The sequence below is a fragment of the Venenivibrio stagnispumantis genome, from assembly GCF_900182795.1.
In the GTDB taxonomy this organism is placed as follows: domain Bacteria; phylum Aquificota; class Aquificia; order Aquificales; family Hydrogenothermaceae; genus Venenivibrio; species Venenivibrio stagnispumantis.
The window spans coordinates 1-57,671 of sequence record NZ_FXTX01000006.1; the positions used below are offsets into that span (position 1 = coordinate 1).

55 protein-coding genes and 1 tRNA gene (1 of these 56 running past the window's edge) are annotated in these 57,671 nt (G+C 29.7%); 28 read left to right on the forward strand and 28 right to left on the reverse strand.

The annotated features are described in order from the left end of the window. The first annotated feature begins 412 nt into the window (after positions 1-412). Positions 413-943, forward strand: coding sequence for a deoxyribose-phosphate aldolase (gene deoC, locus QOR43_RS03230; protein ID WP_265134158.1), 531 nt, complete (start codon positions 413-415; stop codon positions 941-943). Between the two features lies 1 nt (position 944). Here the strand turns inward: deoC and QOR43_RS03235 are convergent, their stop codons facing one another. Together QOR43_RS03235 and QOR43_RS03240 are read right to left on the reverse strand one after the other, a co-directional pair. Continuing rightward, entirely contained in the window at positions 945-1,829 is an 885-nt protein-coding gene (locus QOR43_RS03235) for a DnaJ C-terminal domain-containing protein (protein WP_265134153.1), read from the reverse strand. A gap of 1 nt (position 1,830) precedes the next feature. Next, entirely contained in the window at positions 1,831-2,445 is a 615-nt protein-coding gene (locus QOR43_RS03240; protein WP_265134152.1) for a nucleotide exchange factor GrpE, read from the reverse strand. Positions 2,446-2,955: 510 nt separating this feature from the next. Here QOR43_RS03240 and thiC point away from each other — a divergent pair. The 6 genes from thiC to QOR43_RS03270 all read left to right on the forward strand — a co-directional run bounded on the left by thiC (position 2,956) and on the right by QOR43_RS03270 (position 9,984). After that, positions 2,956-4,317 (forward strand): phosphomethylpyrimidine synthase ThiC, encoded by a 1,362-nt coding sequence (gene thiC / locus QOR43_RS03245; protein ID WP_265134151.1) that lies wholly within the window; start codon positions 2,956-2,958, stop codon positions 4,315-4,317. Between the two features lie 51 nt (positions 4,318-4,368). Continuing rightward, positions 4,369-5,322: a two-component system sensor histidine kinase NtrB gene (locus tag QOR43_RS03250; protein WP_265134150.1), complete on the forward strand. Its 954-nt coding sequence runs from the start codon at positions 4,369-4,371 to the stop codon at positions 5,320-5,322. 8 nt (positions 5,323-5,330) lie between these two features. After that, positions 5,331-6,692, forward strand: coding sequence for a sigma-54-dependent transcriptional regulator (locus tag QOR43_RS03255; RefSeq protein WP_265134149.1), 1,362 nt, complete (start codon positions 5,331-5,333; stop codon positions 6,690-6,692). Positions 6,693-6,938: 246 nt separating this feature from the next. Beyond that, positions 6,939-8,180 carry a tetratricopeptide repeat protein gene (locus tag QOR43_RS03260; RefSeq protein WP_265134148.1) on the forward strand — a complete coding sequence of 414 codons (1,242 nt, stop codon included), beginning with the start codon at positions 6,939-6,941 and terminating at the stop codon, positions 8,178-8,180. 1 nt (position 8,181) lies between these two features. Continuing rightward, entirely contained in the window at positions 8,182-9,126 is a 945-nt protein-coding gene (locus tag QOR43_RS03265) for a glycosyltransferase family 2 protein (protein ID WP_265134147.1), read from the forward strand. After that, the gene (locus QOR43_RS03270; protein WP_265134146.1) at positions 9,127-9,984 is read left to right on the forward strand and encodes a lysylphosphatidylglycerol synthase transmembrane domain-containing protein; all 858 of its coding nucleotides are present in this window, start codon (positions 9,127-9,129) and stop codon (positions 9,982-9,984) included. Here QOR43_RS03270 and QOR43_RS03275 read toward each other — a convergent pair. Continuing rightward, complete coding sequence (locus QOR43_RS03275; RefSeq protein ID WP_265134145.1) at positions 9,970-11,040, reverse strand: hypothetical protein; 1,071 nt, start codon at positions 11,038-11,040, stop codon at positions 9,970-9,972. The genes QOR43_RS03270 and QOR43_RS03275 overlap by 15 nt on opposite strands. Positions 11,041-11,118: 78 nt before the next feature. Next, complete coding sequence (gene leuC / locus QOR43_RS03280; protein WP_265134144.1) at positions 11,119-12,414, reverse strand: 3-isopropylmalate dehydratase large subunit; 1,296 nt, start codon at positions 12,412-12,414, stop codon at positions 11,119-11,121. Positions 12,415-12,547: 133 nt separating this feature from the next. On the opposite strand from leuC, the gene tyrS reads away from it, so the two are divergent. Together tyrS and QOR43_RS03290 are read left to right on the forward strand one after the other, a co-directional pair. Next, positions 12,548-13,771, forward strand: coding sequence for a tyrosine--tRNA ligase (tyrS, locus tag QOR43_RS03285; protein ID WP_265134143.1), 1,224 nt, complete (start codon positions 12,548-12,550; stop codon positions 13,769-13,771). 85 nt (positions 13,772-13,856) lie between these two features. Beyond that, positions 13,857-14,804 (forward strand): glycosyltransferase family 9 protein, encoded by a 948-nt coding sequence (locus tag QOR43_RS03290; RefSeq protein WP_265134142.1) that lies wholly within the window; start codon positions 13,857-13,859, stop codon positions 14,802-14,804. Here QOR43_RS03290 and QOR43_RS03295 read toward each other — a convergent pair. The 7 genes from QOR43_RS03295 to QOR43_RS03325 form a co-directional block, all read right to left on the reverse strand. Then, a complete protein-coding gene (locus QOR43_RS03295) occupies positions 14,796-15,383 on the reverse strand; it encodes a class II aldolase/adducin family protein (RefSeq protein WP_265134141.1) in 588 nt (195 codons plus the stop codon). The genes QOR43_RS03290 and QOR43_RS03295 overlap by 9 nt on opposite strands. Then, the gene (locus tag QOR43_RS03300) at positions 15,376-16,176 is read right to left on the reverse strand and encodes an LpxI family protein (RefSeq protein WP_265134140.1); all 801 of its coding nucleotides are present in this window, start codon (positions 16,174-16,176) and stop codon (positions 15,376-15,378) included. Before QOR43_RS03300 ends, QOR43_RS03295 begins: the two co-directional genes overlap by 8 nt. A 5-nt stretch (positions 16,177-16,181) precedes the next feature. Further along, entirely contained in the window at positions 16,182-17,003 is an 822-nt protein-coding gene (gene lpxA / locus QOR43_RS03305) for an acyl-ACP--UDP-N-acetylglucosamine O-acyltransferase (protein ID WP_265134139.1), read from the reverse strand. Between the two features lie 7 nt (positions 17,004-17,010). After that, positions 17,011-17,328: a thioredoxin gene (gene trxA, locus QOR43_RS03310; protein WP_265134138.1), complete on the reverse strand. Its 318-nt coding sequence runs from the start codon at positions 17,326-17,328 to the stop codon at positions 17,011-17,013. A 3-nt stretch (positions 17,329-17,331) separates the two neighbouring features. Then, positions 17,332-17,637: an ArsR/SmtB family transcription factor gene (locus tag QOR43_RS03315; RefSeq protein WP_265134137.1), complete on the reverse strand. Its 306-nt coding sequence runs from the start codon at positions 17,635-17,637 to the stop codon at positions 17,332-17,334. 132 nt (positions 17,638-17,769) lie between these two features. After that, positions 17,770-18,645, reverse strand: a complete 876-nt coding sequence (locus QOR43_RS03320; protein WP_265134136.1) for a CoB--CoM heterodisulfide reductase iron-sulfur subunit B family protein — start codon at positions 18,643-18,645, stop codon at positions 17,770-17,772. Beyond that, positions 18,642-19,691 (reverse strand): succinate dehydrogenase/fumarate reductase iron-sulfur subunit, encoded by a 1,050-nt coding sequence (locus tag QOR43_RS03325; protein WP_265134135.1) that lies wholly within the window; start codon positions 19,689-19,691, stop codon positions 18,642-18,644. Before QOR43_RS03325 ends, QOR43_RS03320 begins: the two co-directional genes overlap by 4 nt. A gap of 144 nt (positions 19,692-19,835) precedes the next feature. Between QOR43_RS03325 and QOR43_RS03330 the strand changes: the two genes are divergently transcribed. The 9 genes from QOR43_RS03330 to mutS all read left to right on the forward strand — a co-directional run bounded on the left by QOR43_RS03330 (position 19,836) and on the right by mutS (position 30,440). Further along, entirely contained in the window at positions 19,836-21,176 is a 1,341-nt protein-coding gene (locus QOR43_RS03330; protein ID WP_265134134.1) for a glutamate-5-semialdehyde dehydrogenase, read from the forward strand. Next, positions 21,173-21,964: a 3-methyl-2-oxobutanoate hydroxymethyltransferase gene (panB, locus tag QOR43_RS03335; protein WP_265134133.1), complete on the forward strand. Its 792-nt coding sequence runs from the start codon at positions 21,173-21,175 to the stop codon at positions 21,962-21,964. Before QOR43_RS03330 ends, panB begins: the two co-directional genes overlap by 4 nt. Then, positions 21,961-22,566, forward strand: a complete 606-nt coding sequence (locus QOR43_RS03340; RefSeq protein ID WP_265134132.1) for an L-threonylcarbamoyladenylate synthase — start codon at positions 21,961-21,963, stop codon at positions 22,564-22,566. Before panB ends, QOR43_RS03340 begins: the two co-directional genes overlap by 4 nt. Further along, entirely contained in the window at positions 22,544-23,911 is a 1,368-nt protein-coding gene (locus tag QOR43_RS03345) for a TrkH family potassium uptake protein (protein WP_265134131.1), read from the forward strand. The genes QOR43_RS03340 and QOR43_RS03345 overlap by 23 nt, the downstream gene beginning before the upstream one ends. Next, positions 23,908-24,558 carry a potassium channel family protein gene (locus tag QOR43_RS03350; RefSeq protein ID WP_265134130.1) on the forward strand — a complete coding sequence of 217 codons (651 nt, stop codon included), beginning with the start codon at positions 23,908-23,910 and terminating at the stop codon, positions 24,556-24,558. The genes QOR43_RS03345 and QOR43_RS03350 overlap by 4 nt, the downstream gene beginning before the upstream one ends. 2 nt (positions 24,559-24,560) lie before the next feature. Further along, positions 24,561-26,354 (forward strand): KUP/HAK/KT family potassium transporter, encoded by a 1,794-nt coding sequence (locus QOR43_RS03355; RefSeq protein ID WP_265134129.1) that lies wholly within the window; start codon positions 24,561-24,563, stop codon positions 26,352-26,354. Positions 26,355-26,414: 60 nt separating this feature from the next. After that, on the forward strand, positions 26,415-27,527 hold the full coding sequence (gene ychF, locus QOR43_RS03360) for a redox-regulated ATPase YchF (RefSeq protein WP_265134128.1): 1,113 nt from the start codon (positions 26,415-26,417) through the stop codon (positions 27,525-27,527). A gap of 64 nt (positions 27,528-27,591) precedes the next feature. Beyond that, positions 27,592-27,861, forward strand: a complete 270-nt coding sequence (locus QOR43_RS03365; protein WP_265134127.1) for a hypothetical protein — start codon at positions 27,592-27,594, stop codon at positions 27,859-27,861. Between the two features lie 5 nt (positions 27,862-27,866). Continuing rightward, positions 27,867-30,440 carry a DNA mismatch repair protein MutS gene (mutS, locus tag QOR43_RS03370; protein WP_425609130.1) on the forward strand — a complete coding sequence of 858 codons (2,574 nt, stop codon included), beginning with the start codon at positions 27,867-27,869 and terminating at the stop codon, positions 30,438-30,440. Positions 30,441-30,454: 14 nt separating this feature from the next. Here mutS and QOR43_RS08600 read toward each other — a convergent pair whose 3' ends face one another. The 10 genes from QOR43_RS08600 to QOR43_RS03415 are packed head-to-tail and all read right to left on the reverse strand — an operon-like array spanning position 30,455 to position 38,057. Beyond that, the gene (locus QOR43_RS08600) at positions 30,455-30,697 is read right to left on the reverse strand and encodes an N-ATPase subunit AtpR (protein ID WP_425609131.1); all 243 of its coding nucleotides are present in this window, start codon (positions 30,695-30,697) and stop codon (positions 30,455-30,457) included. Beyond that, a complete protein-coding gene (locus QOR43_RS03375) occupies positions 30,694-31,923 on the reverse strand; it encodes a cation:proton antiporter domain-containing protein (protein WP_265134126.1) in 1,230 nt (409 codons plus the stop codon). The genes QOR43_RS08600 and QOR43_RS03375 overlap by 4 nt, the downstream gene beginning before the upstream one ends. A gap of 11 nt (positions 31,924-31,934) precedes the next feature. After that, positions 31,935-32,201: an AtpZ/AtpI family protein gene (locus QOR43_RS03380; RefSeq protein WP_265134125.1), complete on the reverse strand. Its 267-nt coding sequence runs from the start codon at positions 32,199-32,201 to the stop codon at positions 31,935-31,937. A gap of 1 nt (position 32,202) precedes the next feature. Next, complete coding sequence (locus QOR43_RS03385) at positions 32,203-32,595, reverse strand: F0F1 ATP synthase subunit delta/epsilon (protein WP_265134124.1); 393 nt, start codon at positions 32,593-32,595, stop codon at positions 32,203-32,205. Continuing rightward, positions 32,592-33,959: a F0F1 ATP synthase subunit beta gene (gene atpD / locus QOR43_RS03390; protein ID WP_265134123.1), complete on the reverse strand. Its 1,368-nt coding sequence runs from the start codon at positions 33,957-33,959 to the stop codon at positions 32,592-32,594. The genes QOR43_RS03385 and atpD overlap by 4 nt, the downstream gene beginning before the upstream one ends. After that, the gene (locus QOR43_RS03395) at positions 33,956-34,786 is read right to left on the reverse strand and encodes a F0F1 ATP synthase subunit gamma (RefSeq protein WP_265134122.1); all 831 of its coding nucleotides are present in this window, start codon (positions 34,784-34,786) and stop codon (positions 33,956-33,958) included. Before QOR43_RS03395 ends, atpD begins: the two co-directional genes overlap by 4 nt. Next, the gene (locus QOR43_RS03400) at positions 34,783-36,267 is read right to left on the reverse strand and encodes a F0F1 ATP synthase subunit alpha (RefSeq protein ID WP_265134121.1); all 1,485 of its coding nucleotides are present in this window, start codon (positions 36,265-36,267) and stop codon (positions 34,783-34,785) included. The genes QOR43_RS03395 and QOR43_RS03400 overlap by 4 nt, the downstream gene beginning before the upstream one ends. Next, complete coding sequence (locus QOR43_RS03405; RefSeq protein ID WP_265134120.1) at positions 36,264-37,016, reverse strand: F0F1 ATP synthase subunit delta; 753 nt, start codon at positions 37,014-37,016, stop codon at positions 36,264-36,266. Before QOR43_RS03405 ends, QOR43_RS03400 begins: the two co-directional genes overlap by 4 nt. A gap of 7 nt (positions 37,017-37,023) precedes the next feature. After that, positions 37,024-37,290, reverse strand: a complete 267-nt coding sequence (atpE, locus tag QOR43_RS03410; RefSeq protein WP_265134119.1) for an ATP synthase F0 subunit C — start codon at positions 37,288-37,290, stop codon at positions 37,024-37,026. Positions 37,291-37,304: 14 nt separating this feature from the next. Further along, the gene (locus tag QOR43_RS03415; RefSeq protein ID WP_283571422.1) at positions 37,305-38,057 is read right to left on the reverse strand and encodes a F0F1 ATP synthase subunit A; all 753 of its coding nucleotides are present in this window, start codon (positions 38,055-38,057) and stop codon (positions 37,305-37,307) included. Positions 38,058-38,329: 272 nt separating this feature from the next. On the opposite strand from QOR43_RS03415, the gene pyk reads away from it, so the two are divergent. Further along, positions 38,330-39,757, forward strand: a complete 1,428-nt coding sequence (gene pyk / locus QOR43_RS03420) for a pyruvate kinase (RefSeq protein ID WP_265134117.1) — start codon at positions 38,330-38,332, stop codon at positions 39,755-39,757. Positions 39,758-40,032: 275 nt separating this feature from the next. On the opposite strand, the gene QOR43_RS03425 is transcribed toward pyk, so the two are convergent. From QOR43_RS03425 to QOR43_RS03445, 5 genes are read right to left on the reverse strand one after another with little or no spacing between them, the layout of a single operon-like run. Further along, positions 40,033-41,610 carry an ABC1 kinase family protein gene (locus QOR43_RS03425; RefSeq protein WP_265134116.1) on the reverse strand — a complete coding sequence of 526 codons (1,578 nt, stop codon included), beginning with the start codon at positions 41,608-41,610 and terminating at the stop codon, positions 40,033-40,035. After that, positions 41,610-43,412 carry a translation elongation factor 4 gene (gene lepA / locus QOR43_RS03430; RefSeq protein ID WP_265134115.1) on the reverse strand — a complete coding sequence of 601 codons (1,803 nt, stop codon included), beginning with the start codon at positions 43,410-43,412 and terminating at the stop codon, positions 41,610-41,612. Before lepA ends, QOR43_RS03425 begins: the two co-directional genes overlap by 1 nt. Beyond that, positions 43,396-45,831, reverse strand: a complete 2,436-nt coding sequence (gene ppsA / locus QOR43_RS03435; protein WP_265134114.1) for a phosphoenolpyruvate synthase — start codon at positions 45,829-45,831, stop codon at positions 43,396-43,398. The genes lepA and ppsA overlap by 17 nt, the downstream gene beginning before the upstream one ends. Before the next feature lie 13 nt (positions 45,832-45,844). Next, entirely contained in the window at positions 45,845-47,890 is a 2,046-nt protein-coding gene (glyS, locus tag QOR43_RS03440) for a glycine--tRNA ligase subunit beta (protein ID WP_265134113.1), read from the reverse strand. Continuing rightward, positions 47,890-48,765, reverse strand: a complete 876-nt coding sequence (locus QOR43_RS03445; protein ID WP_265134156.1) for a glycine--tRNA ligase subunit alpha — start codon at positions 48,763-48,765, stop codon at positions 47,890-47,892. Before QOR43_RS03445 ends, glyS begins: the two co-directional genes overlap by 1 nt. A 90-nt stretch (positions 48,766-48,855) precedes the next feature. On the opposite strand from QOR43_RS03445, the gene thrC reads away from it, so the two are divergent. Genes thrC through folK form a run of 4 tightly spaced genes read left to right on the forward strand, consistent with a single transcriptional unit; the run spans position 48,856 to position 51,122 of the window. After that, positions 48,856-50,085 (forward strand): threonine synthase, encoded by a 1,230-nt coding sequence (gene thrC, locus QOR43_RS03450; RefSeq protein ID WP_265134112.1) that lies wholly within the window; start codon positions 48,856-48,858, stop codon positions 50,083-50,085. A gap of 2 nt (positions 50,086-50,087) precedes the next feature. Then, complete coding sequence (locus tag QOR43_RS03455; protein ID WP_265134111.1) at positions 50,088-50,366, forward strand: MoaD/ThiS family protein; 279 nt, start codon at positions 50,088-50,090, stop codon at positions 50,364-50,366. After that, complete coding sequence (locus QOR43_RS03460; protein ID WP_265134110.1) at positions 50,366-50,608, forward strand: NIL domain-containing protein; 243 nt, start codon at positions 50,366-50,368, stop codon at positions 50,606-50,608. The genes QOR43_RS03455 and QOR43_RS03460 overlap by 1 nt, the downstream gene beginning before the upstream one ends. Positions 50,609-50,639: 31 nt before the next feature. Beyond that, on the forward strand, positions 50,640-51,122 hold the full coding sequence (folK, locus tag QOR43_RS03465; RefSeq protein ID WP_265134109.1) for a 2-amino-4-hydroxy-6-hydroxymethyldihydropteridine diphosphokinase: 483 nt from the start codon (positions 50,640-50,642) through the stop codon (positions 51,120-51,122). Between the two features lie 2 nt (positions 51,123-51,124). On the opposite strand, the gene QOR43_RS03470 is transcribed toward folK, so the two are convergent. Then, a tRNA-Phe gene (locus QOR43_RS03470) sits at positions 51,125-51,197 on the reverse strand. A 98-nt stretch (positions 51,198-51,295) separates the two neighbouring features. Between QOR43_RS03470 and QOR43_RS03475 the strand changes: the two genes are divergently transcribed. From QOR43_RS03475 to QOR43_RS03495, 5 genes are read left to right on the forward strand one after another with little or no spacing between them, the layout of a single operon-like run. Beyond that, positions 51,296-52,663: a SurA N-terminal domain-containing protein gene (locus QOR43_RS03475; protein WP_265134108.1), complete on the forward strand. Its 1,368-nt coding sequence runs from the start codon at positions 51,296-51,298 to the stop codon at positions 52,661-52,663. Continuing rightward, complete coding sequence (locus QOR43_RS03480) at positions 52,660-53,112, forward strand: hypothetical protein (RefSeq protein ID WP_265134107.1); 453 nt, start codon at positions 52,660-52,662, stop codon at positions 53,110-53,112. The genes QOR43_RS03475 and QOR43_RS03480 overlap by 4 nt, the downstream gene beginning before the upstream one ends. Next, positions 53,109-53,990 carry a 16S rRNA (cytosine(1402)-N(4))-methyltransferase RsmH gene (rsmH, locus tag QOR43_RS03485; protein WP_265134106.1) on the forward strand — a complete coding sequence of 294 codons (882 nt, stop codon included), beginning with the start codon at positions 53,109-53,111 and terminating at the stop codon, positions 53,988-53,990. Before QOR43_RS03480 ends, rsmH begins: the two co-directional genes overlap by 4 nt. Continuing rightward, positions 53,990-54,289, forward strand: a complete 300-nt coding sequence (gene ftsL, locus QOR43_RS03490) for a cell division protein FtsL (protein ID WP_265134105.1) — start codon at positions 53,990-53,992, stop codon at positions 54,287-54,289. The genes rsmH and ftsL overlap by 1 nt, the downstream gene beginning before the upstream one ends. Then, complete coding sequence (locus QOR43_RS03495; RefSeq protein ID WP_265134104.1) at positions 54,286-56,007, forward strand: peptidoglycan D,D-transpeptidase FtsI family protein; 1,722 nt, start codon at positions 54,286-54,288, stop codon at positions 56,005-56,007. Before ftsL ends, QOR43_RS03495 begins: the two co-directional genes overlap by 4 nt. Here the strand turns inward: QOR43_RS03495 and uvrC are convergent. After that, positions 55,967-57,671, reverse strand: partial view of an excinuclease ABC subunit UvrC gene (uvrC, locus tag QOR43_RS03500; RefSeq protein ID WP_265134103.1) — the 3' portion only. The gene runs 17 nt beyond the window's last position; only the last 1,705 of its 1,722 coding nucleotides appear in the window; its start codon lies off the right edge, out of view — the gene reads right to left on this strand; its stop codon occupies positions 55,967-55,969. The two genes, QOR43_RS03495 and uvrC, sit on opposite strands and share 41 nt — an antisense overlap.

Consider the following 57,671-nt stretch of genomic DNA (forward strand, 5'->3'; position numbering starts at 1 on the left):
GTTTCTTTAACAGCTCTTTTAATTCTTCCGTATTCTCTTTTATTAACTCTCTTTTTACTCTCTTCATATTAATTATTATACATCAGTTTTGGTATAATAATTGAAATTATAGTTAAATAAAGTTGTTAATAGATATATCTTGATAAATAGTCTAAAATATATTATATTTATGATGGACAAATTGAATAAGAAAAATCTCTAAGAGAAGTTCTCTTAGAGAGATAACAACACGCACATCAAAAAAGCAAATCCTTCAAATATCTGTGAAAGGGTATTTGGAGAGATATAAAGGGTGTAATAGTGCTCCCTGTGAATTACTGAGAAAAAATCCTTATTATAGGGATTATCTTGGTAATTCCAAACCCCTGATGTGTGTGGAATAAATGTCTATAAAAGGGGGAACTATGCATAAATCCTTTTTTTTGTTAAAAGAGTTTATCAAAATCTAAAAGATAGCAATCTCAAAGTTTGCTCAGTTATAAGTTTTCCACTTGGGTCTGATAGATTGGATATAAAAGTTTTACAATCTATAAAAGCAATAGAAGATGGAGCAACTGAGCTTGATATAGTTTGGAATATATCAGCTTTTAAATCTAAGGATTATAAATATATCCAAACAGAATTATCCGAGGTAAAGAAAAATACTGAAGGTGTAATCCATAAAGTAATAATAGAAACTGCTTATTTATCGCAGGAAGAAAAGATATTAGCTATTAATCTTTTAAAAGATTTAGGTATAGAATTTTTAAAAACAAGTTCAGGATATGCACCGGAAGGAGCAAAAGTAGAGGATATTAAACTTTTTAAATCTTTGGCTGACAATAAGATAAAAATAAAAGCTTCCGGTGGCATCAAAGATTATGAAACAGCCTTAAAAATGATACAAGCCGGAGCAGATAGGCTTGGCACAAGTGCAGGAATACAGATTGTAACCGGTAAATAAATCATACAACATTCAGTCGTATTAAAATATCCCCTTTATTTCCGCTACTATCTATATATCCTTCTCCTTTTACCCTTAAAATCGTATTTTTTTCTATATTTTCCGGTATCTTAACAAAGATAGTTTCATCTTTTAAATTTTTTATTGATAAATGAGATATACTTTTTAAATCTTGATTTTTAATCTTAATATCTAAATATAAATCATTTCCAACTTTTTGGTAAATATCTTCTTTAAATTTTATTTTTAGATATAAATCCCCATCTTTTCCACCATATAATCCTTGATTTCCGGCTCCTTTCATTAAAATTGTTGTGTTTTCATCTATACCTTTATCTATTTTAATTAATTTTTCAGTTTTTTCATATTTATATCCTAAGCCTTTACAATCTTTACAAGGATTTTTAATTATAAATCCTCTTCCAAAACAACTTAAACAAGGTAGAATATTCCTTTTCCCAGTTCCACCACATTTTTCACATTTTTCTATTTTGCTATCTTTTGTTATACCTGTGCCATTACATATATGGCATATAACTTTTGTTTTATATTCTATTTTTCTAATTGTTCCGTTGTATCCTTCTTTTAAAGAGATGTATAAAATCTTTTTTATATCTGTTCCGTTTTGAGGTTTAGCGGTAAAGCCGAGAAATTCTGCTAATTTTTCTTGGAATATTGAAAATAAACCTTTTTTTATCTCTTTATCATAAATTGCTCTTTTTTGAGGGTCTATAAGGGTTGTGTATGCTTGATTTAAAAGTTTAAAAATTTCTTCATTTTCTTTATTTAAATCAGGATGGTATTTTTTTACTTTTTCCCTGAATGCTTTTTTTATTTGCTCAGGAGTAGCATCTTTTGCTACCCCGAGTAATTTATAAAAATCCATTTTAAGTTATTTCTTCTTCTGCTACCGATATTGATACAGATACCCTTGCCGGTCTTATTACTTTTCCTTTGTATTTATAGCCTGATTGTAAAACTTTTACTATCTGATTTGGTTCATAATCTTTTGTAGCTATTGTTTCAAGAGCTTCATGTTCCTGAGGATTAAACTCTCCTGATGCTTCTATCTTTTCTATTCCATACTCTTTTAGATATGATATTAATTGATAATGTATCATCTGAATACCTTTTATTATATTATCAACATCCTGAGTATTCTTGAAGCTTTCTAATGCTCTTTCAAAATTATCAATCAAATCAAGAAGTCCTTTTGCAAACTTTTCTATGGTTTCCTCTTTTATTGCTTCTTTTTCTTTAATTGTTTTTAGTTTAAAATCTTCAAAATCTTTTTGAAGCATCTGATATAATGAGCTTAATCTTTTTGCTGCTTCTTCCGTTTTTTCAAGTTTCTTTTTAATTTCTTCATTTTCTTTTTTCAAAGCTTCAATCTCTTCCAATGATATAGGCTCCCCTGTTTGTTCTGCTTTTTGCTCTTCTACTTTTTCTTCTTGGTTTTGTTCTTTAATTTCTAACTCTTGATTGTTTTTATTTTCTTCCAATTTTTTAAACCTCCTTACTTATTTTTATTAATAAGATATGGTTAAAATATCAAATTTCAATATTATATGATAAAAATCTCATTGCATTTTTAATGTATTAGGTATATATTTTTGTTTAAATTTTGAATATGATTTTTAAACTGCAGGTGGCAATTCCTTCTGAAAATAGCAATAGTATCTTGATTTTTTTATTAAAACTGCTTATATTTGATAAAACAGGAAAAATATGAGGAATAGGTATAGCATTATGAAAGAAAGGCTGGCAAGTCAAAATCCGGAGAGTAAAGCTCAAAGGATATCCCTGCCAGAAATCCGTCCCGCCAGGGGCTTGCCAGTTAATCGGCTTAGCAGAAATATTACCGATAAGGTCTAAACACTAAACGGGTAAGTTTAGACGATTATGGAAACGGAAAGATGGGACGGAAGCGGGCTAATTGCGAATAAAAATTAAGCCACCTTCTCTACAAGGTGGCTTTTTTAGTTTATAATCAAATTTTAGGAGGTAGAATTATGAGGACATATGTTCATAGCCGTAGAGGCAAGCCAAATGTTACACAGATGCATTTTGCCCGTCAAGGTATTATAACAGAAGAGATGGAGTTTGTAGCCCAAAGGGAAGGATTACCGGCAGAACTTATCAGGCAGGAAGTTGCAAGAGGTAGAATGGTAATTCCGGCTAATATAAACCATCTTAATCTTGAACCTATGGCAATAGGTATAGCAGCAAAATGTAAAGTAAATGCCAATATTGGTAATTCGGCTATTACTTCTGATATTGAAACTGAGCTTGAAAAACTCAGAGTTGCTTTAAAGTATGGGGCAGATACGGTTATGGATTTATCTACCGGTGGAGATTTAAATGCAATAAGGGAAGCAATTATTGCAAATTCTCCTGTGCCTGTTGGAACTGTTCCTATTTATCAAGCACTTCAAGAAGTAAGAAGCATAGAAAAACTTACAGAACAAGATATACTTGATATTATTGAGCTTCAGGCACAGCAAGGTGTTGATTATATGACAATCCACGCTGGACTACTTAGAGAATTTTTGCCTCTTGTAAATCATAGATTAATGGGAATAGTTTCAAGAGGTGGTTCAATAATTGCCCAGTGGATGATCGTTCATGGAAAACAAAATCCATTATACACAAATTTTGATAAAATTTGTGAAATATTTAAAAAATATGATGTAACTTTCTCACTTGGAGATGGATTAAGACCCGGATGTATTAATGATGCTTCCGATGAAGCCCAATTTGCAGAGTTAAAAGTATTAGGAGAGCTTACGAAAAAAGCTTGGGAGCATGATGTTCAAGTTATGGTTGAAGGACCGGGACATGTTCCTATGGATCAGATTGAGATGAATATAAAGAAACAGATGGAGTGGTGCCATGAAGCTCCTTTCTATGTTCTTGGGCCACTTGTAACCGATATTGCTCCCGGATATGACCATATAGCTTCTGCTATCGGTGCGGCTATGGCAGGATGGTATGGAGCAGCAATGCTTTGTTATGTTACACCAAAAGAACATCTTGGATTACCGAATCCAGAAGATGTAAAACAAGGATTAATAGCTTATAAAATAGCAGCCCATGCAGCAGACCTTGCAAGACATAGAAAAGGTGCAAAAGAATGGGATGATGCAATGTCAAGAGCAAGATATGAATTTGATTGGGAAAAACAGTTTGAGCTTGCAATAGATCCTGAAACAGCAAGAAAATATCACGATGAAACATTACCACAGGAAGGATTTAAATCAGCTAAATTCTGCTCAATGTGCGGTCCATCATTTTGTGCTTACAGAATATCCCAAGATGTTCAAAAAGAAGTTAAAGAAAATTTTCTACTTGATATAACTGTAAAAAAAGATTAAAATTTTAAAAAAGGCAGGGAAACCTGCCTTCAATTTATAAAAAGGTAGAAGTTGGAAAAAGATATATTAGAAAGTATTACACAGCCGGTTTTTATCGTAAATCTTGAAAAAGAGATAATTTATCAAAATCAATCAGCCAAAAGCTACTTTGATAAAAAATCCTTACATCAATTTATAGAAAAAATATTTTCTTTAAGGCATATAAAAGATGGTTTTTCAATTATTAATTATTTTTTGGAAATATCAGAGTTAAAATTTATAGTAGATATTTATCCTTATAAAGAAGAATATATAATCATTTTTGCAAAGGATATAACAAGGTATTTTGAACTTGAAGAAATATCAAGAAAAGAAGATATAATATTTGCATTATCAAAAATGATTGCAGAGATTTTCCATGATATGAAAGGACCAATAAGTGGAATAAAGGCAGCAGCCCAATTTTTAAAAGAAAATCCGGAAGAATTATCATTAATAGATGATATTATAGAAGAAACAGATAGATTAACAAAAATGATAAATGAGATAACATTTATAAACAAAGATATAAATCTAAAAAAAGAGCCGACAAATATTCATAAACTAATAGATAAAGTTATTAAATCATTTCAAAAAGAATATAAAGAAGTTATTTTTGAAAGATTGTATGACCCAAGTATTCCGGATATAAATATAGATAAAGATTATCTTACAAGGGTATTTATAAATTTAATAAGAAATTCCATAGAAGCAATAAATGGAAAAGGAAAAATACAAATTCAAACCGGTATATCTTTTGATAAAATCCTATCTCCAAAAGGAAATAAAATATATATAAGAATAAAAGACAGCGGAAAAGGTATTCCAAAAGAGTTGGAAGATAAAATATTTTTGCCGTTTATCACAACAAAGAGCAGTGGAATGGGAATTGGTCTTGCTTCTGCATACAAAATTATAAAAAAACATGAAGGAATAATAAGATATATAAAAGATGCAACATTTGAGATATTATTACCAATTAAATAGGAGAGATGATGAAAGGTTTAATTTTTGAAGATGAGAAAACAGTAAGAAACGTGCTTCGTAGAATATTACAAAAAGAAGGGATAAAAGCAGAAGATTTTGAATCCGGAAAAGATGCGATAGAAATTATAAAAAAAGAAAAACCGGATTTTATTTTCCTTGATATAGGATTAAAAGATAGTAATGGCTTAGATATATTAAAACAGATAACTATTTTAGAAGAAAGCCCTTATGTAATAATCATATCAGGACATACAGAATATAAATATCTGATAGAAGCTATGAAACTTGGAGCTTATGATTATATTACAAAGCCATTTGATATAGAAAGAATAAAAAAAGTAATAGAAGAGCTAAAACAATGTGTAAAATCTAAAATAATCTCATCTGTTCCGGAAGAAGAGATAATAGGTAAAAGTCCGGCAATGAAAGAAGTCTTTAAGATGGTAGGAAGAGCCGGTGCTACAAAAGAACCTGTATTGTTGATAGGTGAAACAGGAACAGGAAAAGAAGTTATAGCCAATCTTATTCATAAATACAGCAATAGAGCAGATAAACCGTTTATAGCTATAAATACAGCAGCAATACCATCGGGACTTATAGAGTCAGAACTATTTGGATATGAAAAAGGAGCATTTACCGGTGCAGATAAATCAAAAGAAGGAAAATTTTTACAAGCAAATGGAGGGACATTATTTTTAGATGAAATAAGTGAGATGCCAATAGAAGCTCAAACTAAATTGCTAAGAGCTATTCAAGAAATGGAAATTACACCACTTGGTTCAAATAAAAAATATAAAATAGATGTAAGAATAATAGCAGCCACAAATAAAGATTTGGTTAAATTAGTGGCAGAAGGCAAATTTAGAGAAGATTTGTTTTATAGATTATCTGTTATTGAAATAAAGATACCGCCACTTAGAGAAAGAAAAGAAGATATACCGGATTTAATAGAGTTATTTACCCAAAAAGCATTAGCCCAATATAACTTAAAAAAAGGTGGTTTTACCCCTGAGTCTATCAGATACTTAATGGATTATCCTTTTCCTGGAAATGTAAGAGAATTAAAAAATATAGTTTTTAAATTAATAGCATTATACAGGGAAAGACCTATTACACCGGATTTATTACCGGCAAATTTAAAAGGAGAAGAAGAGCAGATAAACGACTGGAAAAGTCTTGTTGTATCAGAAATAAGAAAGATGTTAAACAAAAGAAGAAAAAATATTTATATAAAATTAGTAGAAGATTTAGAAGAAATAATTATAAGAGAAGTTTTAAAATATACAGAAGGGAATATTTCAGAAGCATCCAAATATTTAGGTATTCATAGAAACACCTTAAGTAAAAAAATAAAAGATTTTGGTTTATAAGGTACCCTTACAGATAGTAAATACTATCTTGCAGAGTACCCGATTTTGCCTACTACCTACTATTTGTAGTATTTCCACTACAAACTCGCAGGTTACTTTTATTATTTTTTTAAACTTTAATTTTGTCCCTTAGTGGCAGAGCCACTATCTAAATCTTTTAATAATTAATTCGCTTTCTGTTATAATATTACATAAATTTTTGTTATAATTTACAATAGGTTTTATACAAAATTAAGGTATATATTTATGAGAAAAATATTAATAATTGGTCTATCTACTTTTATTATAGGATGTGTAACACCACAAACAACTCAAGAAGGCAAAGATGCTTCTTTCTATTATGATATAGGAATTTCTTATTTAAATGTTGGAAATAACTCTCAAGCAATTGCATCATTATTAAAAGCAATAGAGTTAAATCCAAATAATCCGGAATATTATAATGCCCTTGGAATAGCATATTTTAATGTGGGAGAAAAAGAAAAAGCCAAAGAAGCGTATCTTAAAGGTTTAGCTTTAAACGAAAATGCTTCAGAAATAGCAGTTAATCTTGCAGTTTTATTAGCTTCCGAAAAAAATTATACAGAAGCAATAAAATATTTAGAAAAAGCTATCAATAATCCAAATTATTCAAATAAAGATAAAGCCTATTATAATTTAGCTCTTATATATAGAGAACTTGGAGATTATAATAAATTTGTTGAAAATTTAGAGAAAGCGATAGCCTATAATAAATTATATCAAGATGCTTATATTGTCCTTGGGAATTTTTATCTCGAAGAATATGAAAAAACAGGATTATCAAAAGAAAACTCTTTTTGGAAAGCAAATGAGATATTTTTAAAAGCTTATATGCTTGGCTTAGATTCGCCGGATATAATCTTTGGACTTGGAAAAAGTTATTTCTTACTAAATAAAAAAGAAAACGCAAAATATTATCTTGAAAAATTAATAAAAAAGACAGATGATAAAAATCCTTTAAAGTTAGAAGCTAAAAAATTGTTAGAAAAATTAGAAGCAGAATATGCCTCCGTAGATGAGGAACCGGTTATAACAAAAAAAATAGAGATAAAAGAAGATAAAATAATTCAAGAGAAAGAAGTTGTAAAAAATCCAGATATATTTATTGATAAAAAAGCTGAAGAAAAACCTATAGAATCTCAAGTATCTCAGCAAAATAATCCAAATCCGGAAACAGTTGTAAAACTTCAAAAAATAAAAGAAGAAAATCAAGATATACAAAAATCTTTAAAATACTTTTACATTCAGGTTGGTGCTTATAAATCTATAAAGATGACCGAAGATATAATTAATAAATTAAAAAAATTAAATATACAGCCGGAAATTGAAGAAGGAGTATTAAATGGAGAAAAAATATATAGGGTTGTATTTGGAAAATTTGAAAGTTACAAAGAAGCAAAAGAGTTTTTAGATAAAAATTTAACACCAAATAAAATAGAAGGAATAATCAAATTTAAAAAGGAGTAAGATGGATATATCAGTTGTGATACCAATTTATAATGAAGAAGAAAATTTACCGATTTTATATGAAAAATTAAAAAATGTCCTTGATAGATTAAATAAAGAGTATGAGATTATATTTGTAAATGATGGAAGTACAGATAACTCGTGGAATATAATTAAACAGCTTGCAGAAAAAGATAAACGGGTAATAGGTGTTAATTTTAGAAGAAATTTTGGACAAACTGCAGCTATGTCTGCCGGTTTTGAAACAGCAAAGGGAGATATTATTATCACAATGGATGGAGATTTACAAAATGACCCAGAGGATATACCAAAATTACTTGAAAAAATTGATGAAGGATATGATATTGTAAGTGGTTGGAGAAAAAATAGGAAAGATGCATTTTTAAGTAGAACATTACCTTCAAAAATAGCAAATGCTTTAATATCCAAAGTTACCGGTGTGCATCTTCATGATTATGGTTGTTCTCTAAAAGCTTACAAATCAGAAATAGCAAAAAATCTTGATTTTTATGGAGAGATGCACAGATTTTTACCGGCTTTATCAAAAGCAATCGGTGCAAAAATAACAGAAATTCCGGTTAATCATCATCCAAGAATTTATGGAAAATCAAAATATGGCATATCAAGAACATTTAAAGTTATTCTTGATTTATTGCTTGTCAAATTTTTACTTGATTATAGAACAAAACCACTTAGGATTTTCGGTGGAATAGGATTTATACTTTCTTTAATTGGATTTTTTATTTTATCTTATCTTGTTTGTATAAAGCTATGTTTTGGACATTCCATAGGAAATAGGCCATTACTCACTTTTGGAGTTTTATTTTTCTTAACAGGTATTCAGCTTATATCTACCGGTATAGTAGCAGAACTTATCACAAGGACATATTACGAATCTCAAGGAAAAAGACCTTATATTATAAAAGAGATTATTAATCGGGACTAAATGGTAAAAGTTTTAAAATTTTTAATTTCTATAACAATTACCATACTTTTTTTATATTTTTTAAATAAATATGTTGGTTTTGAAAATATAAAAAGATTTTTCAACGATTTATCTATTTTTAATATTTCTATTGCATTTTTATTTTATCTTATAAGTTATATTATCCGTTCTTATAGATGGAGTTTTACACTTGATATAAAAGATTTTAAAAAACTTTTTCATATTACTGCAATTAACACTTTTTTTAATATAATTCTTCCATTTAGAACCGGTGAGTTTTCATTTTTTTATATGCTGAAGAAAGAAAATATCCATATATCCGATATAACAATGAGTTTTATTACCACCAGAGCTTTTGATGGTATTGGGCTAATTGCTATTTTGCTATTTTCTTATTTTTTATATATTGGTAATATTTTATTTGCTATTTTGTCATTAATCCTTTTGCCTTTTTCATTTTATATTTTTATTTTTATACTTTCTTTTATAAAACATGAAAAAGTAAAAGAATTTAACAATAAACGATTTAATTTTTTAAATTTAGTAATTATTTACCTGCTTTCAATTTTAACATTTTTATTTAAGTTTTTAGCATTTTATTTTGTTTTGCCGGAAAGTTTAAATATCAATATTATTCAATCTTTTATAGCATCTTCCGGTGGAGATTTAACAACAGTATTACCAATACACGGAATTGCAGGTATTGGTAGTTATGAAACCGGATATGCCGGTATTTTGATAACTTTATTAAATATTGATAAAAATTTAGCCTTTATAGCATCTTTATTTGCCCATATATTTATAATCTTATCTTCTTCTATAATAGCCTTTATTAGCTATTTATTAAAAAAGCTTTGAAAATACCTGTTCTAATTTTTCTCTTGCTATTTTTTCTGCTAACTCTTTTATATCTTTTTTTAGCTCTGTTTTTATAAATGTTTGTATCTCTTCTTCTAAACCATTTTTATATTTTTCTTTTAGCGATTCTTTAATTTCTGTTTTTAAAGCATTAAGTTCTGTATTCATATCATTAACAAAATCTATTTGAAGATGGTCAAGGATTTTTACCATTGATTCATCATTTTTTATAAATTCGGAAATCTGCTCTTTTATTATAGCTTTTATATCTTCTTCTGTAAGGGATATAGAGATAAAATATGTTTTAGGTTTTGTTTCTTGTTTTTGCTCTGGTTTTTCCTGCTTTATAACTGTTTCTGTTGTAGTAGTATCTATTATAGGCTTTTGTTCTATAATTGGAGCAGTTTTAACTATTTCTTCTTTAACTTCTATAGGGGATTCTACTTGAGGAGTTATATCTTCTACTTTAGGTTGAGTTTTTTTATCTTCCTCTTCTAAAATTAATGAAGTTGGTTCTATCTCAACTTGGGAGATAAAATCACTTTCTATTTTTGGTTTATTTTCTGTAATTTCTCCAAAAAGTTCTTCTTCTAATGATGTTATTTGTTTTTTTGGTTCTTCAGAAATTAATTTTTCAGATATTTCCATATATTCAGATAAGAAATCGTCTTCTATAGCCGTTTGAGGTTCTGTTTTTATTTCTTGCTTTATTTTGGAATTTGCTATTTCATTAATAATTTTTCTTAACTCGTTATCATCTTCCTTTGTGAAAAATTTAAAGTTTTGAGGAAAACCTTCTATATTTATTGGATTTTCTTTTGAAATACCAACAAATAATGGAATAGTTTTAAATTCTTCTTTTTCGGCTAAAAATTTTAAATCCTCTTCGGCAAATATTCCAGATGATGCATCATATATAACGGCATCCGGTGTGAATAAATGAAATTCATTAAGCAATGATATACTATCAATATAATTTCTATAATCTGCATCTTTAATTAAATCTTGCAATTTAGATAAAAAATCAGCATCATAAGAAATGATAGCAATTTTCATTTTTTATAACCCCCATATTTAAATTAAAGCCGGCTTTTAAACCGGCTTTTTTATATTTCGGATATATTTTTATAAACTTTAGGGAATTAATGCAGTTTCTACTTCTTCATATTTAGCCACTTCATCCGGATGAGCTATTCTACCGAGGATAGCAGAAGCTGCAGCTACAGCAGGGCTTGAAAGATAAACCTGGCTCTTTGGATGTCCCATTCTTCCTACAAAATTTCTATTGGAAGTTGAGATACAAACTTCTCCTTCTGCTAATATTCCCATATGTCCTCCAAGGCAAGGGCCACAGGTTGATGTGCTTATTAAGCATCCGGCATCTGCCAATATCTCTAAGATTCCTTCATGCATTGCCTGTCTATAAATAGAATCGGATGCAGGTATTACTATACATCTTACTTCCGGATGGACTTTTTTACCTTTTAATATTGCTGCTGCTATTCTTAAATCAGACAATCTTCCGTTTGTGCAAGAGCCTATAAATACTTGGTCTATATGGGTTCCTGCTACCTCAGAAACAGGTTTTACATTTGATGGTAAATTAGGACATGCAACAACCGGTTCCATATTAGATGTATCAAATTCATACTCACAGCAATATTTTGCATCTTTATCTGATTTGTAAACTACCGGTGTTCTGCTACTTCTTTTTCTTACCCATTCAAGGGTTTTTTCATCGGCTTCAATTATTCCATTTTTTCCACCGGCTTCAATAGCCATATTAGCTATTGTTAATCTATTATCTATATCAAGATGAGATATAGCTTCTCCTGTAAATTCCATAGCTCTGTATAATGCTCCATCTACTCCTATTTTGCCAATTACAGATAAAATTAAATCTTTTCCACCAACCCACTTGGCAGGTTTTCCGTAAAATACAAATTTCATACTTTCAGGAACTTTAAGCCATGTTTCTCCTGTTGCAAATATATATGCTATATCGGTAGAACCTACACCGGTAGAAAAAGCTCCTATTCCACCATAAGTGCATGTATGGGAATCTGCTCCTATAACTAAATCTCCCGGAACTATAAATCCTTTTTCCGGTAAAAGTGTATGCATAACACCACTATCTGCACCTTCAAAATAATTTTTTATACCCATTTTTTTAGCAAAATCTCTGGATATTTTTATTTGTTGTGCAGATAAGATATCTTTTGGTGGGAAAAAGTGATCCATAACAAGTGCTATTTTATTTGGGTCATGAACTTTATTTATTCCGTATTTTTCAAGCTGTTTTATTGCAAGAGGGGCTGTTATATCATTTGCTATTGCTAAATCTACTTTTACAGTTACAAGTTCTCCCGGTTCTACATAATCTCTGCCTGCATGAGCTGCTATAATCTTTTCAGTTATTGTCATACCCATTAAACTAACCTCCAAAAAAAATTAAAAATTCACATATTTATTATAAGCCAATAAAGGACATAAAACAAGGAAATGATGCTTTAATTGTGTTAAAATTTATTTTCTTAAAATTTCTAAAAACTGGAGGAATATTTTGCTACCGGTAGAAGAACAATTAAAATTAATAAAAAAAGGTGTAATAGATATAATTTCGGAAGAAGAGTTAATAGAAAAATTAAAAGAGGAAAGACCACTTATTGTAAAGGCAGGGTTTGACCCTACTGCTCCAGATTTACATCTTGGACATACAGTTTTACTTCAAAAATTAAGAACATTTCAGCAACTTGGGCATATTGTTTATTTTATAATAGGTGATTTAACTGCAATGATAGGAGACCCTTCCGGAAGAGATACAACCAGACCACCTCTTACAAAAGAACAGGTTATACAAAATGCAAAAACATATAAAGAACAAGTTTTTAAAATATTAGACCCTGAAAAAACAGTTGTAGTATTTAATAGCGAATGGCTCGGCTCTATGACTGCTGAAGATTTAATAAAATTAACTGCAAAATACACAGTAGCAAGAATGCTTGAAAGAGAAGATTTTAAAAAAAGATTTAAAGAAAATTTACCTATATCTATTCATGAATTTATATATCCATTATTGCAAGCTTATGATTCTGTAGCAATAAAAGCTGATATAGAGCTTGGTGGTTCAGACCAAAGATTTAATTTGCTTATTGGAAGGGATATTCAAAGGGAGTATGGCATAGAAAAGCCACAAATTGCAATTTTACTTCCTTTATTGGTTGGGCTTGATGGTGTAAAAAAGATGAGTAAATCTTATGGAAATTATATAGGTATAACAGAAGAGCCAGAAATAATGTTTGGAAAGGTTATGTCTATATCTGATGAGCTTATGTGGCAATACTGGGAGTTATTAACAGATTTAACCGTAGACCAGATACAAAAAATGAAAGAAGATGTAGAAAAAGGAATATTACATCCTATGGAAGTTAAAAAAGAGCTTGCAATGTATATAGTTGAAAGATTTCATTCAAAAGAAGAAGCAATAAAAGCAAAAGAAGAGTTTGAGAAAGTTTTTTCTAAAAAAGAGCTACCTTCTGATATTCCTGAACCAAAAATAACAGTAAATACAAAAGTTATACCTTTATTTGAGCTTTTATATGAGGCAAAACTTGTTGAAACCAAATCAGAAGCAAAGAGATTAATAAAACAAGGTGGAGTAAGATTAAACAATGAAAAGATAGATAATCCATTATTTGAAGTTGATTTAGATAAAGAATGGGTTATTCAAGTAGGAAAAAGAAAATTTGCTAAAATTAAGCCGGAGAATATTTTAATTAGCAATTAGAATTTTATCTTTTGAAGTATGGAAAAATTTTAGAAAATGCTAAATTAAAAGCTCAGGAGTTAAATTTGATTTTAGCAGTAAGTTTATGAAAAAAATATTAATTATTCGGCTTTCTTCTCTTGGAGATGTTGTTTTAGCAAGTTCCGTGATAGAGCCTCTTTATAATGCCGGATTTGAGATTGATTTTTTAACTTTTAAGCCTTTTGATGAGTTATTTATAAAAGATTACAGGGTTAATAAAGTTATCGCTGTCTCAAAAGAAAATTTAAAATCCATAAAAGATATATATAATTTTTCAAAAAATTTAAAATATGATTATATCTTGGATATTCATTTTAATCTTCGTTCTGTTTTAATCTCATTATTTGCAAAAGGAAAAGTTTTAAGATACAACAAAGAAAGTATAAAAAGAAGGCTAAAAATATTAAATCCGGATTTTAATGTAGTAAAAGCATATTTAAAGCCATTGGAAAGCCTTGGAATAAAAGGCGATTATAGACCTAAGATTATTCTTGAAAAAGAAGAGATTGAAAAATTAAAAAAAATATTACCTGAAAACTTTATAGCAGTAGGAGTAGGAGCAAGATATAAAAATAAAATCTATCCATATTTTAAAGAATTTATAAATCTTATCAAAGATGAAAATGTTGTTTTAGTAGGTTCAAAAGAAGATAAAGATTTATTTGAGATAAATCAAAAAAATGTTATAGATTTAAGAGGAAAGCTAACAATAAGGGAAAGTTTGGCTGTAATATCTTTGGCAAAAGGTGTTGTAAGTAATGACTCTGCAATAGCTCATTTTGCAAGGGCTGTAAAGACACCGGTTTTGGTTATATATGGTGCAACCCATCCTTATTTTGGATTTGCTCCATTTAAAGAGGAAGGTGATTTTATATTTAAAGGTTTAGAATGCCAACCTTGCGATTTACACGGTAAAGGAAGTTGCAAAAGGGGAGATTTAGCTTGTCTTGATATTAAACCGGAATATATATTAGAACGATTTAATAATATGTTGAAAGAAAGATTATCCTAATGAATCTCTTTTATCAAAGGATTGCTTTAAATAATATATTTTTGCTGAGTTTTCTAAGGCAGAAGTATATTTTAATGCTTCATTTAGATTTTTTCCTACGGAAAAAGAGCCGTGATTTCTAACTATTGCTATATTATAACCTTTATTAAATACATCTGCCAAGCTTTTTGCAAGTTCTTCAGAAGCAGAAGGTTTAGATACATTTACAACTGCTACTTTTTTTAAGAAAAGTTCTCCTTCTATATCTATCGGTATAAATTCTTCAAGAAAATATCCTAAGGTGGTTGCATATATAGGATGTGCATGGAGTATTGCATTTATCTGTGGATTTTTTTTATAAATTTCTCTATGAACTATAAGCTCAATAGATGCTTCTTTATCTTTTTCTGTTTTTTCAAAAATTGGTAGTTCTACTAAATCTTCTTCTTTTAAAAATCCTGCCATTCTTCCGGTTTTAGTTATAATTAAATTATCATCTATTCTTACACTTATATTTCCACCATGGGAAGAAACAAGACCCATTTCATATAAAACTCTTCCATAAAATATAATATCTTTTATAAATTCCTGTTTATTCATTAAGTTTCACCGAGACAACCGATATTTTATATTTGTTTGCAGTTTCAATAAATTTTTCTTTGTTTAAAAGATAACATTTTCCGGCTTCTACTGCAAGGGCTTTTGCTTTTATTTTTTTCATACTTTCAAGGGTTTTTATACCGATAACCGGAACATCATATCTCATATCCTGATTTTTTCTTGCTGTTTTGCAAACAACACAGTTTTCTCCTGCAAGTTCTCCTGCTCTTAATATACATTGGTCTGTTCCTTCTATTCCTTCTACTGCAATTATATTTCCTTCTTTTACGACAACCGTTTGTCCTATATCAAGATTAGCTATCTCTTTTGCTATTTTTATTCCAAATTGTATATCTTTTTTTATTTCTTCTGTAATTCCATTATCAATTATAAAATTTTCTTCTATTAATAAATCTTTTAGATAAGGAGTAGGGTCTATAAATTCAAATCCTTCTTTTTCAAGTTCTTTTATGATGCCGGTTAATATTGTTTTTGCTCTTTTATCTTTTAATTTAGATAAAAAATCTTTTGCCCTTTTGTCAAATTTATGAAAATTTAAGATTATAGATTTATGTTCTATTTTTCCAAGCATTACTAATTTTTTTATATTGTTTTCTTTTAAAGAGTTAATCAGATATTGAGCTTGTCCGAAAGGTAGCCAGATAGTTTTACCATATTTTTCAATATCTTTATCTGCAGAGGATTTTATGGCAAATATAGTTACATCGTTGCAGTTTTTAGCAAAGGTAATCGGTAATTCGCCGGAGCCTGCAATTAAACCGATTTTTGACATAATTTTTAAATCTCTTCGTCGGTTTGTATTAACTTCCTTTTGGAAGCTTCCGGAGCTATTCCTCTTTTTGTAGTTTTTACAAAATTAATTAAATTTTCAACTTCCGGTGTTTTTGGTAATTTTTCTTCAACCTGTTTTATTCCTTCTTCAATTGTAGGAGAAACTCTAAATAATAATCTGTATGCTTCTTTTATTATATTTATCTGCTCTCTTGTAAAACCTCTTCTTTTTAAACCAACAAGATTTAATCCATATAAAAGAACATGATTTTTAGATGCTCTTGTATAAGGTGGAACATCTTTATCAACGGCAGAAGCACCACCTACCATTGCATAATCTCCTATCCTGCAAAATTGATGGATAGGGGTAAGACCACCAATAAAAACATAATTTCCAACTTTTACATGTCCTGCAAGGGTTACACAATTTGCCAAGATAGTATCGTGACCAACTTTACAATCATGGGCTATATGAACATAAGCCATTAGATAACTGTTATCTCCTATTCTTGTGATACCATCATCAAAATTTGTGCCTCTATGGATTGTGCAATATTCCCTCAAAACTACATTATTTCCTATTTCTACAAAACTTTTTTCACCTTTAAATCCAAGATGTTGAGGTATATTACCGATAACACATCCTTCATATATCTGGCAGTTATTTCCTATTTTTGTAAAATTTTTTATTTTCACATTAGAAGAAATAACTGTATTATCTCCGATTTCTACTTCATCCTCAATAATAGAAAAAGGGCCAATTTCTACATTGACCCCTATTTTTGCTTTTTTACTTACAATTGCTGTCGGATGTATATTTACTGACATTAAAAACCTATACCAATAAGCTTTTTAAAACTTCCTTAGGTTGCACACCTACTCTTGTATCCACTACTTTTCCGTTTTTGAATACCATAACTGTTGGAATAGCTCTTATTCCGTATTTAATAGCAATGTTAGGGTTTTCATCTGTGTTTAATTTTGCTACTTTTGCTTTTCCTTCAAGCTCTACTGCCAATTCATCTATTATTGGAGCTAATAATCTACAAGGACCACACCATGGAGCCCAAAAATCTACCAATACTGGAATATCAGAATTCAAAACTTCCTGTTCCCAGTTAGCTTCGTTAACTACAACAACTTTTCCGGCCATTTTTTAATCCTCCTTTACCAAAGTTTTATAAATTTCTAACACTTTTTTATCCTTAATATAATAACATACAATTGAACCTTCTCGCTTATATCCGAGTATTCCTCTATTTCTTAAGACTGATAAATGTTGTGATACATTAGGTTGAGGTAAATCAAGGGCTTCCCATATATGCTTTACACATTTTTTACCACTTGCCAAAAAACCAATAATTTTAAGTCTACTTGGATGTGCTAATGCTTTTAAAAGTTCTGCACTGTCTTCAAGGAATTCTTCATCCTGCCATTTTTCATTTTCCAACAATTCTTCCATGATTATTACCTCAATAAATATTAGATTATTAGAATAATATTATAGATATAAATTTATATTTTTTCAATATTATTGAAACTATAATGGAAAATAGAAATCCCCTGCCTCTTTGGCAGGAGAAAAGAAATTTATTTATGCTACTTTTTCTATTATTTCTTTTGTAGAGATTACATGTTTATGAAGGCCGAGTTCTTTTGGTTTTAATCCGATTGCAAGACCTATTAATTGAGGTAGATGTAATATTGGCATTCCTATATTTACTCCTATTTTTTCCTCTGCTTCCGGTTGCATAGCATCAAGTTGAGTATGACAGAGAGGACAAGGTGTAACCATAAAATCTGCTTTTTCTTCTTTGGCTGCTTGGGTATCCATCGCAGTTAATTTTAATGTAACTTTTTCTTCTGCTGACCAGAAAGAATGAAAACCGCAACATGCAAGTCTTGCTTGATGGTCTACCGGAGTTCCTCCGATAGCTTCAATTAACATCTCTATGGATTTAGGATTATCAGGGTCTTCATATCCTATTAAATATGGTGGTCTAATAATATGGCAGCCATAAAATGGAGCTATTTTAAACTCTTTTAAAGGTCTTACTACCATACTTTTTATTTTTTCTATTCCTACTGCATCTATCAACTCCCATAAGAAATGGGTAACTTCTATGGTTCCTTTATATTCTAAGCCTGCTTCTTTTAAAACTTCATTTACTTGATTTTTTAATTCTTCATCATTATCAAGTTTAAATTTGGCTTCTCTTAGCATTAATGTGCAAGTATTACATATTGTAAGCATATCTAAGCCAAGTTCTTCTGCCAAAGCAAGATTTCTTGCATTTATAACAAGGGATAAAAATTCATCTTTTTCTTGAACTGCTCCGGCTCCACAGCAAGTAGCTGCTTCAAGTTCTATTAATTCCATACCGAGCTTTTCTGCAACTAATTTTGTTGAATCATAAAGTTCCGGAGCTACTCCTTTTGCAGAACATCCTGTATAAAATGCATATTTCATGACTGATTTCCTCCTTGTTGTTTAGCTTTTCTTTTAGATTCATAAACTAATCCAAATATTTGAGGTATTTTTATTTTTACATCTTTTTTCTTTCTTTGAGCTACTTCATATATAGTTTTTACTTCATCTAATCTTTTTATTTTATGACCTCCAAAGAAATCAGCTATATTAACTTTTCCTTTAAAGAACATTCTTATTCCAAATGGTGCTCTTTTTAATGCTCCGAGTATTCCTTCTTGTCTCATTGGTAAAAGCATCTCATTTAATAATCCTCTATTTACTATATCCTGTTCAAATATTGTTGCGTGTATTTCTCCCGGTGTTTTATAACCTTCTTCTGCTGCAATTATTCTTGTTCTGATGATATTTTCATAAGGTTGAACTTCCTTAGGACATCTTGTGGTGCATTCCATACATCTTACACACCATTCAAGATTATAATCTTTCAATACTTCTTCAAGTCTTTCTTTTTTAGCTCCATCTCTTGAATCTGCAATAAATCTATATGCTTTTGATATTACCATAGGCCCAAGGAAATCTTTATTTGCTTTTAATGCATTACAATCTGACATACAGCTATTACATAATATACAATCTGATGCAAAATCTATTTTATTATGCTCATATTCTGATTGTCTGTATTCTTTGCCATCTGGTGGTGGTGGTTCTTTTGGAATAAACCAAGGTTTAATTCTTTTCATTTTATCTATAACCCAGTCCATATCGTATATAAGGTCTTTAAGAGGTTTGATATTTCCAACCGGTTCAACAACAATTGTATCTGTTTGATATTTTTCAAGAAGATGTGTAATTTGAACTTTGCAAGCCAATGCTGCATGTCCGTTTACCCTTACTGCACATGAGCCACAGATTGCTGCCCTACAGTTGTATCTGAAAGATATTGTAGGGTCTTGCTCTTCCTTTGCTTTAAATAAAGCTGCAAGAAGTGTCATACCTTTTTCTACCGGTAATTTGTAAGTTTTGTAATATGGCTGGCTGTCTTTTGTAGGGTCATACCTGAAAACTTTTAAATTGAAAAATTCCATCTTTACCCACCTCTCTAAAAATTCATTACAATATATTTAATCATATTTTTTATAAAAATCAAACATTGTTTTATATCAATTTAACATAAAAAATTTTCATTTGTTGTATAATAAAATTTAAATATACCAAAAAGGAGTTGGAAGATGGAAGCAAAGATTTATGCAGAAAGTTTGGCAAAAAAGGCAAAATCTACCGTTAGAAAATTAAGTTCATTAAAAACAGATATAAAAAATAAAGTTCTTTTAAAAACAGCAGAGCTACTTATAGCTTATAAAGATAAGATAATAGAAGAAAATAAAAAAGATTTGGCAGATGCAGAGAAAAAGGGTTATTCAAAAGCATTACTTGATAGATTAGCCCTTGATGATAAAAGAATAAATCAGATGGTGCAGGTATTAAAAGATGTAGAATCATTACCTGACCCTGTTGGAGAAATTATATCAATGTGGACAAGACCAAACGGTTTAAAAGTTGGACAGATGAGAGTTCCACTTGGAGTTATCCTTATAATATATGAAGCAAGACCAAATGTAACAATAGAGGCAGCTTCCTTATGCATTAAATCATCAAATGCAGTAATTTTAAAAGGTGGTAGCGAAACAATTAATTCTAACAGAATATTAGTTGATATTATAAAAGAAGCTTCAAGAGAATGCGGATTTCCGGAAGATGCAGTTATGTTTGTTGATTCTACAGATAAAGAAGTAGTTACGGAGCTTTTAAAATTGGATAATCTTATAGATGTTGTTATACCAAGAGGTGGAGAAAATTTAATAAGAGCAGTAGCAGAAAATTCAAGAATACCGGTTATAAAACATTATAAAGGTGTATGTAATCTTTATATTGATGATGAAGCAGATATGGAAAAAGCATTAAATATTGCATATAATGCAAAAGTTCAAAGACCTTCTGTTTGCAATGCTATAGAAAATCTTGTAGTTCATAAAGATATTGCTAAGGAATTTTTACCGAAAATAGGATACTATTATAAAAAAGCCGGTGTAGAAATGAGATGCGATGAAATAAGCTATCAGATATTAAAAGACCATCCATTAACAAATGATGCAAAAATTATACCGGCAAAAGAAGAAGATTATTATGAAGAGTTTTTAGATTTAATCATTGCAATAAAAGTTGTAAATAATATAGATGAAGCCATAGAGTTTATAGAAAAGTATGGTTCTCACCATTCAGATGCAATAGTTACCGAAAACTATACAAAAGGTATGAAATTTATAAATGAAGTAGACAGTGCAGCAGTTTATATAAATGCTTCAACAAGATTTACAGATGGAAATGAGTTTGGTCTCGGTGCAGAAATGGGAATATCAACAGATAAAATCCATGCAAGAGGCCCAATGGGATTAAAAGAGCTAACCATTCCTAAATTTATAGTATTTGGAAATGGACAACTAAGAGAAAATGTAGGAATACCAAAAGAAGAAGAAGAGATAAATATAGATACCGAGGCTTGTAAATTATGAAATCTATCTTAGAGTTTTATAAAGCAAAGAAAGAAAATAGGAAAATATCCGTAATATCTACTTATGATTATTGGTCAGCAAAATTATGTGAAGAAGCCGGAATAGATGCAATCTTAGTTGGTGATTCTCTTGGTATGGTTATTCAGGGTAAAGATACAACCATTCCGGTAACCTTAGATGAAATGATTTATCATACCAAGGCAGTAAGAAGGGGAGCACCAAACACATTCATAATAGTAGATATGCCATTTTTAAGTTATCATATCTCTGTAGAAGATACCATAAAAAATGCAGGAAAAATAATTAAAGAAACCGGAGCAAATGCAGTTAAACTTGAAGGCGGGGAAGCTATTGCAGATATTGTTTATAAACTGACATCTCTTGGTATTCCGGTTATGGGACATCTTGGACTTACACCACAATTTATAAACATACTTGGTGGATATAAAGTTCAGGGAAAAACAGAAGAATCTGCAGAAAAGATAAAAAAAGAAGCAAAGATATTAGAAGAAGCCGGAGTTTTCTCTATTGTTTTAGAAGCAGTTCCTTCAAAATTAGCAAAAGAAATAACAGATATGTTATCAATACCAACCATAGGAATAGGAGCCGGAAAAGATACAGACGGACAGGTTCTTGTTTTTCATGATTTAATAGGCATCTTTGAAAAAACACCTAAATTTGTAAAAAGATACTTAGAAGCCGGAAATTTAATAAAAAATGCTTTAAAACAGTTTGATAAAGAAGTAAAAGAAAAGCACTTTCCATCAGGAGAACATAGTTATCTATGAAAATATCCAATATATTAGAAGATGCAACAGATATACTAAAAAAAGGTGGCATTGCAGTAATAAAAACAGACACATTATACGGCATTATAGCAGATGCAACAAATAAAGAAGCCGTAGAAAGAATATATCAAATTAAAAAAAGAGAGAAAGATAAGCCTTTTATAATACTTATTCCAGATATTTCTTTTATAAAACAATTTGGAATAAATATATCGGAAAAAGAAAAAGAGATATTAAATGAAAAAGGAATAACGGTAAAAATTGATTTACCAAAAGAAAAGTTAAAAGACCTAAAATATCTTCATAGAGGTAAAAATTCTTTAGCTTTTAGAATACCGGATAAAGAAGATTTGATAGAGTTTTTATATAAACTGGAAAAACCAGTAGTTGCACCAAGTGCCAATATATCAGGAGAAGAGCCGGCAACAACCATAGAAGAAGCAATAAAAAGCCTCGGAGAGAATATAGATATTTATATAGACCAAGGAAAATCTAATACATTGCCATCAACTATTGTAAAAGTAAAACAAAATGGTAAAATAGAAATATTAAGACAAGGAAATAAAGAGATTAAATTAAATGAAAATAAAAGAAAGCTATGAAAGGATAAAAAATAATTTTCAACTTTCACCGGTTCAGATTGTTTTAATATCATATATTGCCCTTATTCTAATAGGTAGCATTTTATTAAAATTACCAATTTCTACAACTAAGGATATATCATTTTTAGATGCTTTATTTACTGCAACATCTGCCACTACCGTAACAGGATTAATTGTTTTAGATACACCAAAAGATTTTACATTTTTTGGGCAAATTATTATTTTATTACTTATCCAAATTGGTGGTCTTGGATATATGACGATGACAACATTTTTCTTATTAATGCTTAGAAAAAAAGCTTCTATAAAAGAAAGAATGATATTAGCAGAATCGTTAAATTATCCGGGAATTGCTGGAGTGGTAAGATTTTTAAAAAGAGTTTTTTCAATTGTAATTATTATTGAAATAATAGGAGCTTTTGCACTACTGATAGATTTTATAAAAGAATATCCTTTAGAAAAGGCTGTTTATCTTAGTATTTTTCATTCTATATCTGCATTTAATAATGCCGGATTTTCTTTATTTTCTGATAATCTTATGAAATATAAATCAGATATTTATCTAAATTTTGTAATAGCTATCTTAATTATAGTTGGTGGTATTGGATTTTATGTTATAACAGAATTAATTCTTTATTTTAAAAAAGAGATAACAAGAATAAGCACCCATACAAAAATTGTAATATATTTTTCATTATTCTTAATAGTATGGGGTGCTATTAGTATATTAATATCGGAATTTAATCATTATAAAGGTTTATGGAGTTATAATTGGTCTGACAGAATTATTATATCGTTATTTACCAGTGTATCTTCAAGAACTGCAGGGTTTAACACAATAGATTTTTCAATATTATCAGAATCAACTTTATTTATAATTATTATTTTGATGTTTATAGGAGCTTCACCGGGTGGAACTGGAGGTGGAGTAAAGACCATAACAGTATCTGTAGTTGGCTTAGCTATCTTAAATTATCTAAAAGGTAAAAAAGATGTAAATGTATTCAAAAGAAGAATAAATCCAAATATTATTTATAAAGCTATGGTTATTCTTGCTTTGGCATTTTTATATAACACGTTAATAACATTAACAATAGTTAGAGTTGAAGAAAAACCTTTTATTGCTTCTTTATTTGAGGTTGTTTCTGCTTTTTCAACAGTTGGTCTATCTGTAGGTTTGCCAAATGGATTAAGTTTAAGTGCAGATTTTTCACCTTTTGGAAAGATATTAATAATTTTAACAATGATAGTAGGTAGAGTAGGAATACTTGGATTTGCATTAGCATTATCAGGAAAACAAAAAGAAAGTTATATCAAATATCCGGAAGCGAGGATAGTGTTATGAAAGAAAAAAGAATATTTGCGGTAATAGGTTTAGGTAAATTTGGTTTTCATGTGGCAAAAACTTTGGCAGAAAGGGGAATGGAAGTTATAGCCATAGATAAGGATGAAGATAGGGTTAAAGAGGTTTCAGAATTTGTAACTCAAACTTATATTCTTGATGCTACAGATGAAAAAGCTTTAAGAGAATCTGGTATAAAAGCAGTAGATGTTGCAGTTGTTAGTGTAGGTGAAAATTTGGAAGCAAATCTAATGATAGTGATGTTGTTAAATGAGCTTGGAATAAAAGAAATAGTAGCAAAAGCTATTAATCCTCTTCATGGAAAAATGTTAGAAAAACTAAATGTATCAAGAGTTATATATCCTGAAATGGAAACAGCTATAAGAGTAGCAAATTCATTGATAGCAAAGGAAATAATTGAAGAAATTTATTTAACAGAAAATTACAGCATATTTGAAATAAAAGTTCCCCAATTTATGGTAGGTAAAACTTTAGCAGAGCTGGATTTAAGGAAAAAATATGATATTAATGTTTTGGGAGTTAAACGAGAAAACAGTGTTATTATAAATCCGGCTGGTGAATTTATGCTTCAAGATGGAGATATTTTAATAGTTTTAGGCAATATTAATAATGTTATGGATTTATTGTAAAAATGGATAAGGTAATAAAAGCTTTAGGAGCAGTTTTTGGAGATATAGGAACAAGCCCAATCTATACATTTACCGTTTTATCATTATTTGTTAAGCCTACGAAGGAAAACATATTTGGCATTGTTTCATTAATATGTTGGACTTTAGTTATTATAGTTACTATTCAATATGTTTTTCTTGCTATGAATTTAAGTAAAAGAGGGGAAGGCGGAATTATAGTTTTAAAAGAAATAGTAACTTCTTTGATTAAATCTTCAAGAATTTTAATATTTATAACTTTTTTATCATATGTAGGATTTTCTTTAATGCTTGGAGATAGCGTTATCACTCCGGCTATTTCTATTTTATCTGCAGTAGAAGGATTACCTTTAATCTCTATTTTTTCCGGATTAGAAAGAATAGATTTAGTAGCTATTGCTATAATAATAACAACGGCTTTATTCTTTTTCCAAAAGTATGGAATAGAAAAAGTAGGACAATATTTTGGATATATAATGATTTTATGGTTTTTTGTACTTTTTATATCAGGTTTACAAGGTTTATCTTTTTATCCGGAAATAATTGCATCAATAAATCCTGAATATGCTATAAACTTTATTTTAAATAATGGTTTTGCTTCTTTCCTTATTCTTTCTGATATTATATTGGCAGCAACCGGTGGGGAAGCTTTATACGCTGATATGGGACATCTTGGTAGAGAGCCGATAGTAAAAGCTTGGAATTTTGTTTTTATTGCATTGTTGTTCAATTATTTAGGACAAGGAGCTTTCTTTATTTCACATTCTAATTCTAAAAATATATATTTTGATTTAATGAATACAGATTTTGGTATTTTTTATTCAGCCATTTTGATATTAACTATATTAGCCACAATTATAGCATCCCAAGCAACAATAAGTGCTTCTTTTTCTTTAATTTATCAGGGAATTATTACTGGAATTTTGCCAATGCTAAGAATTGTTCATACCTCTACAGAGCTAAAACCACAAATCTATATACCATCAGTTAATTGGCTTTTATTTATAACTATTTTAGTTGTATTAATAATCTTTCAATCTTCAGAAAATTTAGCTGCTGCTTATGGTTTTGCAGTATCCGGAACAATGACAATAACAGGTATTCTTTTGACAGTTATATATTTTATGAAAAAATCTTATTTATATCTATTATTATCTATTTTTGTTTTTTGTGTAGATTTATCATTTTTTATTGCTAATTTTTCTAAAATAGAACATGGAGCATATATTACAATTATTATTGCTTGTTTTATTTTAGCTTTAATATTAATTTACAATTATGGAAAATATAGATTATCAAAGGCACTAAATTTAGTTGATATAAATGAATATATTAAAGAATTTAAAGAGTTATACCAAAAATCTTCAAAAGTAGAAGGTTCTGCCATCTTCTTTGTTAAAGATATTCATAAAATTCCTCCTTATATAATAAATACTACATTAAAACAAAATATTATTTATCAAAAAAATATATTTTTATCCATAGGAAGTTTGGAGCAACCTTTTGGAAAGATAATATATAATTACGGCGTTATTACAGATGGATTAGAAGCTATATCAATTAAAGTTGGATATATGGAAATATTAAAATTAGAAAAATTGTTAAGGGAAATTGGAATTAATGAAAAGGTTATATTTTTTGGAATAGAAGATATATTCTCAAATAATCCGTTGGGGAAAATATTTGCATTTATTAAAAGAAATACACCTTCCTTTGTACAATTTTATAATTTACCTATCCATAAAACCCATGGAGTTTTAACAAGAATAAAAATTTGAAATAACAAACCTCTGATATATAATATTTTCTCTTAAAAAAATTCATTTAGAAGGTAGGAGATGAAGTTAAATATTGGTATTGTAGGGCTTCCGAATGTAGGAAAATCAACTATTTTTAATGCTTTAACAGAAACGGCGAAAGCCGGTGTTGCAAACTATCCGTTTTGCACAATAGACCCAAATGTAGGAATTGTAAATGTTCCTGATGAAAGATTATACAAAATAGCAGAGCTTGAAAAAAGTAAAAATATAGTGCCTGCAACCATTGAGTTTGTAGATATTGCAGGATTGGTAAAAGGAGCAAGTAAAGGAGAAGGTCTTGGAAATCAATTTTTATCAAATATAAGACAAGTATCTGCCATAGCCCATGTAGTAAGATGTTTTGATGACCCTGATATTGTCCATGTTGAAGGTTCTGTTAATCCGGTAAGAGATGCAGAAATAATTGAAACAGAACTAATTCTTGCAGATTTACAATCCTTAGAAAAAAGATATGAAAAAACTGCAAAAGCAGCAAAAACCGGCAATAAAGAAGCAAAAGCAGAACTGGAAATATTAGAAAAAGCAAAAGCAATACTTGAAGATTTACAACCGCTAAGACTTCATCTTGATAAATTTGAGGAAGAACAGATAGATTGGCTTAAAAAAACATTATATCCACTTACAATAAAGCCGATAATGTATATTGCAAATATTCCGGAAGAAGATTTACCAAATGGAGAAAACAATATTTATCTTAAACAATTAAAAGAGAAAGCAGAAAAAGAAGGAGCACCCCTTGTAATTTTATGCGGTAAAGTGGAACAAGAATTAATAGAATTACCAAAAGAAGAAAGAAAAGAGTTTTTATTGGCTCTTGGTTTGGAAGAACCGGGATTAAATAAAATGATAAAAACAGGATATAAACTTCTTGGATTAATTACATACTTTACAGCAGGAGAAAAAGAAGCAAGAGCTTGGACAATAAAAGAAGGAACAAAAGCACCACAAGCAGCCGGAGAAATCCATTCTGATATAGAAAGAGGTTTTATAGCAGCAGAAGTTATTAATTATGAAGATTATATAAAAATAGGTTCAATGCAAAAAGCAAAGGAACTTGGTCAACTTAGAATAGAAGGAAAAGATTATATAGTAAAAGATGGAGATATAATCTATTTTAGATTTAATGTATAGCAGATAAATTTTTAAGGATTATATTTAATAGTTATAATTTTTAATAAAAGGAGCTTATAAAATAATGAATCCTACGCAGCTTACCGTTGTTTTAGAAGGTGTAGATGTTAGGGATAGCTCACAAGAGGAATTAGCAAGCGAAATATTTAAAAAAGAGTTATCAAAAAAAGATTATATGCCAACAGATAACTTTGTTTCTCTAAGAGATAAAAAGATGAGTAATATAAGGGCAAAAAGAATATCTACCCAAGAAGATGTAGAAATATATGCCTATACTACCGTAAAAGAGGAAGATGGTAAAATAAAAACAATAGTTTCTATGAAGATTGTTTAATAGGAGTGTCAAATTTGGATAACAATATTACTCCTATGATAGCCCAATATCACAGTATCAAAAAAGATTATCAAGATGCACTTTTACTTTTTAGACTTGGAGATTTTTATGAGCTTTTTTATGAAGATGCAATAATAGGGTCAAGGGAATTAAATATAGTATTAACCAAAAAGAAGGTATCAAAAGATAAAGATATTCCTATGTGTGGTATTCCATATCATTCTGCAGATAGCTATATATCAAGGCTTGTGATGAAAGGTTATAAAGTAGCTATCTGCGAACAGCTTGAACCGGCTACACCCGGTAAAGTAGTAAAAAGAGAAGTTATAAGAGTTTTAACACCGGGAACATATTTTGATAATGACAAAATAAAATCCGGTTTATCTGCTATCTTAGAAAAAGGAAATAAATATGCAGTATCTTATCTTGATTTATCAACAGGCGAGTTTTTGGCAGCAGTTTTAGAAAAAGATGAGATTTTATCTTTTATATCCAAATTTCAGCCAAAAGAGATATTAACATTAAAAAATAGTGATTTATCTCTTGTTGAAGAGTATTTTAAAAATATCTTTATAACTAAATTAGATGAAGAATTTTTTGATGAAAAAGCTTTAAAAGAGCTTTTGGAATTTTTTAATATAACCCATTTTTACTCTCTTGGATTTAGTAATGAGGAAATATCTGCATTGTATTCTGCCGCTGCAGTTTTGAAATATGCAAGAATTTCACAAAAATCATTTTTACCATTTATAAAACTACTTAAACCTTACAAAGAAGATATTTATATGAGATTAGATTATTCTGCCCAAAAACATCTTGAAATAATAAATGCAAATGATGGTAGTATCTCCCTTTATCAGGTTATAAATAGAGCTTTAACCGGAATGGGAAAAAGAAAATTAAAATTTTTACTTTTACATCCATTAAAAAATATAAAACAAATAAAAGAAAGACAAGAAGCAGTAGAAGAGTTAATAAATAACCACAAACTTAGAACCCAAATAAGAGAATATCTTGAAAATATATATGATATAGAAAGATTAATATCAAGAATATCTTCAAACACATTAACACCAAAAGATATGGTGGCTTTAAGGGAATCTTTAAAAATAGCTTTAAAGATGAAAGATTTATCAAAAGATATAAACTCATTTCTTTTAAAAGATTTATTTAATCAAATAGAAGATTTAGGCTATTTAGTAGAAAAACTTGATAAATATTTAGAAGATAATCCACCAATACATCTAAAAGAAGGTGGTTTAATAAAATATGGTGTAGATGAAAGAGTTGATGAATTAAAAGATTTAAAAGAAAAAGCAGTTGAATGGATAAGAAATTATCAGGAAAAATTAAGAAATGAAACAGGTATCCAAAGTTTAAAAATAGGTTTTAATAAGGTTATGGGATATTATATAGAAATAACAAAACCTAATTTAAAATTTGTGCCGGATTATTTTAAAAGAAGACAGACATTATCAAATGCTGAAAGATTTATAACAGATGAGCTTCAATCTTTTGAAGAAAAAGTTTTATCTGCCGATGAAAAGATAAAAGCCCTTGAATATGAGATATTTTCTTCATTAAGAGAAGAAGTATCTTCTTTGGCAAGACAGATAGCTAAAACAGCAGAAAGTATTTCTATGATAGATGCTTTAGTTTCCTTAGCCCAGATAGCCGTTGAAAAATTCTGGACAAAACCGGAAATATCAGAAGATTATAAGATAGATATTAAAGAAGGTTATCATCCGGTAATAAAAAATTTTTATGAAGATTTTGTTCCTAACTCTCTTTATATGGATAAAGATAGTTTCTTTCATATTATTACCGGACCGAATATGGCAGGAAAAAGCACATTTATAAGACAATCTGCAATTATTATTATCTTGGCACAGATTGGCTCTTTTGTTCCGGCAGAAAAAGCAGAAATAGGAATAGTAGATGCAATATTTACCAGAATAGGCTCAGGAGATGCCCTTGCAAAAGGTTTATCAACATTTATGGTAGAAATGCTTGAAATGGCTAATATACTAAATAATGCCACAGAAAAAAGTTTCATAGTGCTTGATGAAGTAGGAAGAGGAACAAGCACTTATGATGGCTTATCAATAGCAATGGCAATATCAGATTATATTGTCAATAATATAAAGGCAAAAACTTTATTTGCTACCCATTATCACGAACTTACACAGATGGAATATACCCATAAAGGTGTAAAAAATTTTCACATGGCTGTCAAAGAAGAAGATAATCACAAAATAACATTTTTATATAAAGTTATGGAAGGATTTAGTAGTAAAAGTTATGGAATTCATGTTGCAAAACTTGCCGGAATAAAAGATGAAATAATCAAAAAAGCTTATGAATATCTTTATAAATTTGAAACAAAAAAAGAAGATAATGATATTCTTAAAGAAGATTTAAATAATTTAAAACAAGAAATCATAAAATATGAAATGGAGCAGGATTTTTCAGAAATAATAAATGAGATATTAGATTTAGATTTAGCAACCACAACACCACTTCAAGCATTAATGATTTTAAACGATTTAAAAAACAGGTTGAAGATATATAAACGCTAATTTGGGAATTCGCATTAAACTAAATTTTTATATTGAATTAACACTCTAGAGATATAAAAACCTATTAAAAAAGCAATTATCCCAATTTTAAATAAATAAGCAACAAAAATAGAAATAACTGCAAAAACAAGAAACCTTTCAAAAAATTTTAGTTTATTTTTTCTTTTTAGAATAGCTTTTTTTACACTGTTATAAAGGTGAAGAAAATAAAATACCCCTGTAATAAACCCTAAGAAAAACAAAAATACAAAAGTCATACTTTTTTGGTGATTTCTTCTGCTTTTTTTAATGCAAATTCAGAAAATATAGGACCTAATATTTCATGTATAACTGTTGCACCTATTACAACATTAACTAATATGAGACCAAAATCTTTAAACTCCGGATTTTGATAAGCAAGAAGTGAAAGACCTACAACTATACCACCCTGAGGGAAAAGGGAAAAAGCAAGATATTTTTTTATTTTTTCTGGAGCATTGGATATATGACCTCCTAAATATACACCTATAAACTTGCCGGTAAATCTTGCCAGAATGTAAATAACAACCCCAAGAGCATATTCAAACAGAATTTTTATATCTAAGAATGCTGCTCCAACAACAAAAAATAATGTAAAAATAAAATCTTCTATATAATTTTCAAGAGGAGCTTTAAATCTTTCGTTTTCTTTATCAACATTAACAAGGGTTATTCCTGTAGTCATAGTAGAAAGAAGCTCATCTACCCCGATAGCATGGGCAATTGAAAATGTTATAAAAAGAATACCAATTGTAACTGTAACAACTTCTTTTCTTTCTTCTGCAAATTTTCCTAAAAAATGCATTAGATATCCCATTACAATTCCAAGTAAAACTGCCCCAAAAATCTGGAAACCTATCTGGTACCCAATATCAAGGATATTTATAGAACTTCCTTTTATTACGGTAAGTGCAATAGAAAAACCTATTACAAAATTTATAATACCTGTTGCATCGTCTAAAGCAGCAACACCTAAGACGGTAGTTGTTAATGTGCCTTTTGCTTTAAACTCATGGATAACTTCTAAAGTAGCTGTTGGGTCTGTAGGAGAGGCTAAAGAACCAAATAAAAATGCCATTGCTATAAGGGTAGATGTTGTATAATCTCCGGTAAACATAAGATAGAGAAACATAATTAAGGTGACAAATAAAAATGCTATTTCAGCTTCTCCTAAAGTTACAATTGTTATAACTTTCCCCAGTGATTTAACATTTTTCCAGGAAAGACTGGCTCCTATTAAGAATGTAATTATAGATAAACTTGCATGTGTGATAACATCAGCTCTTTGGAGAAATTCTTTATCTATTATCCCAAGCAATGAAGGACTCATTATTATTCCGGCTAAAATATAACCGCTAACTCTTGGAAATTTAAATAAATTGGCAATATTTCCAAAAAGATAACCGATGATAAGAATTAGACCTATTTCAAATAAAGCTCCACCTTCTTTTATTATGTTTTCCATTCTATAATCCCTTATTTAATTTCTTTTTTATAAAAAATCTGATAAATATTGTAAATTCCAATCATAATTCCAATTAATATCCCTGTTATAGTCCATGATACTGTCCCTTCCCCTTTATATTTTCCATCTATCCACCAACCTATATATGCACCGACAACAACAGGTAAAATAAAGATTATGCTTATACTTCCAATATAAGAAATCACAAAAAATATTCCTTTTTTCTCCCTTTTTTCAGCTTCTTCTATTTTTTTTCTAATTTCTTTGTAAAAATCCATATCAGCCTCTTTCTATCTCAATTATTTCTTTCATTATCATTCTTTCAAGTGTTTTTATATTTTCCCTTAGCTGTTTTTCAAAAATTGTTGTTTTTTGAACCTTTTTTTCAAGCTCTTCTTTTAACTGCTGCAAGTTTGTTCCTGTCAATATAGTTCTTGATATTACAGAAACATTGTTATTGCTAATTTTTAAAAGACCGTAATCGTAAGCTATATATATTTTATTGTCTGCCTCATCTATAAAATAACCTAATGAACGGCTTAAAGGTGTTATATAGTCTATATGTTTTGGGTATATTCCTAGACTTCCTGCTGTATCTTCTACAGATAGATATTTTGCTTTAAAAATCTGCTCTTTTTCAGGTGTTAAAAACCTTAAAGTAAAATAGTTCATGTTACACCTTTTGCTTCTTCTACAGTTCCTATCATATAAAATTTAGCTTCATCTATATTATCATACTTTCCTTCAATTATTTCCTGACAGCCTTTTATAGTTTCTTTAAGGGGAACATGCTTTCCTTTTTTGCCTGTAAATGCTTCTGTTGTGAAAAATGGCTGGGTTAAGAATCTTTCTAACTTTCTTGCCCTCTGGACTATAAGTCTATCTTCCTTTGAAAGTTCTTCAATTCCAAGCATATTTATAATATCTTCAAGGTCTTTATACCTTTGGAGATGGTAAATAACGGCATTTGCAACTTCATAATGTATATTTCCAACAATTTCAGGGTCTAATACTTTTGTCCTTGATTGAAGTGGGTCAATTGCCGGATAAAATCCTTTAGCTGCCCTTTTCCTTGAAAGAATAACTATACTATCAAGATGTGGAAATGTGCTTGAAGGTGCAGGGTCTGTGATGTCATCTGCCGGAACATAAATTGCCTGAACAGATGTTATGGAGCCGTTTTTTGTTGAGGTTATTCTTTCTTCAACCATTGCTATCTCTTCTTTTAATGTTGGCTGGTATCCTGCCCTTGCAGGTAGTTTCCCAAGAAGTGTTGAAACTTCCATACCAGCCTGTGCATATCTAAATATATTGTCAATAAGAAGTAAAACATCCATATTTTTTTCATCTCTAAAATACTCTGCAATTGATAATGCCGGAAATATAGCCCTTGCCCTTATACCGGGAGGCTCGTTCATCTGACCTAAAACCAAAGTTGTTTTATTTAAAACATCAAGCCTTTTTAGCTCATGCCATAGCTCATGGGCTTCCCTTATCCTTTCCCCAACTCCTGCAAATACTGATATCCCTTCATGGATTTTTATCATTCTAAAAATAAATTCTGTTAGCAATACCGTTTTTCCAACGCCTGCTCCACCAAAAAGCCCAACCTTTCCACCTTTAACAAATGGGACAAGCAAATCAACGATTTTTATACCTGTTTCAAGTATCTCCCTTTCTTCTTTTTCTTCTGTGAATTTTGGTGGTTTTCTATATATTGGATACTCAATATCCGAAATAATTTCTCCAATTCTATCAATAGGTTTACCAAAAACATTTAAACTCCTTCCTAAAACCGCTTCTCCTACCTTTACAGTTAAAACATTTCTTGTTCTTTTGACCTTCATATTTTTTGATATTCCTATAGTCTTTCCAAGAACAAGACAGGATACTATATTGTCTTCTTTTAAAAGCTGAACTTCCAGATAGATGTTTGCCTCTTCTACAATAAGAATCTCTCTTATAAAAGGTATGTCATTCTCCGGAAATATTACATCAACAACACTTTCCTTTATATTTATTATTTTTCCGCTCATTTTTCTCCTGCCAGAACTTTATATGCTGTTAGTATCTCCTGAATTTCATTTGTTATTTCTTCCTGTCTGTAGTAATTTTTTTCTATCTCAAGGCTATTGATATTTTTCTCGATAGATTTTGAAGCATTATTCATATTCATTAATCTTACACTGTTTTCAGATAAAAATGACTCAAGATAAGACCTGTATATATTTGAAAATATGTATTCAATAATCAGGTTTGAAAGTATTTCCTCTGGATTTATATCTGTTACAGGTGGAAACTTAAATATCTCTTCCCTTTCTATCTCAAAAGGAATAATTCTTCTATAAACAGGTTTGTATTTTCCAACACCTAAAAACTGATTGTAAACAACGTAAATTTCATTTATTTTTTTGCTTACATAGATCTGTGTTATATACTCAAGAAGCTCGGTGGCATAGGAATAAATAGCTTCATAATTTACAGGTGCTGCAAAGGATTTTAGTTTTCTGTCCCGAATTGTATCATCAAGTTTCTTACCTACTATAATTAATCCTTCGTATTCTTTGAATGTTTCATTTACAAATTTTGCTATTTTTTCATTGAAAAGACCACAAAGTCCCTGCTCTGAACCATAAACTATTATTCCTTTTTTTCCTTCTTCAAATCCTAAAGTAATATCAGGGAAATATGAAAGAAGCATTTTTAAAGAGCTTGTAATTTCCTCTTCATAATCTCTTAAACTCTGGATTTGTTTTTGGCTATTTTGAACGTTCAAAGAAACTATTGATTTCATAGAAAGAACTATTTTCCCAATATCCTCAAATCTTTTTATTTTTGGCTGAATCTCTTCTGTTGCTTTCATAATTTTCCCACAAATTCTTTTATTTTCTCTTTTATTTCTTTTGTTAAAACCTTTGAAGTTTTTATATCTGCTAAAATATAAGGATTTTTTTCTTTCACAGCTTTTAGAATAAAATCTGCTCTGTCATTTACCTGCTCTTGGGGAATATTATCAAAGTATCCTTCATTTAAAAGGAAGAATATAACTATCATCTCTTCAACCTGATAAGGTTTTTGTTTTGGCTGTTTTAAAAGCTCTCTTAATCTTTTACCCCTTTTTATTATCTGTGCTGTTTCTCCAAATACTTTAACCCCGAGTTTTGTAAATATCTCAACTTCAAGAAACTGTGTGTAGTACAACCTTAAAAATCTTGCAACCTCTTTTAATGCAGGTATCTGAGTTTTTCCTCCAATCCTTGAAACTGATATTCCAACATCAACTGCAGGTCTTTGATTTATATTAAAAAGGTTTGTATCCAGATAAATCTGACCATCTGTAATTGATATAACATTTGTTGGGATATAGGAGGAAATTCTGCCGGCCTGAGTTTCAACTATTGGAAGAGCAGTAATTGAACCGCCATCTTTTATTTTGCAAGCCCTTTCAAGAAGTCTTGAGTGAATATAAAATATATCACCGGGAAATGCTTCTCTTCCAGGTGGTCTTTTTAAAAGAAGTGATAAAGACTGGTAGGCAAAAGCATGTTTTGTTAAATCATCATAAATAATAAGAACGTCTTTGCCTTTATCTAGAAAATATTCTGCAATTGCCGTTGCTGAATAAGGAGCTAAAAATTGAAGTCCAAGGGGCTGGTCTGAAGATGCTGATACTATAACTGTATAATCAAGCCCACCGTATTTTTTTAATGTAGAGTAAACATCAAGTATATTTTGTTTTCTCTGTCCTATTGCTGTATATACACATATTACATTTTTATCTTTTTGATTTAAAATTGTATCAACAGCTATAGAGGTTTTCCCTACTCCTGGGTCTCCGAGGATAAGCTCCCTCTGTCCTTTTCCAATTGGAAACATAGTATCTATAACTTTTATACCTGTGTAAAGCTGTTCTTTAACAAAATCTCTATCAAATATTGCCGGTGCATCCCTTTCAACCGGATAATATGTGTGGGTTTTTATTTTTGGTTTTTCATCAAGGGGTTTTCCAAGGGGGTCTATTATTCTGCCTAAAAGTTCATCTGAAACACCTACAGACATTATATGCCCTGTTCTGTATACAGGAGTGTTTATATTTACAGTTTTATTTTCAAGGATTATAGCCCTTACATATTTATCTGAAATATCAATGACTATTCCGTTTACATCATTTTCAAACTTTAGAACCTCATAAAACATTGCATTTGGAAGTCCTCTAACAGAAGCTATGCCCTCTTCTATAGATTCAACAACCCCCTGTTCTTTTATTATTGGCTTTATCTCAAATTCTTTTACAGCCTCTTTTAAACCTTTTTTTAAGTTTTCTATCTCTTCTTGTATTTTCAAACTTCTATCCTCTTTCTAAGTAATGTCTCAAAGGCTAACAGCTGTCCTTTAAGTGAAACATCAATTAATTTTGAGGCAATATGCAGTTTAACCCCTGTAACAAGGTCTTTTTTCTCTGTTTGATTGATTTCTACTTCAACTCCTAAGGTTTCTTTAATGGCATTTTTTATATTTGAAATATCCTCATCCTCAAGAGGATATGCAGTTTCCACATAAACAACAGAGTGTTCTTTTAACTCCTGTGCAAGGTTGTCCCTCTCTTCAGGGTTTATATTTTTTATTCCTTCAACTGCAAGGTCTAAAAGTTTTTTATGTAAATGTTTATCTGTAAAGCTGTAAAGTATTTTTGATACCAGTTCAAGGGATGTTTTAATTGTTTCTTCTTTTATCTCTGTAAGGACTTCTTTTTTATGGGTTTCAAGGGATTCTAAAAACTTTTCTCTTTCTGCATCAAGCTCTTTCCTCATATTCTCATACATTTTTTCCCTTTCTTTTTCTATTTCTTGGGTAATTTCAGCAAGTTTTGATTTTTTAGTTTCCTCTATTTCTTTTAGAAGTTCCTCATACTCTTTTTGAAGTCTTTGATATCTGCTTTCTGCTTCTTCTGCTTTTCTTATACTTTCATCTATATAATCTTTTCTCTTTTTTAAAACTGAGATGATTGGGTTATAAAGTATTTTTTTTAAAATCCACATGAGTACAAAAAAGTTTATTATTTCAAAAAGATAGGTAAGAATATCTATTTTCATTTATCACCTATTTTGTAAAAAGATGTATAAATGGATTTGCAAATAAGATAATTAAAGCTATAACAAGAGAGTAAATCGCAACAGACTCAACAACTGCAGCACCTATGAAAAACAATCTTATTATTGTGTTAGCCTGTTCAGGCTGTCTTGCAACAGATTCTATTGCTTTTGTTAATGCTTCACCTTCTCCCTTTGAAGGCATCATTCCACCTATTGCTACTGTAAATCCTGCTGTAAAAATTGAAACTGCTACTACAATTGTAAGTGCGTCCATTTAAAACCCTCCTTTTATAGGTCATACCAGTTTTCTTTTAAATATAATAACTTTTTGTGTAACTCTTCAACCTTTAAACCTGCAACAATATATGCAAGTGTCAGTACGCCAAATAAGTAAGTCTGTATTAAATCACCAACTATGTTAAAAAGCATCATAGGAACTGGAACTAAAATTCCTGTAAGTAAAACAAGTATTGCTATTATTAAATCCCATCCAAGCATATTACCAAAGAGTCTGAAGGTAAGGGATATAATTCTTCCAATTTCTCCTATTATATTTAAAGGAAACAGGATAAAAATAGGCTCAAAAAATCTTTTTAAATATGAAAATCCATGAAATTTTATTCCGTAATAAAAAACAGAAAAAAATGTTATTGTTGAAAGTCCTACAACAGCTGAAAGATTTCCTGTAGGTGTATGAGAACCCGGAACCATACCCATAAGATTTGAAAAAGCAACAAATATCCACATTGTTGCTATAAGATTAAAAAATGGAGATACAGGCATATTAGAAAAGTCTCTGATTTGCCTTGCCATAGCAACAATAACAGTTTCTATAAGAACCTGCCTTATTGATGGATTTTTTATTTTTAGATTTCTTGTGAAGAAAAGAGATAAGATAATAACCACTGCCATTGCAATCCATGTAGTAACAACAACATCTGTAAGAACAAGATGAATTTTTAGATTTCCAATCTGAACATAACCAAAATCAACAAGCTCTTTTGTGAAAACTTTTTCCACGCCCATAATTCCCCAAAACATAGAAAACTATCCCCCCCACCCATCTTTGGTTTGGAATTACTGATGTAACCCCTATAATATGGAGTGATTAAGTTTCCAAGAGAACTTCTCCTGAAGATATTCCTTGCTTTATTATTACCAAAGTGTCTATATTTATATGCTTCTATTATTTTCTCATTCATAATATATAAATATAAAGCTTTTTAGAGTATTTGTAAAGATATATTTATTAACAACTACAATCTCTTAACTAATATGATAAAATTTGATAAAAATTAAGAGGTGGGACAAATATGAAAAAAACAAAAATAGTTGCAACACTTGGACCGGCAACAGCATCTGAAGATATGATAGAAAAGCTTATAAATGAAGGTGTTGATGTATTTAGATTTAATTTTTCTCATGGAGAACACAAAATCCATAAAGAGAATTTACAAAAAGTTAGAAATGTGAGTGAAAAATTAAATAAACATGTAGCTATTTTACAAGACCTATCCGGACCTAAGATTAGAATAGGAGAAGTTAAAGAGCCTTTTAATGTTTCTTACGGAGAGACCATAAAAATAGTTAAAGAAGAAGTTATAGGAACAAAGGAAAAGATTACCATAAACCATCCGGAGATTTTAGATAAATTAAAAAAAGGAGATATGCTATATATAGCCGATGGTCTTATTAGACTTGAAGTTATAGATGTAGATAATGAGGGTGTAACAGCAAAAGTATTGGTTGGAGGTGTTATATCTTCAAGAAAAGGAGTAAATTTTCCAAAAGTTAAACTTGATATATCATCATTAACAGAAAAAGACATAAAAGATATAGAGTTTGGCATCAAAGAAGGCATTGATATAATTGCACTTTCATTTGTAAAAACTCCTGAAGACATTTTAAAAGCAAAAGAAATAATCAAATCTTACGGTGGAGACCAACCTTTATTTGCAAAAATAGAAAAACATGAAGCAGTTGAGAACATTGAAGGGATAATAGATGTTTCTGACGGAATAATAGTTGCAAGGGGAGACCTCGGGGTTGAAATTGAGATGGAAAAGGTTCCTGTTATTCAGAAAATGATTATAAAAAAATGTAATGAAGCAGGAAAACCTGTAATAACAGCAACCCAGATGCTTACCTCTATGCTAAACTCTCCAAGACCTACAAGAGCAGAAGTATCAGATATAGCAAATGCTGTTTTAGATGGAACTGATGCTGTAATGCTTTCAGATGAAACAGCAGTAGGAAAATATCCTGTCGAAGCTGTTCAAGTTATGAAAAAAACAATAATAGAAACAGAAAACATTTACAATTTCCACAGAGAGTATGAATCTATAAAGGATAAAACCCAATCGATAGCATATTCAGCAACAAAACTTTCACAAAGACTGTCAGCAAAGGCAATAGTTGCATTTACAAAATCCGGAAGAACAGTAATAAATGTTTCCAAATTTAGACCTAAAGCTCCAATACTTGCAATAACTTACGATATTAAAACCTTTAGAAGGCTTAACATAGTCTGGGGTGTAAAACCTTATATGATAATTGATAAAGGTAAAAATTCTGAAGAGCTTTTGTGTCATTTTGTAAATAAAGCATACAAAGAAGATTTCAAGCCTGATGATGTTGTTATAACTCTTGTTGGATTTGTTGGAGGAGTTACAGGCTCAACAAGTATAATAAGAGTTTTAGATAGAGAAGATATTAATTATATGTTAAAAGAGGAATGTTAAGGGACATAAAGCCCCTTCTTTTATATATTTAAAAGTTCATAAGCTTCAAGTATCTCAAGAGCAGATTCGTGAAGTGAAGTTTTTTCCAATGAATCCTGCTAATCTTGCAACGGCAATTTCTTTCTCTGTCATTAATATTATTAACATTATTTTATATTGGTTTTGGTATAATTTAATGTAAGACAAGGATAGTTGCATTGTTAATTTTGGTTTTCTACTTATATTAGATTTAGGTAATATTTTTTCATTTTTAAAGATATTTTGTTTTGTGACATTTATTCCCTTAATATCTTGTATATCAAAATAAATAAAATAAAAAATCCAAAATACAGGGTGAAATTGGATAGAGAATGTTGATTTGAGATATTAAATAATGCTGAAGATATAAAAAATCCGGCAGTAATTATAGCCAATGATAATTTATTTATCTGAGATATAAATAAATCTCTTATCTCTTCATGATCTTTGAATAAAATCTGAAATGTAATTCTTTCTCTTCTTAATATTTTTAGTATTTCATCAATTTTAAAAGAAAGATTATAATAAAAACTGATAATATCTTTTATCTCATTTAATTTTTCTTTTGCATAATCTGTAAGAGATTTTTGTAAAAATTGGGTTAATCTTTCGGTTGGATTAAAGTTTTCATCAAGAACTCTTATAACTCCATCTAATCCTATTGCTGCTTTCCCAAGATATGCTAAATCGGTAGGAAGTTTTAAATGGTTTTCTCTTACAAGCTCAATAATTTCAAGCACCATTTCTTTTAAATTTATATTTGCTAATGTTTTGTTGTGATATTTATCTATAAAGATACTTACCTGATATTCAAGATTGTCTATATCTGTTTTTGGAGTTATCATCTTCATTCCTTCATAAAAATTCATAGCAAGGGTTGTGTCTAAATTAACAACTGCAAATATATGTTCATATAATAATCTTTTTTTTGCTCCGGTTAATTTACCAATCATACCAAAATCTAATATACCTACTCTGCCATCTTTTAAAACCAATAGATTTCCCGGATGTGGGTCAGCATGATATACACCTATATCAAAAACCATTTTGTAATATGCATCTGTTATTATTTCTGCCAATCTTTTTTTATCAAATTTATCATCTAAATCAGATATTTTTTTACCTTCTAAAAATTCCATTACAAGAACATTTTTTGTGGATATTTCTTTATAACATTTTGGTATTTTTATATTTTGATTATCTTTAAATACTTTTCTGAAAAATTCTATATTCTGTGCTTCTATTTCAAAATCTGCTTCTCTTAATGTTGTATATTTATATTGATAAATAACACCTTTTATATCAAGCTCTTTTATTGTTTTCGAATGCTTTTCTAAAAAAGAGATTATACTTAAAAATAAGTCTGCATCTAAGGAGATTAGCTCTTCTAAATTAGGTCTTTTTACTTTTATGGCTACTTTTTCACCGGATTTTAATATTCCTATATGAACCTGAGATATTGATGCAGAAGCTAAGGGTGTTTCTTCTATATGGGAAAATATATCTTCTAATTTTTTAGGTGCATATTCTTTTTCTAATATCTGTTTTATAATTTGAAAATCTATCTGTGAAGCTTTATCTTGAAGTTTTATAAGCTCTCTTATAATTGATTGTGGGACTATATCTGGTCTGATACTTAATATCTGTCCGAGTTTAATAAATGAAGGTCCAAGATATTCAAGGGTTTCTCTTATTTTCTGAGGTTTTAAATCTTCCTCTGTTTCTAATCCAAATAAAGCTTTAAAATATTCATAAATATTAAATATACCAAGAGAAGATAAAGCTAAAGTTATCTCTTTAAATCTATTTGCAAGTTTTAACTTTCTTTTTAGCATTAATCAGCCTTTAATATGCTCAAAAATGCTTCTTGTGGAAGCTCTACTTTACCAAACTGCTTCATTCTCTTTTTTCCTTCTTTTTGCTTTTCAAGGAGTTTTTTCTTTCTTGTTATATCTCCACCATAACATTTTGCCAATACATCTCTTCTGAGTGCAGGAACTTTTGAAGATGCTATAACCTTAGAGCCGATTGCTGCCTGTATTTTCACTTCAAATAATTGTCTTGGTATTACTTCTTTCATTTTATCAACAATATTTCTGCCTATTCTATAAGCTTTATCTTTGTGGACTATAAATGATAGAGCATCTACCGGCTCATCATTGATTAATATATCCATTTTTACCAAATCGCCTTCTTTATATCCTACGAATTCGTAATCAAAAGATGCATATCCTCTTGTGGCTGTTTTTAATTTATCATGAAAATCAAATAAGACCTCTCCCATCGGTATCTCATATCTGAGTAAAACTGTTTTTTGGTCTAAATATTCAAAACTTTTTTGAATGCCTCTTTTTTCTTGAACAAGTTGCATTATTGCACCGACATATTCCGAAGGTGTTATTATACTTGCTTCTATATACGGTTCTAATATTTTATCTATTTTTGTAGGGTCAGGAAGCTCTGATGGATTTCTTATCTCTATTTCTTCTCCTTTTTTGGTAATAACTTTATAGATAACATTAGGAGCTGTTGTTATAAGCTCTACACCATATTCTCTTTCTAATCTTTCCTGAACTATTTCAAGATGTAGTAATCCTAAGAATCCACATCTAAAACCAAGTCCAAGTGCCGGTGAAGATTCTACTTCATAAGTGATTGCTGCATCGTTTATGCTGTATTTTTCAAGGGCATCTCTCAAATCTTCAAAGGTTGTGTTTCCTGTTGGATATAAACCTGCATATACCATTGGCTTTGCCGGTCTAAATCCTTCAATAGGCTCATCTGCCGGTTTTTTTGCATCTGTTATAGTATCTCCAACCCTAATATCCCTCACATCTTTTATAGCAGCTGCTATATATCCAACATCTCCGGCTCTTAATTCTTCAAGTTTTTCCATCTTTGGAGTTTGGGCTCCAACTTCTGTCACTTCAAACTCTTTTCCTGTTGAAAATAACTTTATTCTTGTTCCTACGGAAACCTTTCCATCTATTACTCTTACGAAAGCAACTGCACCTCTATATGGGTCATAATAAGAATCAAATATTAATGCTTTTAAGGGTTTGTCTTCATCTCCTTTTGGTGGTGGTATTCTTTCAACTATTGCATCTAATATCTCTTTTATTCCTATACCGGCTTTTCCGGAAGCAAGAATGGCTCCTTCCGGGTCAAGTCCAAGAACATCTGCTATCTGTCTTTTTATTCTTTCTACATCTGCAGAAGGTAAATCTACTTTATTTATAACCGGTATTATTTCAAGATTTAGATTGAGGGCTTGCCAGAATGTAGCTATTGTTTGGGCTTCTATGCCTTGGGTTGCATCTATTAAAAGCAAGGCTCCCTCGCATGCAGCGAGAGACCTTGAAACTTCATATCCAAAATCTACGTGTCCCGGTGTATCTATAAGATGTAATATATAATCTTTATATTTTAATCTAACTGCTTGAAGTTTTATAGTAATTCCTCTCTCCCTTTCTATATCAAGGGTATCAAGGAGTTGTTCTTTCATTTCTCTTTTTTCTATTGCACCGGTGAACTCTATCAATCTATCAGCCAATGTTGATTTCCCATGGTCAACATGGGCTATTATAGAGAAATTTCTTATATATTTAAGCCTTTCATTTTTATTGGTGTAATCCAAGTTTCTCCTCTATTTCATATATTGCTTTTGTTGTTTTTAATACAGAGTCAGGGTTTATAGATATTGTATCTATACCTTGTTCTACTAAAAATTGTGCAAATTCAGGGAAGTCTGAAGGACCCTGTCCGCATATTCCTATCTTTCTTCCTTTTTCTTTTGCTACTTTTATAACATGGGATATTAATCTTTTTACTGCTTCATTTCTTTCATCATAAAGATGAGCAACAAGTGAAGAATCTCTATCCAATCCAAGAGTTAACTGGGTTAAGTCATTAGAACCTATTGAAAATCCATCAAATATTTCTGCAAATTGGTCTGCAAGCATTACGTTAGACGGAAGCTCACACATAACATATACTTGTAATCCATTTTCTCCTTTTTTCAAGCCATACTCTTCCATTACTTGAAGAACTTTTTTACCTTCTTCCGGTGTTCTACAGAATGGAACCATAACTATAACATTTTTTAATCCCATTTTATTTCTTACTCTAAGTATAGCTTTACATTCAAGACCAAAGGCTTCTTTAAATTGTGGTGAGTAATATCTTGATGCTCCTCTCCATCCAAGCATTGGGTTTTCTTCTTCCGGCTCAAAATATCTTCCACCTATTAAGTTTGCATATTCATTAGATTTAAAATCAGAAAATCTAACAATAACCGGTTTTGGATAGAATGCAGCACCTATTTTTGCTATACCATAAGAAAGTTTTTTAATATAATACTCTTCTTTATTTTCATATCCAAATGTTATATCTTCTATTTTTTCTGCAAGTGCAGGGTCTTTTTGTTTAATTTCATCAAATTTTATCAATGCAAGAGGGTGAATACCTATATAGTTATTTATAATAAATTCTTCCCTTGCAAGACCAACCCCTGCATTCGGTAAGAATGAAAAATCAAAAGCACCTTCCGGAGATGCTACGTTCATCATAATAGGTGTTTTTGTTTTCGGAAGAGTATTTATATCAGTTTCTTCTACTACAAACTCTATTTTCCCATCATAAACATAACCAACATCACCTTCTGCACAGGAAACCGTTACTTCCTGTCCATTTTCTAATACTTCTGTAGCATTGCCTGTTCCTACAACTGCAGGAACCCCAAGTTCTCTTGCAACTATTGCTGCATGGCATGTTCTACCACCTTTATTTGTTACTATTGCAGCTGCTTTTTTCATTATAGGCTCCCAATCAGGGTCAGTCATATCAGTAACAAGCACTTCTCCAGCTTGGAAATTCTTAGCATCTTTAAGGTCATGTAATATTCTTACCTTTCCAAAAGCAACTTTATCCCCTACTGCTATACCTTCTACTATTCTTTTTTTCTCTCTTATTTCATAAGGTTCAACTATTTTATATGTTACTATTTTAGAGTGGTCTTTTCTTGAATGGATAGTTTCTGGACGGGCTTGAACGATAAATAACTCATTTAGCTCTCCATCTTTTGCCCATTCTACATCCATTGGTGTCCATTTTCCGTATTTATTAGAGTAGTATTCTTCTATTGCCATTACCCATCTTGCAAGTTGTAAAACTTCTGGGTCTGTTAAAGCAAATTTAGCTTGGTCTTCTTTTGATACAGCAATTATTTTCGTTCTTTCATCAGGAGATGTTCCATAAACCATTTTATGGATTTTTTTGCCAAGTTTTTTCTCTATTATAGATTCATATCCTTCTTTCAAAGTTGGTTTAAATACCAAGAATTCATCAGGTGTAACTGCCCCTTGGACAACCATCTCTCCAAGTCCATAAGCTGCATTTATAAGAACCACATCCTTAAATCCGCTGTCTGTATCAATAGAAAATGCCACACCGGCAGAGCCTAAATCAGACCTAACCATCTTTTGAACACCAACAGCAAGCCCTATCTTAAAATGGTCAAATTTGAATGCTTCCCTATAAGATATTGCCCTATCTGTAAATAAAGAAGCAAAACATCTTTTGATAGCATTTAATAATGTTTCATCTCCTTTTATATTAAGATACGTATCTTGCTGTCCTGCAAAAGATGCATGAGGTAAATCTTCGGCAGTTGCAGAAGACCTTACTGCAACATCAACCCTATATTGATTATACATTTTACTAAGTTCTTCATAAGCTTTGATTATAGCTTCTTTTAAATCTTCAGGGAATTTTCCGCTTTTAATTAGCTCTCTAACCTGTAATCCTCTTTTAGATAAATCCTCAATATTGTTAGGGTCAAGTCCTGACAAAATCTCTCTTATTTTTTCTTCAAAATTGTTGTGTCTTATAAAGTAATAATAACTTTCAGAAGTTACAACAAATCCCATAGGAACTTTTATTCCTTTGGAAGACAACCCCTTTATCATTTCACCAAGGGAAGCATTCTTACCACCTACTAATCCTATGTCTTCCATTCCTACTTCACTGAGCCACACAATTAATTTGTCAGTAGCCATTTTTAAATCCTCCTTAAAAATTTATTTTTGTAAAATCAGCTATTTTCTTAAATAAATTATTTATCTCATTTAATAAAGCTAATCTATTTATTTTTATTTGCTGATTATCTACCATCACCATTACATTATCAAAAAATCTATCTATATAAGGTTTTAACTTTAGTAAAGATAATAATGCTTCTTGATATTCTTTATTCTCTACTTTTTTATTAAATTTATCTTTTATCTCAACCATCTTTTGATAAAGCTCTTTTTCTTCTTTTTGAGAAAGCAAATCTTCTTTTAAAACACCTTCAAAATCCTGAGGTATTATTCTTCCAACTCTTTTAAATACGGTTATTATATCTTCAAAATCTTCCCTCTTTTTAAGTTCAGAAATTGCCTCTATTTTTAACTTTGCTCTGTATAGATTATACTCTTTTGTTGAAAGGACTGCATTTATTATATCTTTATCATATTTATATAATCCTTCAAATCTGTTTGTTATAAACTCTAAAAGTTGCTCTATGACTTCTTGATTATCTGTTAATTTTTCAAGTAACTCTTTTAAATCTATATCAAGCTCTTTTTCTACAAGCAATCGGACAACACCTATTGCATTTCTTCTTAAACCAAATGGGTCTGATGCTCCTTTTGGTATTTCTCCTATGCTGAAAAATGAAATTAAGGTATCTATTTTATCTGCAAGGGCAAGTATTGTGCCAATTTTTGTTGTTGGGAGCTGGTCTTCTGCTGTTTTTGGAAGATAATGCTCATATATTGCATCTGCTACTTCCTGCTCTTCCCCTTGTTTTAATGCATAATATCTTCCCATTATGCCTTGTAGTTCATCAAATTCTTTTACCATTTCTGTAACTAAATCAACTTTGGATAATTTATTAGCCCTTTCAAGCTTTTGTAAATTTACATCTTTTAAATAGTTTGCAATTATTAATGCTATTTTTTTATTTCTTTCTACTTTATCTTTGATTGAGCCAAGTTTTTCATGGAATTGGATACCTGATAGCTTTTCATAAAGCTCATCAAGATTTTTCTTTAAATCTTCTTTATAGAAGAATAATGCATCTTCAAGTCTTGCTTTTAAAACTTTTTCATATCCATTTTTAATAACTTCTTTCTCTTTTACTGAATTATTTGAAAAGGCTAAAAATTTAGGTATTAATTTATCATTTTGTATAAAGTTAAAATATCTTTGATGGTGTTTGCAAACAGTTATTATTACTTCCTTTGGAAGTGTAAGATACTCCGGATTAAAATCACCTACAATGGCTACCGGATATTCTGTTAAATCTGTTACTTCATCTATCAAATCTTGGTCTAAGATAGCTTCTGCATTTAAAACTTTTCCAAAAGCAGATAATGTTTTTTCTATTGCTTCTCTTCTTTCTTTTCTATTTGCTATAATAAATCCAAGTTTTGTAATTTCTTCATAAGATAATGCATCTTTTAACTCTTTTTTTTCTCCTCTTCCTACCGTATTTGTCATAAATCTATGAAGATATGTGTATCTATCGGCTTTTACTCCTGCTATCTCAAAATCTATAACTTTATCATCAAGAAGGGAAACTATCCATCTTATAGGTCTTGGAAATCTAAATCCGGAACTTTCCCATCTCATTGTTTTCATTGGTGGTAAATTTTCAAAAAACTCTTTTAAAACTTCTTTTATTCTTTCTTTTAAATCTTCCCCTTCTTTGATGACTGTAGCTCCTAAATACTCGCCTTTTTCTGTTGTAATAACTTTTAAATTTTCAAGGGGAATATTATTTTTTTCTGCAAAAGATATAGCTGCCTTTGTAAATTTGCCTTCATTATCAAAAGAAACTTTTGCCGGTGGCCCTATAATTATTATCTCCTCCTGCTCTTTTTTATCTTTTAGATTTTTTAGTAAAATTGATAGTCTTCTTGGTGTAGAGAAGATAGATATATTTTCAGGAGTTTGATATAAAAAGAAATCTTTTAATTTTTCCTCAAAAAAATTTTGTGAATATTCAAGTAATATATTTATAGCTTTTGGAGGTAATTCTTCTGTTCCTATCTCAAACAAATAATTTGCCATTAGGTTTTCTCCTTAATAAGTGGATATCCAAGCTCTTCTCTATGGGATAAGAATGCTTTTGCACATTCTCTTGCAAGATTTCTAACCCTTGCTATATATCTTGCCCTTTCATTTACAGATATTGCTCCTCTTGCATCAAGTAAATTAAATAAATGGGAACATTTTAAAGCATAATCATAAGCCGGTATAGGAAGATTTTTTTCTATAAGTTTATAACCCTGTTCTTCATTCATATCAAATGATTTTTTTAGAAAATCTATATCTACAACCTCAAAGTTATGAATAGACCATTGTCTTTCTGCTTCTTTATATATATCTCCGTAAGTTAAACCTTCTGCCCAAACTATATCATATACAGAATCAACACCTTGCAAATATGTGGCTATTCTTTCAAGACCATAAGTTATCTCAACACTTATGGAAGGTAAATCTAAGCCTCCTGCTTGTTGAAAATATGTAAATTGGGTTATTTCCATTCCATCAAGCCAAACTTCCCATCCAAGTCCCCAAGCTCCAAGTGTAGGACTTTCCCAATCATCTTCCACAAATCTAATATCATGCTTAGTTAAATCTATTCCGAGAGCTTCAAGGCTTTGTAGATATAACTCCTGAGGATTTTCCGGTGTAGGTTTTAAAATTACTTGAAATTGATAATAATGTTGAAGTCTGTTAGGATTTTCTCCATATCTTCCATCTTTTGGTCTTCTTGATGGTTCTACATAACAAACATTCCAGGGCTCAGGGCCCAAAACCCTTAAAAATGTAGCAGGATTCATTGTCCCTGCACCAACTTCTATATCGTATGGTTGCCACAAAATACAACCTTTTTCAGTCCAGTATTTTTGCAAAGATATTATAATATCTTGAAAAGTCATATAAAGCTCCATTTGTTTAAAACTTTTAAAAATATTTTAACACAGAATATGATATAATTTCTATCTAAATTTTCCGGAGGTGTGCAAAAATTGGCAAAAATTAAAGCTTTAAAATGTAAAGAATGTGGTGCAACTTATCCGGTTGAACCTATTCATGTATGTGAATACTGCTTTGGACCTCTTGAAATAGATTATGATTATGAATATATAAAATCCATAATATCAAAAGAAAAGATAGAAAAAGGGCCAAAAAGCCTTTGGAGATATATAGATTTACTACCGGTAGAAAATCCAACGGTAGGCTTATCGGCTGGTTTTACACCTTTAATAAAAGCAGAAAATCTTGGAAAGGAACTTGGTATAAAAAATTTATATATAAAAGATGATTCTGTAAATCACCCTACTTTATCATTTAAAGATAGGGTTGTATCGGTAGCATTATCAAAAGCAAAAGAGTTTGGATTTGATACGGCAGCCTGTGCTTCTACCGGAAATCTTGCAAACTCAGTAGCAGCCCATGCGGCTTCTGCTGGTATGAAATGCTTCGTTTTTATTCCTTCAAATCTTGAAACAAATAAAATTATAGGTAGCTTAGTTTTTAATCCTACCGTTGTTGCAGTAGATGGAAATTATGATGATGTTAATAGATTATCCTCAGAAATTGCAAATGAGTTTGGATGGGCTTTTGTTAATATAAATGTAAGACCTTTTTATGCAGAAGGTTCTAAAACTCTTGCTTTTGAAGTTGCAGAACAACTTGGATGGAAAATTCCGGATGCAGTAGTAGCACCTCTTGCCTCAGGCTCTTTATATACAAAAATATGGAAAGGATTTAATGAATTTATAAATCTTGGATTAGTAGAAGGAAAGCCACCGAGAATGTATGGAGCCCAAGCCTCAGGATGCAGTCCTATATATAAGGCATTTAAAGAAGGAAGAGATTTTATAAAACCGGAAAAACCGGATACAATAGCAAAATCAATAGCAATCGGTAATCCAGCAGATGGGCCTTATGCAGTTAAAACAGCAAAAGAAAGCAATGGAGATATAGAAATAGCTACAAATGAAGAAATAATAGAAGGTATAAAATTACTTGCAAGAACAGAAGGAATATTTACAGAAACTGCCGGTGGAACAACAATTGCTGTATTGAAAAAATTTGCGGAAAAAGGCGTATTCAAAGAAGATGAAGTTGTGGTTGCATACATTACCGGAAATGGATATAAAACAATGGAAGTATTAGAAGGAAAATTAAATAAACCGATACATATAAAACCATCTTTAATAGAATTTAAAGAAAAAGTTATAAAAGGAGGCTAAGCATGGTAACAGTTAGAATACCAACAGCATTAAGAAGAATTACCCAAGGGCAAGGAGAAGTAAAAATAGAAGCAAACACAATAGGAGAATTAATAGAAAATTTAGAAAAAGAATTTCCTGGAATAAAAGATAGACTCGTTGATGAAAATGGAGAAATAAGAAAATTTGTAAATTTCTTTGTAAATGATGAAGATATAAGATTTTTACAAGGAAAAGATACTCCATTAAAAGATGGAGATGTTGTTGCTATAATTCCGGCAATAGCAGGTGGGGTTAGATAATGAGCTCAATGAAGCTTAAACTTATATATCCGGAAGAAAAAATAAAGGAGCCAATCCTCAGTAAATTATGTAAAAGTTTTGATGTAGATATAAATATAAGAAAAGCTAATGTTCAGGAAAAAATAGGCTGGCTTGAACTTGAAATAATCGGAAAAGAAGAAGAGATAGAAAAAGCTATAAACTGGCTTACTCAACAAGGTGTGGAAGTATCACCGGTAGAAGGTCAGGTATTTACAGAATAAAAATCGGCTCTCTTTGGGAGCCTTTTTTAAAATGAAAAAAATCAAGATATTTTTGGGACTTGGCTCTAATGTCGGAAATAAAATTAATAATATTCAAAAAGCCATAATCCTTTTATCGGAAAAAATACAAGATATTCAAGTCGCAAAGTTTTATGAATCAAAAGCGGTAGGATATGAAAATCAGGAAAATTTTATAAATACAGCAATAAAAGGATACACCGATTTAGATATTAAATCTCTTTTTGAATTTACAAAAGATGTAGAAAAAAAAGTTGGAAGGATTTTTAGATTTAAATGGGGACCACGGGAAATAGATATAGATATATTGTTTTACGATAACCTAATATATAAAGATAGCAATATAGAAATTCCACATCCAAGAATTGTAGAAAGAGATTTTGTGTTAAAACCTTTATTGGATTTAGAACCGGATTTTATCCATCCTGTTTTAAAAAAGAGTATAAAACAACTATATGATGAATTAAAAGATAAAAGTATTATAAAAGAGATATAAAGTGGCCAAGGGCGGAATCGAACCGCCGACACTGCGGTTTTCAGCCGCATGCTCTACCAACTGAGCTACCTGGCCAACACAGATAAATATTATACACCCAATTTAATAAAAATGCAAATAAAATTGTTTAATGATAAAATAGTTATAACAAAACACTGAAATAAGGAGCTTTAATGTTTGACAAAATAGCAGGTTCTAAATGGAAAAATATAGTGCTTTATATTACAGTATTTGCATTTGTAGGAACCGGTCTTATTGCTATTCTTTTATATAAATTTAGTGGTCAGATAAACGGAGTTGCAGAGGTTAATGGCGAAGAAATCTCAATCCAAGAATTTAATTATAACTATCAAAATGTAGTATCAATGTATGAGCAACAAAAAATAGATATATCTTCTTTAAAAAATGAGATAAAAAAACAGGTTTTAGATAATCTTATAGATAAAGAGTTATTATATCAAGAAGCAAAAAAAGAAGGTATATTAGCCACAAAAGAAGAAGTTAAGCAAGAAATTTTATCAATACCGGCTTTTCAACAAAATGGTAAATTTAGCAAAGATTTATATCTATCTACATTATCTTCTCTTGGAATAGCTCCGGAATTTTTTGAAAAATTATTACAAAAAGATTTATCGGTTCAGCATTTACTTGCAATACTTCAATCTTCTGTATATATATCAGATGAAGAAGTTGAAACATTTACCAAAAAACAGCTTACAAAAATATCAGCAGATATAAAAATCATTAAACCGCAGATAACAGTTTCAGATGAAGAAATAAAAAATTATTACCAAAACCACCAAAAAGATTTTTCTTTAGAAACCGGTAAAAAGATAAAAATATATAAAATAGTAGCAAAAGACCAACAAAAAGCAGAAGAAAAAGCAAAAGAAATATTTTTAACTTTAAAATCAGATAAAGAGCCTGTATTAAACAAAGATGTTGAAAAGGTTTTTGACGGCACAATCTATAAAGAAGAACAGTTATCTAATTTACCGGAAGATGTTAAAAAAGATGTTTTATCTTTATCAAAAGATAAGAATATATCCTTTACAAAATCTACTGACGGATTTTATATATCAAAATATTATGGTGAAGAGATAAAAGCTATACCTTTTGAAACCGTGAAAGAACAGATAGCCCAAAAATTAAAATTAGAAAAACAACCAAAAGCATTAGAAGAGCTTTATAAAGAGATTTCAAAAAATAATGATTTATCAAAATATAATCCAATATCAGAAAGCTTTAACGGAACCCTGCAGGAACTGATAGCTAAATATGGTATAAAATCAGATGATGTAAACCCAATATATAAATTAAAAGAAGGAGAAATATCAAAACCATTAAAAACTGATGAAAATATTCTTCAAATAAAGATAAATACAAAACAGGAACCAACAAAAGAAGAAACAGAAAATATGAAAAAAGGAATGTTATCCATAATGAAAGCAGAAAAATTTAATAATATTTTACAGATGTATTTAGATAAATTAAAAGAAAAATCAAAAATAAAAATAAATAAAAGATTGTTGGAAGAATGAATAAAACACCTTATGCTTTGGAATTTTTATGGCATCAAATAGATTTCGCTATCTCAAATATAAAAAAACCAAAATATAAATTATTACTTAAAAACATACTGACGGAAGATATAAAAAATCTTCTTGAAAAGAAAAAAGATAAAACAGGAAGAAATTATGAAGGTGGAGTATTAGAAAGAACAGCTTCTTTATCTTCATTGGCAATATGTATGTATGATAACTATCCGGTTATAGATATAGATTTATTACTAACTTCAATAATATTATCCGGTGTTTGCCAACTTTACTATAAAAAAGATTGTTTTAATCTTTTAAAAGATTATCCGGAAATAATACAATTTTTATTTAAAAAACAAAGAACTAAGCCATCTGTGGAAATATTTATATATGATAATTTAATCAAACTTGATAGGGAAATATTTATCAGAACAAGGCAGAAAAAGAGTTGATAGAGCATTATCCTATATTGCATAAAGAGATATTAGAATTTGCTAAAACCGTAGAAGGTAAAATATTTGTAGATGCAACTGTTGGTGGAGGTGGACATTCTTATCTTTTCCTAAAAAATTTTCCGGATAAATTTTTAATAGGAATAGATAGAGATGATTTTGCCATTGAAAAGGCAAAAGAAAGATTAAAAGAATTTGAAGGAAGATATATTCTGATTAAAGAAAGTTTCAAAAATTTAGATAAAGTATTAAAATCCCAAAATATAGATAAAGCTTCCTTATTTTTATTTGATTTAGGAGTTTCAACTTTTCAGCTAAAAATGGAAAGGGGGTTTTCATTTCAAAGGGAAGAATTTCTTGATATGAGAATGGATAAATCTCAGGAACTTACTGCTTATGATGTAGTTAATTATTATACAGAGCAACAGCTTTATAAAATAATAAAAGATTATGGAGAAGAAAAGTTTGCCAAATGTATATCTAAAAAAATAGCTTGGCAAAGAAAAATCAAAAAAATAGAAACAACAAAAGAGCTTGCAGATTTGATAGTAAGTTGCTATCCTCCAAAGTTAAGGTATGGAAGAATTCATCCAGCAACAAAAACATTTCAAGCTATTAGAATAGTTGTAAATGATGAGTTATCACAAATAGAAGAAGGTATAAAAAAAGCTATTCAGCTAATTGAAAAAAATGGTCTAATTATGGTAATATCTTTTCATTCTTTGGAAGATAGAATTGTGAAAAATTTATTTAAAAGTTATAAAGAACTAAAGAAAATAGAAATTTTGACGAAAAAACCTATAACTCCAACAGAAGAGGAGATAAAAGAAAATCCCCCTTCAAGGAGTGCTAAATTAAGAATAGCGAGGGAAATATAATGTATATGATATTAGAAGAAATTAGGGAAGCAAAAGGGATTGGTAAATATATAAAGCATATAATTATATTATTTTTTTTACTGACAGGATTAGTTACTTATAGTTATATAAACTCTACCATAGACCACAAAATAATGCAGTTGCAACAACAAAAAAGTGAGCTTGTAGCAGAAAATTTTAGATTAAAACAGGATATTGCTGCTTTATCATCTCCCAAAAGAGTATCAGATATAGCAAGAAATAAACTTCAGATGAAAAATGTTTCTTATTCACAAGTTAAATTTATAGAAAAGCAGTGAATAACAAAAAAGCATACCTTTTTGCATTTTTTATAACATTTGGATTTTTAGCTGTAATAGGAAGGATAATCCAATTTCAAGTAATACAAAAAGATGAGCTTTATCAATATATTCAAAAGCAGTATTTTTCCGAAGAAAATATCTTACTTCCAAGAGGGACTATATTTGACTCAAAAGGTAAATTTGTTGCCATTAGTATTCCTACAATTACCGTTTTTGTTATTCCTAAGTATATAAAAGATAAAGATACTGTTGCAAGGGAGTTAGCAAGGATTATAAAAATTCCGGAAGAAAATATAAGAGATGTTTTATACCACAGAAAAAATTATACGATTTTAGCAACAAATTTAGATAAATCAATAAAGCCACAGCTTTTGAAACTTCGGTCAGATTTAAAAGAATGGAATATAGGTATATTGGAAAATTATAAGAGATTTTATCCGTATAATGAGATTGCTGGTTCTACAATAGGCTTTACCAGTAAAAAGACCGGTATAGGTTTAGAAGGTTTAGAATATTTGCTTAATGATAAACTCGGTGGTGGAAATGTTAAATTATCATTTTTAAAAGATGCTACCGGAAATCCTATAACAATTGAAAATTTAAATATAACTAAAAATAATTTAAATGCTGTTTTAACAATTGATATTAATCTTCAGTATATGGCAGAAGAAGCTTTAAAACAACTGATAGAAGAAAGAAATCCAAAAGAAGCAGCAGTTTTAATAATGAATCCATATACAGGTGATATTGTAGCAGTTGCAACTTATCCAAATTATAACCCGAATAATTATGAAAAATATGATAATCATAAAAATATAGTTTTCCAAAATAGTTATGAAATAGGCTCACTTACAAAACCTTTTATACTTGCAGAAGCAATAGATGAAGGAAAGGTAAATTTAAATGAAATTATAGATTGCCAAAATGGAGCAATAGAAATAGATGGAGTAAAAATAAAAGACCATAAGAAATTTGGATTGTTAACACCTATTCAGATAATTCAACATTCCTCAAATGTAGGAACAATAAAAATAGCTTTAAGATTAGAACCTATAAAAATTTATGAAAAATTAAAATCCCTTGGTTTTGGTAAATCTACAAATACTTTTCCTGGAGAAACCTCAGGTAAATTAAAAATAGATTTAAGACCGGTAAATATAGCTTACACATCTATAGGCCAGTCGTGGACTGCTTCAATTATTCAGGTTGCAGTAGCATACTCTGCAATAGCCAATGGTGGTTATAGGGTAAAACCAAGATTAGTAAAAGGTTTTACTGATGATGCCGGTAATTATGTAGAGATAAATAATCCAAAAACAGAAGAAAAAGTTTTATCTGATAAAAGTGTAAAAATATTAAAAGAGATACTTCCTCTTGTTGTAGAAGAGGGAACTGCAAGAAGTGGAAAATCTTCTTTCTTTACAATTGGTGGTAAAACCGGAACAGCACAAAAGTATGACCCTGCTATAAAAGCATTATCTAATGAAAAATATTACACATGGTTTGCAGGATTTTTCCCTATCTCTAATCCCAAATTTGTTATTATAGTTTTTGCAAATGAACCTAAAAAAGTTTTTGAATGGGAACATATAGGTGGTGGTAGTGTATCTTCTACAGTTATGAAAAATTTAATTGATAGAGTAATGTATTATTATAAAGAAAAACCGGATAAACCTACTTATCAAAATATTTCTTTATCTGCTGAGCAACATTAAAAGGTATTCCAAGTTTTAAAAGTTCATCTTCATCTGCTTTAAGAATATTATCAATCGTTTTATAGGTTCTGTATAAAACTTCTTTTCTTTTTTTTCCTATCCCTTTTATTTCATCAAGAACAGATTTTAAGCCTTCTTTTTCTCTTAACTTTCTATTATAACTTAAAGCAAATCTGTGAGCTTCATCTCTTAGTTTTGTAAATAACATTAAAAGTGGCTGGTAATCAAAAAGCTTTATAGATTTACCATCTTCTGTATATAATATCTCTTCTTTCTTGGCAATTGAAAATATCCTTAGAAAATCTAAATTTAGCTCTTTTTTTACTTTTATTCCTATTGAAAGTTGTCCTAATCCACCATCTATTAAGACTAACTTCGGTGGGTTTTCCATCTGTTTGTATTTGCTAAATCTTCTTCTTAAAACTTCTTCCAATGAAGCATAATCATCTATTCCTTCAACTGTTTTTATTTTAAATCTTCTATACTCTTTTTTATCCATTTTTCCATCTTTCCATACTACACAGGAGCCTACCGTAAATTGTCCGGCTAAAGTAGATATATCAAAACATTCTATTCTTTCCGGTAAATCAAAATTAAACACTTTTTTAAATATATCTTTTAGATTGTCTGTTGTTATATTTAGATTTCTTTTTAGAAATTCTTCTATCTGTTTATCAATCTGTGTAGATATTGATATATTTTTGGAACTTTTTCTTGAAAGCCACTGCTTTAAAAATAATATTCCTTCAAAATCTTTATTTATAATAATATTTTCCGGTATAAAATTACCTTTATTGTAATAATCTGAAATTACAGATATTTCAAAATCTTCATCTAAGAAATACGTGGTAATTTCAAGCTCTTCTTTGCCTACTATTTTATGTCCTCTGATTATAACTAATATAACTGATTTTCCGGTGAAATAAAAAATATCAGCTTCTTTTATATCAAATCCTACGATTTCCTGTTTTTTCACAACATTTTCAATTGCTTTTATCTGGTCTCTTATAATTGCTGCTTTTTCAAACATCATTTTTTTTGTGTAATCTTCTAATCTCTCGTATAAATCAAATATGGCTGTTTTTACATTACCGGATAAAAAATTTTTTGCAGTTTTAACATCTGATTTATACTCATTTTTGCTTATTTTAAAGGCACAGGGTCCAGAACATAATCCAAGATGATAATCAAAACATAAAGTTGGTTTAGTTGGCATATTTTCACAGGTTCTTAATTTAAATAATTTATGGATAAGCTCTTTCATTGCTTTTGCATTTCTCATTGATAAAAATGGGCCAAAATATTCTCCTTCAATTTCTCCGTATTTTCTACTTATTTTTACAGTAGGATATTCTTCATTTGTGATAACAAGCATAGGGTAACCACTTCCGGATTTTAGCCTTACATTATATTTAGGTTTATACTGTTTTATAAGTTCATTTTCAAGAATAAATGCTTCATATTCTGAGCTTGTTATTATCCAATCTATAAAGCTACTTTCAGAAAAAATTCTTTCTTCTTTAATATCTAATTTTATCTGATTTAAATGATTTTTTAATCTATTTTTTATATTTACTGCTTTTCCTATATATATTGGATTTTTGTTTTTATCTTTAAATAGATAAACTCCGCTTTCTTCCGGTGCATTTTCTATAATTTTAAAT

What these genes read in the sequence shown, in the direction of transcription:
- QOR43_RS03235 (WP_265134153.1), bottom strand. Translation starts at nt 1,829, where the DNA reads ATGGATTTTTATAAATTACTCGGGGTAGCAAAAGATGCTACTCCTGAG.
- thiC (WP_265134151.1), top strand. Translation starts at nt 2,956, where the DNA reads ATGAGGACATATGTTCATAGCCGTAGAGGCAAGCCAAATGTTACACAG.
- QOR43_RS03255 (WP_265134149.1), top strand. Translation starts at nt 5,331, where the DNA reads ATGAAAGGTTTAATTTTTGAAGATGAGAAAACAGTAAGAAACGTGCTT.
- QOR43_RS03260 (WP_265134148.1), top strand. Translation starts at nt 6,939, where the DNA reads ATGAGAAAAATATTAATAATTGGTCTATCTACTTTTATTATAGGATGT.
- QOR43_RS03265 (WP_265134147.1), top strand. Translation starts at nt 8,182, where the DNA reads ATGGATATATCAGTTGTGATACCAATTTATAATGAAGAAGAAAATTTA.
- QOR43_RS03270 (WP_265134146.1), top strand. Translation starts at nt 9,127, where the DNA reads ATGGTAAAAGTTTTAAAATTTTTAATTTCTATAACAATTACCATACTT.
- QOR43_RS03275 (WP_265134145.1), bottom strand. Translation starts at nt 11,040, where the DNA reads ATGAAAATTGCTATCATTTCTTATGATGCTGATTTTTTATCTAAATTG.
- leuC (WP_265134144.1), bottom strand. Translation starts at nt 12,414, where the DNA reads ATGGGTATGACAATAACTGAAAAGATTATAGCAGCTCATGCAGGCAGA.
- QOR43_RS03290 (WP_265134142.1), top strand. Translation starts at nt 13,857, where the DNA reads ATGAAAAAAATATTAATTATTCGGCTTTCTTCTCTTGGAGATGTTGTT.
- QOR43_RS03295 (WP_265134141.1), bottom strand. Translation starts at nt 15,383, where the DNA reads ATGAATAAACAGGAATTTATAAAAGATATTATATTTTATGGAAGAGTT.
- QOR43_RS03300 (WP_265134140.1), bottom strand. Translation starts at nt 16,176, where the DNA reads ATGTCAAAAATCGGTTTAATTGCAGGCTCCGGCGAATTACCGATTACC.
- lpxA (WP_265134139.1), bottom strand. Translation starts at nt 17,003, where the DNA reads ATGTCAGTAAATATACATCCGACAGCAATTGTAAGTAAAAAAGCAAAA.
- trxA (WP_265134138.1), bottom strand. Translation starts at nt 17,328, where the DNA reads ATGGCCGGAAAAGTTGTTGTAGTTAACGAAGCTAACTGGGAACAGGAA.
- QOR43_RS03315 (WP_265134137.1), bottom strand. Translation starts at nt 17,637, where the DNA reads ATGGAAGAATTGTTGGAAAATGAAAAATGGCAGGATGAAGAATTCCTT.
- QOR43_RS03320 (WP_265134136.1), bottom strand. Translation starts at nt 18,645, where the DNA reads ATGAAATATGCATTTTATACAGGATGTTCTGCAAAAGGAGTAGCTCCG.
- QOR43_RS03325 (WP_265134135.1), bottom strand. Translation starts at nt 19,691, where the DNA reads ATGGAATTTTTCAATTTAAAAGTTTTCAGGTATGACCCTACAAAAGAC.
- QOR43_RS03330 (WP_265134134.1), top strand. Translation starts at nt 19,836, where the DNA reads ATGGAAGCAAAGATTTATGCAGAAAGTTTGGCAAAAAAGGCAAAATCT.
- panB (WP_265134133.1), top strand. Translation starts at nt 21,173, where the DNA reads ATGAAATCTATCTTAGAGTTTTATAAAGCAAAGAAAGAAAATAGGAAA.
- QOR43_RS03340 (WP_265134132.1), top strand. Translation starts at nt 21,961, where the DNA reads ATGAAAATATCCAATATATTAGAAGATGCAACAGATATACTAAAAAAA.
- QOR43_RS03345 (WP_265134131.1), top strand. Translation starts at nt 22,544, where the DNA reads ATGAAAATAAAAGAAAGCTATGAAAGGATAAAAAATAATTTTCAACTT.
- QOR43_RS03350 (WP_265134130.1), top strand. Translation starts at nt 23,908, where the DNA reads ATGAAAGAAAAAAGAATATTTGCGGTAATAGGTTTAGGTAAATTTGGT.
- QOR43_RS03355 (WP_265134129.1), top strand. Translation starts at nt 24,561, where the DNA reads ATGGATAAGGTAATAAAAGCTTTAGGAGCAGTTTTTGGAGATATAGGA.
- ychF (WP_265134128.1), top strand. Translation starts at nt 26,415, where the DNA reads ATGAAGTTAAATATTGGTATTGTAGGGCTTCCGAATGTAGGAAAATCA.
- QOR43_RS03365 (WP_265134127.1), top strand. Translation starts at nt 27,592, where the DNA reads ATGAATCCTACGCAGCTTACCGTTGTTTTAGAAGGTGTAGATGTTAGG.
- QOR43_RS08600 (WP_425609131.1), bottom strand. Translation starts at nt 30,697, where the DNA reads ATGACTTTTGTATTTTTGTTTTTCTTAGGGTTTATTACAGGGGTATTT.
- QOR43_RS03375 (WP_265134126.1), bottom strand. Translation starts at nt 31,923, where the DNA reads ATGGAAAACATAATAAAAGAAGGTGGAGCTTTATTTGAAATAGGTCTA.
- QOR43_RS03380 (WP_265134125.1), bottom strand. Translation starts at nt 32,201, where the DNA reads ATGGATTTTTACAAAGAAATTAGAAAAAAAATAGAAGAAGCTGAAAAA.
- QOR43_RS03385 (WP_265134124.1), bottom strand. Translation starts at nt 32,595, where the DNA reads ATGAACTATTTTACTTTAAGGTTTTTAACACCTGAAAAAGAGCAGATT.
- atpD (WP_265134123.1), bottom strand. Translation starts at nt 33,959, where the DNA reads ATGAGCGGAAAAATAATAAATATAAAGGAAAGTGTTGTTGATGTAATA.
- QOR43_RS03395 (WP_265134122.1), bottom strand. Translation starts at nt 34,786, where the DNA reads ATGAAAGCAACAGAAGAGATTCAGCCAAAAATAAAAAGATTTGAGGAT.
- QOR43_RS03405 (WP_265134120.1), bottom strand. Translation starts at nt 37,016, where the DNA reads ATGAAAATAGATATTCTTACCTATCTTTTTGAAATAATAAACTTTTTT.
- atpE (WP_265134119.1), bottom strand. Translation starts at nt 37,290, where the DNA reads ATGGACGCACTTACAATTGTAGTAGCAGTTTCAATTTTTACAGCAGGA.
- QOR43_RS03415 (WP_283571422.1), bottom strand. Translation starts at nt 38,057, where the DNA reads ATGTTTTGGGGAATTATGGGCGTGGAAAAAGTTTTCACAAAAGAGCTT.
- pyk (WP_265134117.1), top strand. Translation starts at nt 38,330, where the DNA reads ATGAAAAAAACAAAAATAGTTGCAACACTTGGACCGGCAACAGCATCT.
- QOR43_RS03425 (WP_265134116.1), bottom strand. Translation starts at nt 41,610, where the DNA reads ATGCTAAAAAGAAAGTTAAAACTTGCAAATAGATTTAAAGAGATAACT.
- ppsA (WP_265134114.1), bottom strand. Translation starts at nt 45,831, where the DNA reads ATGGCTACTGACAAATTAATTGTGTGGCTCAGTGAAGTAGGAATGGAA.
- glyS (WP_265134113.1), bottom strand. Translation starts at nt 47,890, where the DNA reads ATGGCAAATTATTTGTTTGAGATAGGAACAGAAGAATTACCTCCAAAA.
- QOR43_RS03445 (WP_265134156.1), bottom strand. Translation starts at nt 48,765, where the DNA reads ATGACTTTTCAAGATATTATAATATCTTTGCAAAAATACTGGACTGAA.
- QOR43_RS03455 (WP_265134111.1), top strand. Translation starts at nt 50,088, where the DNA reads ATGGTAACAGTTAGAATACCAACAGCATTAAGAAGAATTACCCAAGGG.
- QOR43_RS03460 (WP_265134110.1), top strand. Translation starts at nt 50,366, where the DNA reads ATGAGCTCAATGAAGCTTAAACTTATATATCCGGAAGAAAAAATAAAG.
- folK (WP_265134109.1), top strand. Translation starts at nt 50,640, where the DNA reads ATGAAAAAAATCAAGATATTTTTGGGACTTGGCTCTAATGTCGGAAAT.
- QOR43_RS03475 (WP_265134108.1), top strand. Translation starts at nt 51,296, where the DNA reads ATGTTTGACAAAATAGCAGGTTCTAAATGGAAAAATATAGTGCTTTAT.
- QOR43_RS03480 (WP_265134107.1), top strand. Translation starts at nt 52,660, where the DNA reads ATGAATAAAACACCTTATGCTTTGGAATTTTTATGGCATCAAATAGAT.
- ftsL (WP_265134105.1), top strand. Translation starts at nt 53,990, where the DNA reads ATGTATATGATATTAGAAGAAATTAGGGAAGCAAAAGGGATTGGTAAA.